This is a genomic window from Micromonospora halophytica (genome assembly GCF_900090245.1).
GTDB lineage: Bacteria > Actinomycetota > Actinomycetes > Mycobacteriales > Micromonosporaceae > Micromonospora > Micromonospora halophytica.
The window spans coordinates 1-55,727 of record NZ_FMDN01000019.1 but is presented as its reverse complement, the minus strand read 5'-3'; the positions used below and the strand labels follow the sequence as shown (position 1 = coordinate 55,727).

Here is a 55,727-nt window from a genome sequence, read left to right as displayed (position 1 = left end):
GCGAGTACCCGACCGGCAAGATCGCCGAGGTGTACGAGCCGACGGTGCGGGCCACCGTGCTCACCCCGAACGACTACGTCGGCGCGGTGATGGAGCTCTGTCAGGGCCGCCGGGGCAACCTGCTGGGCATGGACTACCTCTCCGCCGACCGGGTGGAGCTGCGCTACACGCTGCCCCTGGCGGAGATCATCTTCGACTTCTTCGACCAGCTCAAGAGCCGGACGAAGGGGTACGCGTCGCTGGACTACGAGCCCTCCGGCGAGCAGGCGTCCGACCTGGTCAAGGTGGACATCCTCCTGCACGGCGAGCCGGTGGACGCGTTCAGCGCGATCGTGCACAAGGACAAGGCGTACTCGTACGGCACCACGATCGCCGCGAAGCTGCGCAACCTGATCCCGCGCCAGCAGTTCGAGGTGCCGATCCAGGCTGCGATCGGCAGCCGGGTGATCGCCCGGGAGACCATCCGCGCCATCCGCAAGGACGTCCTCGCCAAGTGCTACGGCGGTGACATCAGCCGTAAGCGCAAGCTGCTGGAGAAGCAGAAGGAAGGCAAGAAGCGGATGAAGATGGTCGGCCGGGTGGAGGTTCCCCAGGAGGCCTTCATCGCCGCCCTCTCCTCCGACTCCGGGGACGGCAAGGCGCCCGGCAAGAAGTAGCGTCCGCCGACACGACGAGTCACGGCCGGCACCTCCCGACAGGGCGGGTGTCGGCCGCTTCCGGTCCGCGCTCCCAGCGTCCTCCCAGTTTTCCCAGGTTGTCCTCAGCCGCTCGATGACCCCGTCGGTGCGGCTCGACATCCCCTCTGAACTGCGATTTGCCTGCACCGGGAGTAAGCGACGCGGGCCGGGTGGATCGACGTCGGACGACGCCCGGGCGGGTGAGTCGGTTTGGGATTCGGCGGGTTCGGGAACCTATCGACCACGACAGGAACCACACATCGTGTGACATACCTAGAGAAGGAGGACGGTCGTGGAGTTCACCGTCTGGGGCATCATCACCGCCATCGTGGTCGGTCTCATCGTCGGCGCTCTGGGCCGCCTGGTCGTGCCGGGGCGCCAGAACATGCCGATCTGGCTGCACATGCTGATCGGTATCGGTGCCGCTCTGCTGGGTACGGTGCTCGCCCGTGCCATGGGCATCGCGACCGAGACCGCCGGCATCGACTGGGGCGAGCTGCTGGTGCAGGTCGTGCTCGCCGCCATCGCCGTGGCCCTGGTGGCCGGCGTGGGTCGCCGCCGCAGCGTCACCCACCGGTAAGCAGCCGAAACGTTCGTCGAACGGGCGTCCGACCGTCAGGTCGGACGCCCGTTGCGCGTACCCGCGGGGTGGCTCGCGGGTCTGCCCCACACCTCGCCGGCTGCGGTACGGTCGCCTCGCCCGTCGCCACCCCTGTCGTAAAGGAATTTTTCCTACTAGGGTGCGGCAGAGAAGGTTAGTGCCAGACGGCGCGAGGGAGAAGTGGCGTGAACAGGTGGAAGCGGCTGGCTCCGGTCACCGCCGTCGTGGCCTCGGCCGCGATGGTGCTCGCCGGATGCGGAGGCTCGGGCGACGACGAGGCGGCCGACAACAGCAAGCTGACGGTCTGGATGATGGGCGAGGGGAGCGACGCCCAGACGAAGTTCCTCGACGGCGTCGAGACCGAGTTCCGGCAGAAGCACCCCGACACCGACGTGGTGGTGCAGTACATCCCCTGGCTGGAGGCGCCGAAGAAGTTCCAGGCGGCGCTCGCCGGCGGTGAGGGCCCGGACGTCACCGAGCTCGGCAACACCGAGACCCAGGGCTGGGCCGCCCAGGAGGCGCTCGCCGACGTCAGCGGCCGGATGTCCGGCTGGGCCGAGAGCAAGGACATCCTGCCCGACCTCGTGAAGAACGCGCAGCTCGACGGCAAGCAGTACGGCGTCCCGTGGTACGCCGGCGTCCGCGCCATCTACTACCGCACCGACTGGTTCGCCGAGGCCGGCGTGCAGCCGCCGAAGAACTGGGAAGAGCTGGTCGCCGCCGCCAAGGCGGTGCAGGCCAAGAAGCCGGGCACCTACGGCATCGCCCTGCCCGGCAACTCCGAGCTGCCCTTCTACTCCTTCCTCTGGGGCGCCGGCGGCGAGATCGCCACCAACCAGGGCGGCAGCTGGAAGTCCGGTTACACCACGCCGGAGGCCCAGAAGGCGGTCAAGTTCTGGACCGACATGGTGACCGTGCACAAGATCGCACCGCCGGCCGCCGCCGGCTGGAACGAGATCGACGCCCGTACCCAGTTCGCCACCGGCAAGGCGGCGATGGCCTTCGGGGGCAGCTGGCAGGCCGGCGCGATCAAGAAGGACAACCCCGAGATCGAGAAGGTCTGGGGCACCTTCCCCATCCCCGGCCCGGACGGCAGGCCGGCCCCGGCCTTCGCCGGTGGCTCGGACATCGCCCTCTGGCAGGACAGCAAGAAGCAGGACCTGGCCTGGGACTACCTGACCGTCCTGCTGAACAAGAAGAACGCGCAGAGCTTCGCCGGCAGCCTCGGCTTCTTCCCGGTCTACTCGGACCTGGTCGCCAGCGGTGACTACGCCAACGACAAGCTGATGGCGGCGTTCGCCACCACCATGCAGAACACCAAGGTCACCCCGCTCACCCCGAAGTGGGTCGAGGTCAGCCGGACCAAGACGGTGACCCAGGCGATGAACAGTTCCGTGATGAAGGGGCAGAAGACGGTCGAACAGGCCACCACCGACGCGGCCGCCGAGATGGAAAGCATCCTCAACGCCAAGTGACCACGCTGACCGAGGACACCGGGACGGCCGCCGCGCGGGAGACCCCCGCGCGGCGGCGGCCCCGCGTGGACCGCCTGCCGTATCTGCTCCTGCTGCCCTGCCTGGTGGTCGTCGGGGTGCTGCTGCTCTGGCCGCTGGGCCAGGTGGTGGCGATGTCGTTCTACAAGCTGGACAGCGTCCGGCAGTTGCGCGGCGACCGCGAGTGGCCCTGGGTCGGGCTGGCCAACTACACCCAGATCCTCGCCGACCCGTTCTTCCGTACGGTGCTGCGCAACACGGTGCTGTTCGCCGCGGCGAACGTGGCGCTGACGATGATCCTCGGCACCCTGGTCGGGCTCCTGCTCAACCGGCTCGGCAGGAAGATGGCCACCTTCGTGGCGAGCTGCGTGATGCTCGCCTGGGCGACGCCGGCGCTGACCGGCACCATCGTCTGGAAGTGGATCTTCGACGACACCAGCGGCCTGGTCACCTGGCTGTTCAACAAACTGCCCGACGGGCTGTCGCAGGCGCTTTTCGGGCAAAGCGACTGGACCGGCTACGGCTGGTTCAACTCCCCGCTGCTCTTCTTCGCCATCCTGACCCTGGTGGTGGTCTGGCACTCGTTCCCGTTCATCGCGGTGAGCGTGCTGGCCGGGCTGAAGAGCGTGCCGAGCGAGCTGCACGAGGCGGCCCGGGTCGACGGCGCCGGCCCGTGGAAGGTGTTCTGGAAGATCACCTTCCCACTGCTGCGACCGGTCTTCGGCATCCTGGTGGTGCTCTCCACCATCTGGGACTTCAAGGTCTTCACCCAGCAGTTCGTGCTGGCCGGCGGCACCCAGGACCGGCCCACGTTCATGCTCTCCATCTATTCGTACGCCGAGGCGTTCTCGCCGCCGCCCAAGTACGGCGTGGGCTCGGCGATCGCGGTCATCCTCACGCTGATCCTGCTGGTGGTGACCGGTCTCTACGTCCGGATGGTGCTCAGGCAGGAGGACGAGTAGTGAAGAAGGTCGCCCTCAACGGCGCGGGCCTGCTCGTGGCGCTCTTCGCGGCGTTCCCCGTCTACTGGATGATCGCCACGTCGCTGAAGCCGAACGAGGAGATCTTCTCGACCACGCCGCGACCGGTGCCGGCCGAGCCGACGCTGGCGCACTACCGGGAGATCCTCACCGGCAACCTGATCCCCGGCGTGACCTTCGCCGACTTCTTCCTCAACAGCGCCATCGTCGCGGTGAGCACGGTGCTGCTCAGCGGCCTGGTCGCGCTGCTGGCCGCCACCGCGGTGGCCCGGTTCCGGTTCAAGCTGCGCACCAGTTTCCTGATCATGCTGCTGGTGGTGCAGATGATCCCGCTGGAGGCGCTGGTCATCCCGCTGTTCCTGATGATCCAGCGGCTCGGCCTCTACAACACCCTGCCCAGCCTGATCCTGACGTACCTGGGCTTCTCGTTGCCCTTCGCGATCTGGATGCTGCGCGGTTTCGTCGCCGCGGTGCCCAGAGAACTGGAGGAGGCAGCGGCTATCGACGGGGCCAGCCGCGCGCAGACCTTCCGCCGGATCCTCTTCCCGCTGGTCGCGCCCGGACTCGTGGCGACCAGCATCTTCTCCTTCATCACCGCCTGGAACGAGCTGATCTTCGCGTTGACCTTCGTCAACGACCAGGACCGCTACACCCTGCCAGTGGCGATGACGTTCTTCTTCGGCCGCGACGACACCGCCTGGGGTTCGGTGATGGCCGCCTCGACGCTCTTCACCCTTCCGGTGATCGTCTTCTTCCTGCTGGTGCAGCGCCGGATGGTCTCCGGGCTGGTCGCCGGCGCGGTCAAGGGCTGACTAGGCTCTCGGCCATGACGGGCAGGGTGGCGGCGGTGAACCTCGGCTTGGTGACCGAGGCGGAGTGGGCGGGCGACGCGAGCGGCCGCAGCGGGATCGACAAGCGACCGGCCGACGGGCCGGTGCCGGTGCGCTTCGCCGGGGTCGCCGGCGACTTCATCGGGGAGCGGGCCCACCACGGCGGCCCCGACCAGGCGGTCTACGCGTACGCGGCGGAGGACGCCGAGTGGTGGTCGGCGGAGTTGGGCCGCACCGTCGCGCCCGGCGGCCTCGGCGAGAACCTGACCACCTGGGCGGTGGACGTGACCGGCGCGGTGATCGGCGAGCGGTGGGCGGTCGGCTCGGCCGTCCTCCAGGTGACCAAGCCGCGTACCCCGTGTGCCACCTTCGCCGGCTTCTGGGGCGTACCCGACCTGATCAAGCGGTTCACCGCCCGGGCGGCGCCCGGGGCGTACCTGCGGGTGCTGCGCGAGGGGGAGATCGGCGCGGGTGACCCGGTCGAGGTGCTGGACCGGCCCGCGCACGGCGTCACCATCGGCGAGGTGTTCCGGGCGATGAGCCTGGAGCCCGAGCTGCTGCCCCGGCTGCTCGACGCCACCGACCTGCCCGAGCCGGTGCTGGAGAAGGTCCGCCGCCGGGTGGCCGGCGCCCGCCCCTGATCAGCGCTCGGCGAAGACCTCCGCCAGCACCTGCGCCTCGGCCGAACGGCCGCCGGAGACCCTGGTCCAAATGCCGTCCTCGGCGGTCCACTCCTGGCCGGCGAAACGGACCCGCTTCACCCCGTGGTCGGTGGCGTGCGACACCAGCCAGTGCGCGTACCGCCAGCCGTCGCGGGGGTCGGCGGCCGGCACGGTGAGCCCGGTCAGTTCGGCCGCCGGGCCGGCCCCGGCCAGCCCCCAGTCCAGCGTGAGGCCGCGGGTCAGCGCGGCGGCCGCCGCCTCGCCCCGCATCGCGGGCGTACGGCCCACGGTGCAGGCCACCGCGCCGGTCGCCTCGCCGAGCAGGGCGCGGGTCAGCACCTCCGACTCGTCCGCCCACTTCTGGTACGCGGTGGGGTAGGCCGACCGCTGGACGGCCTGCGCCGCGTCGGTGACCCGCATCTTCTCCCAGCCGCGCACCTTCTTCAGCGCGGCGTAGAACCGGTTTGCCGCGTACCGCTGGTCCTGGATCTGCGCCGGGGTGCCCCAGCCCTGGCTGGGTCGCTGCTGGAAGAGGCCGAGCGAGTCCCGGTCACCGTACGAGAGGTTGCGCAGGCCCGACTCCTGGTACGCGGTGGCCAACGCCACGACCACGGCCCGCTCGGGCATCTCGCGCTGGATGCCGATCGCGGCGATCGTGGCGGCGTTGGCCATCTGGTCGGCGTCGAGCAGCACCCTGCCGTCGGCCTGGACGGTGCAGGTGCGGCTCGCGATGGGAATCCGCAGGCCGCTTCCGACGAGTTGTCGGACGGCGTAGACGCCGAGCAGGGCGATCACCGCGACCACGACACCGGCTGCCACGATTGCCCGATTCCGCACCCGCACCTCCTGTTTCACGGTCCCCAAGCGTACGTCCCGAAAACCCGAACGGGGTCGGCCGACCGGTTCACGTTCCCGGGAGCAACGGCGCGAAACGGGATCAGTCCACCGGCACCCAGGCCGCCTTCCTCTTCTCCCGGAAGGCCAGCACGCCCTCGCGGCCCTCGTCCGAGAGGAAGTAGCCGGTGGAGATCGCGGAGAGCCCGGCGATCTCGGCGCGCAGGTCGGTGACGGCCGGGCGGCGCAGCAGATCCTTCGCCCCGGCGAGGGCCTTCGGCGCGCCGCGCACCAGCGAGGCGCAGTACCGCCGCACCGCCTCGTCCAGCCCGTCGGCCGGCACCGCGGCGGTCGCCAGGCCGATCTCGGCGGCCCGCCGGCCGTCGAAGGTGTCCCCGGTCAGGTACAGCTCGGCCGCCGCGCGCGAATGCAGCCGGGGCAGCACGGTGGCGGAGATGACCGCCGGGACCACCCCGATCCGCACCTCGGTGAAGGCGAACGTCGCATCCTCGGCACAGACCGCCAGGTCCGCCGCCGCGATCAGGCCCAGCCCGCCGGCGCGCGCCGGACCGGCCACCTTCGCCAGCACCGGCTTCGGGCACTCCCAGACCGCCGCCAGCACGTCGCCGAGCATCCCGGCGGGCACCGTGCCGCTGGCGTACGCGGCCGCCGTCTCCTTGAGGTCCGCGCCGGAGCAGAAGACCGGGCCGGTGTGGTCGAGCACGATCACCCGGACCGCCTCGTCGGCGACCGCCGCGGCGATCCCGTCCAGCAGTTCGGTCATCAGCGGGGTGGAGAGCGCGTTGCGGTTGTGCGGGCTGTCCAGGGTGAGCGTGGTCACCCCACGGGCCGTGGCGACCCGTACGAGGCGGTCGGGAGAGGTCATGCCGGGCACACTAGTGTCCATGCCCGGCGTCCTTCCAGATGGCGAGACCGTCCCCGCCGACGGCGCGCTGCCCGCCACCGCCCTGCGCGCGGTCGGCGCGCGCGGCTTCGGCGTGTACGTGCACGTCCCGTTCTGCGCCAGCCGCTGCGGCTACTGCGACTTCAACACGTACACCGCCGCCGAGCTGGGTGGCGGCGCGGACCGCGAGTCGTACGCGGACACCGTGCTCGCCGAGCTGGCACTCGCCGGCCGGGTGCTCGGCGACGCCCGGCCGCCCCGGGTGGACACCGTCTTCGTCGGCGGCGGCACCCCGACCCTGCTGCCTGCGGACGACCTGGCCCGGATCCTCGACGGCATCGACCGCACCTGGGGGCTGGCCGCCGACGTCGAGGTGACCACCGAGGCCAACCCGGAGTCGGTGACCCCGGAGTCGCTGAAGACCCTGCGGGCGGCCGGGTACACCCGGATCTCGCTGGGCATGCAGTCCGCCGCCCCCGGCGTGCTGGCGGTGCTGGACCGCACGCACCGCGCCGGGCGGGCCGTCGCCGCCGCCCGGGAGGCGCGCGACGCCGGGTTCGACCACGTCAACCTGGACCTGATCTACGGCACACCGGGGGAACGCGCGGAGGACTTCGCCGCCTCGCTGGACGAGGTCGTCGCCGCCGGGGTCGACCACGTCAGCGCGTACGCCCTGATCGTGGAGGACGGCACCCGGCTCGCCGCCCGGATGCGCCGGGGCGAGTTGCCGTACCCCTCGGACGACGTGGCGGCGGACCGCTACTTGGCCGCCGAACAGGCCCTCGACGCGGCAGGTTTCGCCTGGTACGAGGTGTCGAACTGGGCCCGGTCCGAGGCGGCCCGGTGCCGGCACAACCTGCTCTACTGGACCGGTGCGGACTGGTGGGGCCTCGGCCCGGGGGCGCACAGCCATGTCGGTGGGGTGCGGTGGTGGAACGTCAAACATCCCGCCGCGTACGCGAAGCGCCTCGCCGTGGGGGAGTCACCCGGCCTGGCCCGGGAGGTCCTGACCGCCGATGAGGCGCACATGGAGGACGTGATGCTGCGGCTGCGGCTCGCCTCCGGTCTGCCGCTGGACACCCTGGCCGCAGCCGGGCGGGCGGGGGCCGACCGGGCACTCGCCGGGGGCCTGCTCGATCCGGCCGCGTACGCGGCGGGGCGGGCCGTGCTCACGCTGCGCGGTCGGCTGCTCGCCGACGCGGTCGTCCGCGACCTGCTGCCCTAGGCGCGGTGTCGCGACCTGTCGCCTCTGGTAGGGCCCGGCCGGCCGGGGGAGCGGCCGGCCGGTGCTCACTTCACGAAGTTGCCGGACATCGGGTAGCGGTAGACGACACCCTCGGTGGCCTTCACGCCGCCGATGATGCCGAAGATGATCGGCACCAGCGCGGTGATCATCGGGACGAAGAAGAGGATTCCGCAGGTGACCAGGGCGAGGACGTAGCCGATCACGTTGGCGATCGCCCAGGTGATCTGGAAGTTCAGCGCGGGCAGCGCGTGCGCCCGAACGGTGGGCGACTGCTGGCCCTTGGCGGAGTTCGCGATCAGCGGCGCCACCCAGCCGAGCAGGCCACCGCTGACGATCACGCCGACCGGGCCGCCGAAGTGCGCGATGAGCGCCCAGGTCTTGTCGTCGCTGGTGGTGTAGCCGCCACCAGGAGCGCCGTACGCGCCGCCGGTGGGGTGGCCGGCGCCCTTCGGGTCGTAGCCCCCGGGTGGGGGATAACCGCCCGGCGGGGGGTAGCCGCCCGTCGGCGGCTGGTCACCGGTGGGTGGCGGATAGCCGCCGGGCGGGGGATACCCGCCCGCGCCCGGTGCCCCGGACAGTGGTGCGGTGGGCGGCTCGTGGGAGGAGCCGAAGGGGGCGGTCGGTTCGTCCGGCCCGCCCGCGCCGGGAGGGCGAGGTGGTTCAGTCATGCACGTCACGGTAGGTGCTGTCCGCAACGGTGCACCAGAGCGACACCGCCCGAGGTTGTCCGGCTGATCGGCTCTACCGTGGCGGTCCGGTCGGCGGGCCGCACCCGTGGTCCGTCGCTGATCATCGCGTCGGCGGGGACGCCGACGTAGACTGGCACTCGGTACAGTCGAGTGCCAGAGCGTCGGCCGCCCGTGCGGTCCGGTGGCGCCAGCCCCGGTGCCCGACTGCTCCGGGCCGACGCGCGTGGAGGAGGTGGGGAGATGGGTCTCGACGACCGCAAGCTCGCCGTGCTGCGTGCGATCGTCGAGGACTACGTCGCCACGCAGGAGCCGGTCGGCAGCAAGGCCCTGGTCGAGCGGCACCAGCTCGGCGTCTCGCCGGCCACCGTCCGCAACGACATGGCGGTGCTGGAGGAGGAGGGCTACATCCGGCAGCCGCACACCAGCGCCGGCCGGGTGCCCACCGACCGTGGCTACCGCCTCTTCGTCGACCGGCTCTCCCGGGTCAAGCCGCTCAGCCCGGCCGAGCGCCGGGCGATCGAGCGCTTCCTGGTCGGCGCGGTCGACCTGGACGACGTGGTGCACCGCACCGTCCGGCTGCTCGCCCAGCTCACCCGGCAGGTCGCCGTGGTGCAGTACCCGAGCCTGGCCCGTTCCTCGGTGCGCCACCTGGAGCTGGTGCCGATCTCCACCACCCGGCTGATGCTCGTCATGATCGCCGACACCGGCCGGGTCGAGCAGCGGCTGGTCGAGCTGCCCGCGCCGATCCCCGCCGACCACGTCACCGACCTGCGCCGGCTGGTCAACGAGAAGCTGGTCGGCAGCCGGCTGTCGGAGACCCCGCCGCTGGTCCAGGCGCTGGTGGAGGAGTCGTCCCCGCAGTTGCGCCCGGCCATGACCACGCTCTCCACCGTGCTGCTGGAGACGCTGGTCGAGCGGCACGAGGAGCGCATCGCGCTGGCCGGCACCGCCAACCTGACCCGGGGCGGCCTGCTCGACTTCCAGGGCTCGCTGCGTCCCATCCTGGAGGCGCTGGAGGAGGAGGTCGTGCTCCTCAAGCTGATCGGCGAGGCCGAGCCGAGCACCACCCGGGTGCTCATCGGCGACGAGAACGAGGTCGACAACCTGCGCGCCGCCTCCGTGGTCAGCACCGGGTACGGACCGGGCGCGACCATCGTCGGTGGCCTCGGGGTGCTCGGCCCGACCCGGATGGACTACCCCGGCACCATCGCCACGGTGAGGGCCGTGGCACGCTACGTGGGCGAGCTGCTGGCCCAGAACTGATCCAGGGCAGGGGCCGATGGCCGGCTCCGGCCGACGACCGGCGCAACGCGAGACGAAACATGAGGACACCGAACGCAGTGGCCAGGGACTACTACGGCATTCTCGGCGTGAGCCGGGAGGCCTCCGACGACGAGATCAAGCGCGCCTACCGCAAGCTGGCGCGGCAGTTCCACCCGGACGTCAATCCGGATCCGGAGGCACAGGAGAAGTTCAAGGACATCAACGCCGCGTACGAGGTCCTCTCGGACGACCGGAAGCGGCAGATCGTCGACCTGGGGGGTGACCCGCTGGCCCCGGGCGGCGGTGGCGCGGGCCCGGGCGGTCCGGGCGGGGCCGGCCCGTTCGTCGGGTTCCAGGACATCATGGACGCCTTCTTCGGCGGCGCCGGTGGCGCCGGTCGGGGGCCGCGTCCGCGTACCCGGCCGGGGGCCGACGCGATCCTCCGCCTGGAGCTGGACCTGCACGAGACCGCGTTCGGCGTCGAGGCGCCGATCACCGTCGACACCGCCGTGCTCTGCACCACCTGCTCCGGCGCGGGCACCGCGGCCGGCACCCACCTGGCCACCTGCGAGGCGTGCGGCGGCCGGGGCGAGGTGCAGTCGGTGCAGCGGACCTTCCTGGGCCAGGTGGTCTCCGCCCGGCCGTGCACGGTCTGCCAGGGCTACGGCACCACCATCCCGCACCCCTGCCCGACCTGTGCCGGGGACGGCCGGGTGCGGACCCGCCGCTCGCTGACCGTCAAGATCCCCGCCGGGGTCGAGGACGGGATGCGGATCCGCCTCGCCCAGCAGGGTGAGGTCGGCCCGGGTGGCGGCCCGGCCGGCGACCTCTATGTGGAGATCCACGAGCGGCCGCACGACGTGTACTCCCGCAAGGGCGACGACCTGCACTGCCGGGTCACCGTGCCGATGACCGCCGCCGCGCTCGGTACCCGGCTGACCATCAAGACCCTCGACAGCGAGGAGACGGTCGACGTCAAGGCCGGCACCCAGCCCGGCAGCACGCTGCGGCTGCGCGCCCGTGGCGTGCCGCACCTGCGCGGCACCGGCCGGGGCGACCTCTACGTCCACCTCGACGTGCGGACTCCGACCAAGCTCGACGCCGACCAGGAGAAGATGCTGCGCGACTTCGCCAAGACCCGGGGCGAGGAGGTCGCCGAGCTGACCAAGCAGGGCGGCTTCTTCTCCCGGATGCGCGACGCCTTCAACGGGCACGCCTGAGGTGTCCGCGCCGCTGTTCCTGGTCGACACGCTGCCCACCGGCGACTCGCTGACCCTGGACGGTCCGGAGGGGCACCACGCGGCCACCGTGCAGCGGCTGCGCGTCGGCGAGGAGCTGTTGCTGGCCGATGGTCGGGGCGGCACGGCCACCGCGGTGGTCCGTGCCGTCGGCCGGGGCACCCTCGACCTCACCGTCACCTCCCGGGGGTACGTCGACGCGGACGTCCCCCGGCTGGTGGTGGTGCAGGGCATCGCCAAGGGTGACCGGGGCGAGTTGGCCGTGCAGGCGATGACCGAGGTCGGGGTCGACGAGATCGTGCCGTGGGCGGCGTCCCGTTCGGTGCCGCAGTGGCGCGGCGACCGGGGCGTACGGGCCCGGGAGAAGTGGGTGGCGACCGCCCGGGAGGCCGCCAAGCAGGCCCGCCGTCCGTGGCTGCCGGTGGTGGCCGGCGCACCGGACGAGTCCACCGCCAGGGTGGCCCGGCGCATCGCCGGGGCCGGTGCGGCGTTCGTGCTGCACGAGGAGGCCGACGAGCGGCTGACCACCGTGGAGTTGCCCACCACCGGCGAGATCGTGCTGGTGGTCGGCCCGGAGGGTGGCATCGCCCCGGTGGAGCTGACCGCCTTCACCGAGGCCGGTGCCCGCCCCGTCCGCCTCGGCCCGTCGGTGCTGCGCACCTCCACGGCCGGCGTCGCCGCCCTCACCGTCCTCGCCACCCGCCTCTCCCGCTGGTAACCCCTCCCTCCCTCCCGCCGGCAACCCCACCCTCCCTCCCCGCCGATCTTGCACTTGCGGCCGTGACGGATCAGGTGGAGACGGGCATATCGCCGACCGTAACCGCAAGATCGCCGCAGCGGTGGGGTGCGGTGGGGTGCGGGGAGGGAGAGGAGGGGAGGGGAGGGCGGGTCAGGTGCGGAGGTGGGAGGCGCCGTTGAGGTCGACGATGGTGCCGGAGGCCCACTCGGACTCGGGGGCGGCCAGCCAGTGCACGGCGGCGGCGATTTCCTCGGGGCGGGCCACCCGGTGGAACGGGCTCTGCGCCCGGATCGCCTCGCCCCGCTCGCCGGCGAGGTGCTCGGTGGTCATGTCGGTCTCGACGAAGCCGGGCGCGACGGTGGCCACCGCGATGCCGTACGGGGCCAGGGCAACGGCGAGGGACTGGCCGAGGGCGTTCAGGCCGGCCTTGCTGGCGCCGTACGCGGGCTGCTCGGGCTCGCCCCGGAACGCACCCCGGGAGGAGACGTTCACGATCCGGCCACCGCGCCCGCGCAGGTGCTGCGCGGCGCACCAGGTGACGTTGGCGGCCCCGGTCAGGTTGGTCTCCAGCACCTGCCGCCAGCGCCGCTGCCACTGCTCGTACGAGGTGCCGAAGACCGGGTGCGGGGCGTCCCGCTCGCCGTACACGCCGGCGTTGTTCACCAGCACGTCGAGCCCGCCGAGCAGCTCGGCCGCCTCGTCCACCATCGCCCGGACCGCGTCCGGGTCGGTCAGGTCGGCGCGGACCACCACGTGCCCCTCGCCGGGCAGCCCGGCACGGACCGCCTCGGCCGCCTCGGCGGAGTCCCGGTGATGGATCGCCACCCGGTCACCGCCGGCCGCGAACGCCCGTGCCACCGCGCGCCCGATGCCGCGCGAGGCTCCCGTCACCAGTACCGCCCGTGAAGTCACGCGGCACATCATGCCTGGCGACGACTTACCATGCCCCGATGGGATCCGACTGCCTGTTCTGCCGCATCGTCGCCGGGGAGATCCCGGCCACCGTCGTCCGGGAGACCGACTCCACCCTCGCCTTCCGCGACATCGACCCGAAGGCCCCGGTGCACGTGCTGGTCATCCCCAAGGAGCACTACGCCGACGTGGCGACCCTCGGGCAGGGCGACCCGGCGCTCGCCGGTGAGCTGCTGGCCACGGCCGCCGCGGTGGCCGAGGACGAGGGGCTGCTCGGGGACGGCTTCCGGCTGATGTTCAACACCGGCGCGTACGGCGGCCAGGAGGTGTTCCACGTGCACGCGCACCTGCTCGGCGGTGCGCCGCTGGGCCCGATGCTCGCCCGGGGCGTCGCGTGAGCAGTGCGCAGGACCGGCTGGAGCGGATGGTCCGCCGGGTCCAGGCGCAGGCCCGGGTGCCCGCCCTCGCCGCGGCCCTGCACCGGGCGGACCGCCCGCTCTGGACCTGCCAGGTCGGCGGCACCGGCAACGACACCGCGCTCGGCCCGGACACCCGGTTCCGGATCGGCTCGGTCACCAAGACCTTCACCTCGGTGCTGGTGATGCAGTGCCGCGACGACGGGCTGCTCGACCTCGACGACCCGATCGGCCGGCACCTCGACCTGCCCGCGCACGGCGACCTGACCGTGCGCCGCCTGCTGTCGCACACCGCCGGCCTGCAACGCGAGCCGTACGGCGACGTCTGGGACACCCTGCGCGCCCCGGGTGTCGACGAGCTGGTGGCCGACCTGGCCCGGGCGGAGCGGGTGCTGCCCGCCGGGCGGCGCTACCACTACTCCAACCTCGGCATGGCCCTGCTCGGCCGGCTGGTCGGCGAACAGCGCGGCGGCACCTGGGCGGAGGTGCTCACCGAGCGGGTGCTGACCCCGCTGGGGCTGGCCGCCACCTCGGTCACCCCGGGCCCGGCGGCGGCGACCGGGTTCCTGGTCGACGCGTACTCCGACGAGGCGCACCCGGAGCCGCCGACGGACTTCGGCGCGGTCGGCCCGGCCGCCCAGCTCTGGAGCACCGCGACCGACATGGCCCGGTGGGCGGCGTTCCTGGCCGATCCGGCCGCGCTGGACCCGGCCGGCGCGGTGCTCGCCCCGAGCACCCTCGACGAGATGCGCTGGCCGCTCACCACCACCGACGAGACGTCCTGGGCGGCCGGCTTCGGCCTCGGCCTGATCCTCGTGCCGTACCCGGACCGGGTGGTGCACGTGGGGCACGACGGCGCGATGCCGGGCTTCCTCGCCGCGGTCTACGGCCGGCGCGGCGGCGACGGCACGGCCGGCGCGATGGGCTGCGCGGTGCTCGGCTCCGCCGGCACGGCCGCCGAGGTCTTCGAGCTGCCGCACCGGCTGCTCGCCGCCGCCGCCGAGCACGACCCGGCGGCGATCGAGCCCTGGCGGCCGGGCGAGCCCGCGCCGGCTCCGCTGCGCGGGATGCTGGGCCGCTGGTGGGGCGAGGGTTTCGAGTACGTCTTCAGCTGGCACGACGGGACGCTACGGGCCCGGGGCGCGGACGACCCGGCGGGGAAGCCACCGGCGGTCTTCGCGCCGCTGCCGGAGCGGCCCGACGTGTTCCGTACGGTCTCCGGCCGGGAGGCCGGCGAGCTGCTGCGGCTGACCCGGGACGAACACGGCACGGTGGTACGGATGCACTGGGCGACCTACCGGTTCACCCGGCATCAGGAGACCTTCGACCGGTACGACTTCCGCGCCGGCTGACCGGGTCCGGGCGGGCCGGCCGGGGTGTGATCCGGCGGTCGGAAATGGGCGCGGTGCCGGGCGTGTCGAGCGGATACGATGGGTGTATCGTCCGCACGCCGCGCCAGCAGGGCCCGGCGCCCGAGATCGGAAGCAGGTGGCTGAGGGCCCGACGGCCCGCTCTATGACCGGCACCCCACCTCCCGGCCCGCCCCGGGTGCAGACCAGGATCACGGTCCCCGACCCCAAGATCATGGTGAACCTGCTCGGCGCGGGCGACGAGATCCTGCGCCTCGTCGAACGCTCGGTCAACAGTGACGTGCACGTGCGCGGCAACGAGATCACCATCACCGGCGCGCCCGCGGACAACGCTGTCGCCGAGCGCCTCTTCAGTGAGCTGCTCGAACTGATCGAGAAGGGCGAGACCCTGACCACTGACGCCGTACGGCGTACCGTCGGCATGCTCGAACAGGGCGGCGCCGAGCGACCCGCCGAGGTCCTCACCCTCAACATCCTCTCCCGGCGCGGGCGCACCATCCGCCCCAAGACGCTCGGGCAGAAGCGCTATGTCGACGCGATCGACGCGCACACCATCGTCTTCGGCATCGGCCCCGCCGGCACCGGCAAGACCTACCTGGCCATGGCGAAGGCCGTCCAGGCGCTGCAGGCCAAGCAGGTCGACCGGATCATCCTGACCCGGCCGGCGGTCGAGGCGGGGGAGCGGCTGGGCTTCCTGCCCGGCACCCTGAACGAGAAGATCGACCCGTACCTGCGTCCGCTCTACGACGCGCTGCACGACATGCTCGACCCGGAGTCCATCCCCAAGCTGATGGCCGCCGGGACGATCGAGGTCGCGCCACTGGCGTACATGAGGGGCAGGGCCCAGCCCTACGACGCCCGTGTCCTGACCCCCGAGGGCTTCAAGCCGTTCGGGTCCCTCCAGATCGGTGATCTGGTCATCGGCTCGGACGGGACGCCCACGCCGGTAATCGGGATCTATCCCCAGGGGCCCAAGAAGGTCTACCGGGTCACCACGCAGGACGGGTCGTCCACGCTTTGCTGCGGCGAACACCTGTGGACCGTCGCCACTCCGGACGACAAGCGGCGCGGGCGCCGACGCACCATCGAGACGCAGGACATGATCGGCAACGAGTGGCGGGGCCACACCCGCCGGTACGAGCTTCCGGTCGTGGCGCCTGTGCAGATGGAGCCACAGGACGTCCCGCTCGACCCGTACGCGCTCGGCCTGCTCCTCGGCGACGGTGCCTTTTCGACCCGGGCGACACCGACCTTCTGCACCGCCGACCCGGAGCTCGCCGTCGCGATGGAGCGGGCGATCCCCGACGTCGAGCTGATCCGCAAGAGTGACTACGACTACGTGCTGCGCCACGTTCACGGGGGTCGTGGCATCGCCCTCGCCAACCCCGCGACGGCGGCTCTGCGTGAATTGGGCTTGGCCGGTGCGAAGTCGGGCACGAAGTTCATCCCCGACATCTATCGACAGAACAGCCTCCAGGTTCGCCTCGCCGTGCTGCAGGGACTGCTGGACACCGACGGTGGACCGGCCACGCAGCCGGGCCGCACGTGCCGGGTGCAGTACTCCACCACCTCTCCCCAGCTGCGCGACGACGTGGTGTACCTGGTCCAGTCCCTGGGTGGGGTGGCCACGTGGCGGCTACGTGAGGCGGAGGGGCGCAAGCCTGGCTTCGCCAACGGGCGTCCGGTTCCGTACCGTTCCGATTGTTACGTGGTGGAGATCCGCCTGCCGGCCGGAATCGAGCCCTTCCGCCTGTCCCGCAAGCGCCGCCTCTACGACGCACACGGGGGTGGACGACCGATGCGATTCATCGACTCGATCATCCCGGCCGGCGTGCAGGAGACGATGTGCATTCAGGTCGCGGCGGAGGACTCCTTGTACGTAACCGACGAGTTCCTGGTGACGCACAACACCCTCAATGACGCGTTCATCATCCTGGACGAGGCGCAGAACACCACGCCCGAGCAGATGAAGATGTTCCTCACCCGGCTCGGCTTCAACTCCAAGATCGTGGTGACCGGTGACGTCACCCAGGTCGACCTCCCCGGCGGGACGACCAGCGGCCTGCGGGTGGTACGCGAGATCCTGGAGAACGTCGAGGACGTGCACTTCGCCCAGCTCTCCAGTTCGGACGTGGTCCGGCACAAGCTGGTGGGGGAGATCGTCGACGCGTACGCCCGCTGGGACGCCGAGCGGGAGAACCAGCAGGCGCAGAGCGTGCACGCCGTGCCCGGGCGGACCGCCCAGGGCGGCCGGGCCGGCCGGCGCCGCTAAGACCAGAGGAAGACAGTTGTCCATCGAGATCGCCAACGAGTCCGGTGTCGACGTCGACACCGACGCCGTGCTCGCCGTCGCCCGGCACGCCCTCGACGAGATGGGGGTCAACCCCCTCGCCGAGCTCTCCGTGCTGCTGGTCGACATCGAGTACATGACCGAGCTGAACCATCGCTGGATGGGTGGTGACGGGCCGACCGACGTGCTCGCCTTCCCGATGGACGAGGGCAGCGTCGACCACGGTCCCGGGGAGAGCGCCCCGGCCGGCGGCGAGCCGGCCCTGCTCGGTGACATCGTGCTCTGCCCGGAGGTGGCCGCCAAGCAGGCCGCTGCCGCCGGCCACTCCGCCGCCGACGAGCTGCACCTGCTCACCGTGCACGGCGTGCTGCACCTGCTCGGGTACGACCACGCCGAGCCGGAGGAGGAGCGCGAGATGTTCGGGCTCCAGGCCCGACTGCTGGCCAGCTGGCGGTCGACCCGGTCCCGATGATGGACACTCTTGCGGCCGGTCCGACAGCCGGCCTGCCCGACCTCCAGTTGATCTTCTTCGCGGCCGGGCTGGTGGTGCTCGCCGGCCTGATCGCGATGACCGAGGCCGCGCTGGCGGCCGTCTCCCCGGCCCGCGCCGCCGAACTGGCCCGCGACGGGGCGCGCGGCGCGCGTACCCTCCAGGCCGTCGCGGGTGACGTGGTCCGCCACCTCAACCTGCTGCTCCTGCTCCGGCTGCTGGCCGAGCTGACCGCCACCACGCTGGTGGCGCTGGTCGCGGTGGACAGCCTCGGCGCCGGCTGGCGGGCGGCGCTGATCACCGCCGGCGCGATGACCGTGGTCAGCTTCGTGGTCGTCGGTGTCGCGCCGCGTACCCTCGGCCGGCAGCACGCGTACGCCGTGGGCCGGGCGGTCGCGCCGCTGGTGCGCTGGCTCGGCCGCGCGCTCAACCCGCTCGCGTCGCTGCTGATCCTGATCGGCAACGCGGTCACTCCGGGGCGCGGCTTCCGGGAGGGGCCGTTCGCCACCCAGGTCGAGCTGCGGGAGCTGGTCGACCTGGCCGAGCAGCGGGGCGTCGTGGAGCACGGCGAGCGGCAGATGATCCACTCGGTCTTCGCGCTCGGCGACACCATCGCCCGCGAGGTGATGGTGCCGCGTACGGAGATGGTGTGGATAGAGGAGGGCAAGACCCTCTCCCAGGCGCTCACGCTCTTCCTGCGCTCCGGTTTCTCGCGGATCCCGGTGATCGGCGAGAGCGTCGACGACGTGCTCGGCGTGCTCTACCTCAAGGACCTGATCCGGCGCACCCGGGGCGGTGACCCGCGCGACCACCAGACCCCGGTCGCGGAGCTGATGCGTCCGGCGACCTTCGTGCCCGAGTCCAAGCCGGTCGACGACCTGCTCTCGGAGATGCAGGCCGCCCGTAACCACCTGGTCATCGTCGTCGACGAGTACGGCGGCACCGGCGGTCTGGTCACCATCGAGGACATCCTGGAGGAGATCGTCGGCGAGATCACCGACGAGTACGATGTCGAACGCCCGCCGGTCGAGCACCTGGAGGACGGGTCGGTGCGGGTCACCGCCCGGCTGCCCGTGGAGAATCTCGGCGAGCTGTTCGACACCGACCTGCCCACCGACGAGGTGGAGACCGTGGGTGGCCTGCTGGCCCAGTCCCTGGGCCGGGTGCCGATCCCCGGCGCCCAAGCCGAGGTGGCCGGGCTCCGGCTGCTCGCCGAGGGCACCACGGGCCGGCGCAACCGGATAGACACCGTGCTGGTCAGCCGGGTCGAGCCGGGTGACGAGCCGGAGCGGGCCGGGTCCGCCGGATCCCGTGACAACCAGACCAGAACCGAGGAGAGGCAACCCGCCGATGCCTGAGTCAGCCGCCGTACCGGCCGCCCGGCCCACCCCGTCCGACCCGGCCGAACTGAGCGCCGAGGACGGCAAGCTGGTCGTCCTGGCCCGGGGTGCCCGGGGCCGGGTGGGTGCCGTGGAGGGCGCGGCGGTCCGCGACCAGGACGGCCGGACGTACGCCGCGGCCAGCGTCGCGCTGCCGTCGCTGACCATCACCGCGCTTCAGCTCGCGGTCGCCTCCGCCGTGGCGGCGGGGGCCACCCGGCTGGAGGCGGCGGTGGTGGTGACCGAGGCGTCGACGCTGGACGGGGCGGGGCACGCCGCGGTGCGCGACCTCTCGGCCGACGCGCCGATCCACGTCGCCGCGCCGGACGGCACGGTGCTCGGCACGGTGGTCGAGTGACCGCCGACGTCACCCAGCGTCCGTACCGGGCCGGGTTCGCCTGTTTCGTCGGTCGGCCCAACGCGGGCAAGTCGACCCTGACCAACGCGATCGTCGGTCAGAAGATCGCGATCACCTCGAACAAGCCGCAGACCACCCGGCACGTCATCCGGGCCGTGCTGCACCGTCCGGACTCGCAGCTCGTGCTGGTGGACACTCCGGGCCTGCACCGCCCCCGCACGCTGCTCGGCGAGCGCCTGAACGACCTGGTCCGTTCCACCTGGAGCGAGGTCGACGTGATCGGTCTCTGCATCCCGGCGGACGAGCCGGTCGGCCGGGGCGACCGGTTCATCACCGGCGAGCTGGCGGAGCTGAAGGCGACCGTGCTCGCCGTGGTCACCAAGACCGACCTGGTGGACAGGAAGCGGCTGGCCGAGCAGTTGCTGGCGGTCAGCGAGCTGGGCGAGTTCGCCGACGTGGTGCCGGTCAGCGCGGTCTCCGGGCACCAGCTCGACACCCTGGTCGACGTGATGACCGGCTACCTGCCGCCGTCGCCGCAGCTCTACCCGGACGACATGCTCACCGACGACCCGGAGCAGGTGCTGGTCGCCGAGCTGATCCGGGAGGCGGCCCTGGAGGGGGTGCGCGACGAGCTGCCGCACTCGATCGCGGTGGTCGTCGAGGAGATGATCCCGGAGGGGCAGCTCATGAAGATCTACGCCGACGTCTACGTCGAGCGGCCCAGCCAGAAGGCCATCGTGATCGGTCACCGGGCCGGCCGGCTGAAGGATGTCGGCACCCGCGCCCGCAAGCAGATCGAGGAGCTGCTCGGCACCCGGGTCTACCTGGACCTGCACGTACGGGTGGCGAAGGACTGGCAGCGGGATCCGAAGCAGCTGCGCAAGCTCGGCTTCTGATGGCGGCGGGATCGGCGTCCGCCGGGGCGGGCGCCGGTCCGCGGTGGTGGTCGCTGGCCGAGGCCGAGTGGCGGACGTCCGGACCGCGCGGTGGGACGTTCTGCGACCGGCCGCTCGGCGAGCCGCGCTGAGCGGCCCGACGCAGCTCGGCATGGTGTGGCGATTTTCACTTTCGGCCGAGGGGAGTGCGGGTTTCACAGGATCGGGTCGCAGGGTATTGGGCGTTTGACTGCTGCCCCCTGAAATAGATGCAGGCTGATGCGTAACCGATATCTGGACCTGCTCCGCGCCCTCGCCATCGTCCGAGTCGTGGTCTACCACGTCACCGGGCTGGCCGCGCTGACGCTGATCTTCCCGGCGATGTCGATCATGTTCGCCCTCGCCGGATCGCTGATGGCGGCCTCCCTGGACCGCTCCGGGGTACGCGCGGTGCCGCGCCGCCTGCGCCGGCTGCTCCCCTCGCTCTGGGTGGTGGCGGCCGTGTTCGTGCCGGCGATGCTGCTGACCGGGCTGGCGTTCGACCCGAACGTGCTGCTCTGGCTCTTCCCGATCGCGGATCCCCCCGCCAACTACTGGGGGGCGCTGGCGCTCAGCCCGATCTGGTACCTGCGGGACTACCTCTGGTTCGTGCTCGCCTCGCCGCTGGCGCTGTGGCTGTTCCGGCGGGCCCCGCTACCCACCCTGCTCGCCCCGTACGCGCTGCTCGTCGCCATCGAGCTCGGCATGCTGCCGACCGCGTCCGCCGTCCTGCGGCACTTCGGCCTCTACTTCGGCGCCTGGCTGCTGGGATTCGCCCATCACGACGGCCTGCTGCGGCGGCTCGCCAACCGGGTCCTGGTGCCCACCGCGCTCGCCGTCGGCACGGCCGGCGGCACCTGGATCCTCACCCATCCCGGCCCGCGCGGGTACGACCTGAACGACGTCCCCCTCGGCAACGCGCTCTGGTCGGCGGCGTTCATCCTGCTGGTGATCGGCCGGGCGCCGGCCACCGCCGGCTGGGTGGACCGCAGCGCCCCGCTCGGCCGGCTGGTGACCGTGCTGAACCGGCGCGCCCTCACCGTCTACCTCTGGCACATGGCGTTCGTGGTCGCGCTCACCCCGATGGTCGGCCTGGTCGGGTGGTCCGACCGCGACCCGCTCGGGCTCGCCGTCCGGGTGGCGCTCGTCTTCCTGCTGGTCGGTGTGGTGACCCTGCTGGTCGGCTGGGTGGAGGACGTGGCCGCCCGCCGCCGCCCGGAACTGATTCCGGGCGGCCGCCGCCCCGCGGCACCCGCACGCCGCCCGGCGGTCGCCCCGGCCGGTCCGGCGCGGGCCCGCGCCGCGGTACGGGCGGTGGTGCCCGCGCCCCGGGCCGCCGAGCCGGGCACGGTGGACCTCAGCGTCGGCTGACCGTGACGTTGCCGCTGCCCGTGCTCACGTCCAGCAGCACCGACGCGCCCGGGTCGTCCGGCACGCGCAGCTCGGCGTCACCGGACCCGGTGTGGGACCGGACCCGGTACCGGCCGTCGGGCACCCGCAGCTCCACGTCACCGCTGGAGGCGTGCGCCCGGGCCGGTACCGGCCGGTCCAGTTCGATCGTGACGTTGCCGGAGCTGGCCTCGGCGTCCACCTCGCCACCGAGACGTACGCCGGTGATGTTCCCCGAGGAGGCCCGGAGCGTGACCGGCGCGGGAACCGCCGACACCTCGATGTCGCCGGAGCCGGTCTCGGCCTGCACCGGACCGCTGGCGGTGGTGACCCGGATGTTGCCGGAGCCCAGCGTGAACTCCACCGCGCCGACCCTGGACAGCTCGACGTTGCCCGAGCCGGTCTCACCCCGCACCCGGACCCCCTCCGGGGCGGTCACCTCGTACGACACCGAGCAGCGGGGACCGCAGTCGGCGTCCAGCACCAGCTCGTCGCCCTGGATCTCGTACGTGCGGTCGGGCTGGTCGCCCTGGTAGCGCAGCATCCGCTTGACGCGTACCTCGGTGGCCGGGCCGGTTCCCCGCACCACCACGTCCCCCGCGCCCGGCCGCACCGTGATCGTGCCGATCCGCACGGTCTCGGTCTGGTCGAAGTCCAGCCGGCGGAAGGAGAGCGTGTCACACCCGGCGGTGAGGATCAGGGTGGCGGCCGCGCCCAGGGCGACGGCGGTACGGGGGAGAGCCATGGTCAGCAACCTACGGTCGGTCCGCCGCGCTGCGCATCGGGGACGCGGCCCCGGTCCACCCCGATCCGACCCTGATTTCCCACCCCGAGGGAGAATGGCCCGATGGCCGGGTACCGCCGACAGCTCTACCGCGACGACGCGGTGGTCCTGCGTGTGCAGAAGCTGGGCGAGTCCGACCGGATCATCACCCTGCTGACCCGCCGGCACGGCCGGCTGCGCGCGGTGGCCCGGGGCGTACGACGCACCAGCAGCAGGTTCGGCGCCCGGCTGGAGCCGTTCGGCCACGTCGACCTCCAGCTCGCCGGTGACCCGAAGGGCAATCAGGGCAGCTCGCTGCACACCGTCAGCCAGGTCGAGGGGATCGACCTGTACGGCAAGCGGTTCCTCGGCGACTACCCCCGCTACACGGCGGCCAGCGCGATCGCCGAGACCGCCGAGCGGCTCACCCCCGTCGAGCGGGAGCCCTCGCTGCGGCTGTTCCAGCTCACCCTCGGCGCGCTGAAGGCCCTCGCCCGGGGCGAACACGCCACCACCCTGGTGCTCGACGCGTACCTGCTGCGCGGGATGGCGCTCGCCGGCTGGGCGCCGGCGCTGACCGCCTGCGCGGTCTGCGGCACGCCGGGGCGGCACCGGGCCTTCTCCGTACCGGCCGGCGGCGCGGTCTGCCCGGACTGCCGACCCCCCGGCGCGGCCCACCCCGCCCCGGCCACCATCGACCTGATGTCCGCGTTGACCAGCGGCGACTGGCAGGTCGCGGACGCCACCGCGACCGGCGTACGCCGGGAGTGCAGCGGTCTGGTCGCGGCGCACCTGCAGTGGCACCTGGAGCGCGCGCTACGCTCGCTGCCGCTGGTCGACCGGGGTGCCCCGGCGGCCGGCGTGGTCCCGCCACCGGGCGGTGGCGCGGCCGGCCCGGTCCCGCCTCCGCGTGGCGCCGGGGCCGGCGTGGACGGCGTGAGCAGGGAGATGACCGAGTGATCCGATCGATGAGGGCCGGCCGGCGTGAGCCGGTGCCGCCGACGCCGCACCCGTCGGGCGCCCGGCCGCCGGCACTGCCCACCGAGGCGCTGCCGAAGCACGTCGCGGTGGTGATGGACGGCAACGGCCGGTGGGCCAAGGAGCGCGGCCTGCCCCGCACCAAGGGTCACGAGGCGGGGGAGCACAGCCTCTTCGACACCATCGAGGGTGCGATCGAGCTGGGCATCCCCTACCTGTCGGCGTACGCGTTCTCCACCGAGAACTGGCGGCGCTCGCCCGACGAGGTCCGCTTCCTGATGGGCTTCAACCGGGACGTCATCCGCCGCCGCCGCGACCAGCTCGTCGACCTGGGCGTACGGGTGGTGTGGTCCGGGCGGGCCGGCCGGCTGTGGAAGAGCGTCATCTCCGAGTTGCAGACCGCCGAGGAGATGTCCCGGGGCAACTCGACGCTGACCCTGCAGTTCTGCGTCAACTACGGCGGGCAGGCGGAGATCGCCGACGCCGCCGCCGCGATCGCCCGGGACGTGGCCGCCGGCCGGCTCGACCCGGCGAAGGTCACCGAGAAGACCGTGGCGAAGTACCTCTACCACCCGGAGATCCCCGAGGTGGATCTCTTCCTGCGTCCCTCCGGCGAGGAGCGGATCTCCAACTTCCTGCTCTGGCAGACCGCGTACGCCGAGCTGGTCTTCCTCGACACCCTCTGGCCGGACTTCGACCGCCGCCATCTCTGGTATGCCTGCGAGCTGTACGCGCAGCGCGACCGCCGCTTCGGCGGGGCGCTGCCCAACCCGGTCGCCCCGCAGGCCTGAGGGTCACCCCGGTCACGATTGGCGATCTCGGGCCCGGGGTACCAACCCTCCCAGCAGCCAATCGCGGAGGTGAACCCACATGATTCAGAAGCGGATTGCCCAGTGGGCGGTCATGGCGGTCGCCGTGCCGCTGGCGGCGGCTGGGGCCCGTCGGCTCAGCCACTCGCTGGAGGCCCGTCGCGGCCCCTCGGGCGTGAGCCGCCTGCTGTCCAAGGGCGCCGACATGCTGCGCCCGCAGAAGGCCAAGCGTCGCCGGTTCTGGTGAGCACCGACGTCAGCGTCGTCCCCGGTCGGGGACGACGCTGACGCGTTTGCGGGGGGCCGTGCCCCGTCGGCGCATACGATCGGCGCGAGGGCGTGCCGAGGCGGACGCGCCCACCACGGGGGTGGACATGCGGGATCTCCGGTACGAGATGACCGCCGCGCTGGCCGGCGCGGGCCTGGTCGACGCCACGCAGCGGACCCGGGTCGTCGACGTCTGCGCCGGGGTCGCCGAGCGGTACTGCGCCGAACTGGGGCACACCCCCGCCGTGCGCTCCGGCGAGATCGGCGAACTGGCGGCCGGCGAACCGGCCGCGGGCTGGGCGCCGACCCCGCCGGAGGAGACACAACGGGCCTGGTGAGCCGGGCCGGAACGTGGGCCGCGGCAGGTCGCGGTGTCCCGGCGCGACCCGCCGCAGGCCCCGCTCAGCCCTGCACTTCGGCGCGGTCGCCCGCCCACAGGGTGTGGAACGAGCCCGGCCGGTCGACCCGGTGGTAGGTGTGCGCGCCGAAGTTGTCCCGCAGTCCCTGGATCAGGGCGGCCGGCAGCCGCTCGGCGCGCAGCCCGTCGAAGTACGCCAGCGACGAGGAGAACGCCGGGGTGGGCACGCCGGCCCGGGCCGCGTCCACCACCACCCGCCGCCAGCTCGGCACGCCGTCGCTCACCGCGTCGGCGAAGTACGGCGCGACCAGCAGCGTCGGCAGTTCCGGCTGCGCGTCGTACGCCTCGCGGATGCGGTCCAGGAAGCGGGCCCGGATGATGCAGCCGCCCCGCCAGATGGTGGCGGTGCCGCCCAGGTCGATGTCCCAGTCGTACTCGCGGCTGCCGGCGCGGATGTGGTCGAAGCCCTGGGCGTACGCGACGATCTTGCTGGACAGCAGCGCGCGCCGGACGTCCTCGACGAAGGTCTCCCGGTCCTCGGCCTGCCACTTCTCGCCCGCGTCGCCGAACGCCCGCCGGGCGGCCTCCCGCTGGCCGGCGTGGCCCGACAGCGAGCGGGCGAAGGTCGCCTCGGCGATACCGGTGATCGGGATGCCCAGGTCCAGCGCGCTCTGCACGGTCCAGCGGCCGGTGCCCTTCTGCTCGGCCTGGTCGAGGACCACGTCGACGAAGGCGCGGCCGGTCGCCGCGTCGGTGTGCGCCAGCACGTCGGCGGTGATCTCGATGAGGAACGACTCCAGCTCGCCGGTGTTCCACTCCCGGAAGATCTCCGCGATCTCCGCCGGGCTCGCCGACAGCCCGGCCCGCAGCAGGTCGTACGCCTCGGCGATGAGCTGCATGTCGGCGTACTCGATGCCGTTGTGGACCATCTTGACGAAGTGGCCGGCGCCGTCCGGGCCGATGTGCCGGCAGCACGGGATGCCGTCCACCTGCGCGGCGATCTTCTCGAAGATCGGGCCGAGCTTCGCGTACGACTCGGCGGAGCCGCCCGGCATGATGCTCGGGCCGCGCAGCGCGCCCTCCTCACCGCCGGAGACGCCGGTGCCGACGAAGTGCAGCCCGTGCTCGCGCAGCGCCTCCTCCCGGCGGCGGGTGTCGGCGAAGTGCGCGTTGCCGGCGTCGACGACGATGTCCCCCTCTTCCAGCAGCGGGACCAACTCGTCGATGACCGCGTCGGTGGGCGCACCGGCCTTGACCATCACGATCACCGCGCGGGGCCGTTCCAGCGAGGCGACGAAGTCGGCGAGGGACTCCGAGGGCACGAAGGTGCCCTCGTCACCGTGCTCGGCGACCAGACTGCGGGTGCGCTCCGGCGAGCGGTTGTGCACCGCCACGGTGAAGCCGTTGCGGGCCAGGTTCCGGGCCAGGTTGCGGCCCATCACCGCCAGCCCCGTGACCCCGATCTGCGCCGTCGCCTGCTGAGCCATCCGTGTCCGCCCCTTCTCGTACGCCTGTCGTGCTGCGACCGTATCGTGCCGGACGGCGGCCGGGGACGCTGCGTGAGCGCCGCGCGGCGGGCGGTGGCGGACATCCGGCCGACCCTCCGGCCCGGCGGGGTTCGAGACGGGCGAGCTGCCGCGGACAAAACCGGGTGCGCCCGCCGGGGCGGTGGGTTAGCGTTTCGGTATGCGCATCTGACGCCCCTCTTCGAGACCCCGACCTGCCGCCGTAGCCGCCGCGGGTCCGTGGGTTCCGGGCGTCCGCGTTTCCACCTCGTCGTGGTCCTTCCGTTGCGGTCGCCCGGGCCGTCCCCGCCCGTCGACCGCCCACCCCGTGGGTGGCGCGGTCCGTCCACAGAAGGAGGCAGCGTATGCCCGCCAAGCGCAGTCCCAGGAAGTCCCGGACCGAGGTGCAGGTGAGCGTGGCCGACCTCGCCACGTCCACGGCCACGCCCACCACCCCGGTCACCCTCGCCGACGACGCCGGCCCGTCCGGCGCCGCCCGGCCGACCCCGGTCCCGCCGCCGTCGCGGTCGGGCATCCGCGGCGGCTCGACCGCCGCCCGGGGGCAGAGCCGCCGGTACGCCTTCCGGCGCAGCTGACCGGCCCGGCTCCCGGCCGGCGCCCCGTGGTGCGCCACGGTGCCCGGTCGGGAGCGGTCAGCGGTGTGTCGGCGGTGCCCGCCGGCCGCCGGGGGTCAGCCGATCAGCGGGCGGAAGGTGCCGAGCGCGACGCTGACCGCCAGCGCCGCCCCGGCCAGCACCGCCGCCCCGGCGACCAGCAGGCCGTCCGCCGTGCCGAAGTGCTGCCGGCGGGCGACCGTACGCGGGGTGCCGGCGTCGAAGCCGCGGGCGTCCATCGCCACCGCGAGCCGGGTGCCCCGCCGGATCGCGCCCACCAGCAGGGCGAACGCCGTCGAGGTGAACAGCCGCAGCCGGGCCACCGGGTTACGGCCGGCGTCCACGCCCCGCGCCCGGCGGGCCATCTCGATCATCTGCCACTCCTGGCCGAGCAGCGGCACCAGCCGGAATGCCGCCAGCGCGCCGATCGCGAACCGGGCCGGTGCCTTCGCGTTCTGGACCAGCGCGTCGGCCAGGTCGGTCGGGTCGGTGGTGGCGAAGACGATGATCCCGGGCAGGGCGACCGCGAACATCCGCAGTGCCAGGCCCAGCGCGGTGACCAGCACCCCCGAGGTGACCAGCAGCGGCCCGGCGTCCAGCAGCACCCGGCCGGAGCGGTCCGCGGCGAAGAGCACCAGGGTGACCACGATCCCGAACCCGCCGACGAGCAGCGGCAACGCCCGCCGGGCCAGCACCCGGTAGCGGATCCCGAACAGCGGCAGCAGGGCCAGTTCGACGGCGATGGCGATGGCCGGCGCGACCGGGTCCAGGGTGGCGACCATGACGACGGAGAAGACCAGCGCCGCGGCGAGCTTCGCCACCGGGTTGCGCCGGGCCAACGGCGCGCCGGGCTCGGCGACGGGTTCCAGGCTGATCACGTGCGGTCCTCGGGGCGGCGCAGGGTGACGGTGCGGTCGGCGAGCGCGGCGACGAAGTCCGCGTCGTGGGTGACCGTGACGACGCCGTGCCCCGCGTCGCGCAGGTCGGCGAAGAGGTCGACCAGTTCGCGCCAGGTCCGCCGGTCCTGGCCGAAGGTGGGTTCGTCGCAGATGAGCAGGCGGGGCGCGGTGGCCAGGGCGGTCGCCACGCTCAGCCGCCGCGCCTCCCCGCCGGAGAGGGTGTACGGGTTGGCCCCGGCCAGCTTCGTCAGCCGCAACCGGTCCAGCAGCGCGTCCACGGTGGCCCGCACCGCCGGCTCGGGCTGGCCGGTGCGGCGCGGACCGAGCGCCAGTTCGTCGTGCACGGTGCCGGTGACGAACTGGTGCTCCGGGTCCTGGAAGACCGAGCCGATCCGGCGGGCCAGCGCGGGTGCCCGCCAGCGGTGCGGGGGAGTGCCCGCGTCCCGGTCGGCCAGCGCCGCGGTGGCGACGACCCGGCCGCTTCCGGGGCGCAGCAGCCCACCGAGCAGCAGGGCCAGGGTGGACTTGCCGGCTCCGTTCGGGCCGAGGACGGCGAGCGCCTCACCGGCGCGTACCCGAAGGTCGGTGGCGGCCAGCCGGGGTGGCAGCCCGGCCCGCTCGGCGGCGAGCAACGCCTCCCCGGCCGACGCGGTGGCGTGTCGGGGTGGGATCGGGTGGCCGGGCACCCAGACGCCCTCGTCGGCGAGCGCGTCGCCGTACGCGGCGAAGACCGCCTCCGGCGGGCCGTCCGCGCGGACCCCGCCGCCGGCCTCCAGCACCACCACCCGGTCGACCAGTGGCAGCGCGTCGGCCACCCGGTGCTCGACCAGGATCAGGGTGGTGTCGGCGTCCAGCGCGCCGGCGACCGCCCGCCGGACCAGCTCGCCGCCGGCCGGGTCGAGGTTGGCGGTCGGCTCGTCGAGCAGCAGCAGCCCGGGGCGCAGGACGAGCGCGCCGGCCAGGGCGAGGCGCTGCTGCTCGCCGCCGGAGAGGGCGGCGGTGGCCCGCTCCCGGTGGTACGGGAAGCCGACCCGGCGCAGCGCCTCGTCCACCCGGGGCCAGATCTCGTCGGTCGGCACCCCGCGGTTCTCCAGCCCGAACGCGACGTCGTCCCCGCAGCGGGCCATCACCAGCTGCGACTCCGGGTCCTGGAAGACGATGCCGACCCGCTCGCGGGCCTTGCGCGGGTCGAGGCCGTCGATCTCGACGGTGCCCTGCTGTTCGCCGGAGTCCTCCGGCAGCAGCCCGGCCAGGGCGGCCAGCAGGGTGCTCTTGCCGGCGCCGGACGGCCCGAGCAGCAGCACCCGTTCGCCCGCCTCGATCCGCAGGTCCACCCCGCGCAGTGCCCAGCGCCTGCGCCCGGCGTGCCGCCAGCCGAACCCGCGCAGTGTCACCGCCGCCACGCCGGTCCTCCCTCCACGCCCCACCCTGTCCCGTCGGACCCGACGTCGACGGCGGTTTCCGGGCAGCTCCGCACCGCCGTCGACGTCATGATCAACCTGGGTGTCCGGGGGAGGGCGGTCAGACGGCGGGGCGTTCGCGGCCGGCGGGGAAACGGTCGAGGACGCCGGTGTTCGCGAGGGCGCGGGTGAGGGCGACGGCGCCGAAGCCGGCGACCACCAGCGAGCTGGCGGCGGTGATCAGGATGTACGGGAGCCGGAAGCTGCCCCAGGCCGTCTCCGGGTACCAGACGAAGACGTCGTAGAGCGCGGCGGCCAGCCCGGCCAGGGTCGCGGCCAGCAGCGCGACGGGCAGCCGGAAGTTGCGGTAGGCGAACGCGGCGAAGGCGAGCTCCGCGGCCGCCGCCTCCAGCGGGCCCTGGATGACCAGCGTCCAGCCCCAGCTGCTGCCCAGCGCCACCGACACCAGCGCGGCGACGGTGAGGGTGAAGAAGGCGGCCCCCGGCTTGCGGATGATCAGCCCGCCGAGGACGGCCGGCACCAGCCAGACGCCGTAGATGGCGGCCCGCCCGGGCAGCGGGATCGCGTCCGCCGGGCCGTTCCAGAGCAGGCCCCACGCCCAGAAGATGACGCCGAAGGCGACCCCGAGCACCGCCGCGATGACGATGTCGAGGGTGCGCCACCGGTGGGTGGTGGTGTGGTTCATGAGCGCTCCCAGTTCAACGGTGGAGAACCAGGAGAGGACGCACGCCGCGCCCGGTGGGACCGGACGGCGGCGCGGCTGGAGGTCGACCGAGCTCCCTGCGCTGGCATTACCCAGATCAGGTTCGAGGGTCTGCGGGTGGTACCCGCACTCTCAGCGCTGTGCGCTCCCCTGTCGGATGTGAAGTTGTCTCGGTCCAGACGCTAGCACCGACCTGCGGCGACGGCCCAGCCGACCGCCGCCGACGGCGTGACGGGGGAAGCCGGCCGATCGATGGCTCGGTAGGGTGGCGAGCATGCGGGTCGAGGCACGAGGGCTGACGTTCGAGGTACGCACCGGCGGTCCGGAGGGCGGCGAGCCCGTCCTCCTGCTGCACGGGTTCCCTCAGCACGGTGGGGAGTGGGACGAGGTGACGCCCGCGCTGCACGCCGCCGGGCTGCGCACGTACGCGCTTGACCAGCGGGGCTATTCGCCGGGGGCGCGTCCGGCCGAGGTGTCGGCGTACCGGATGCCGGAGTTGGTCGCCGACGCGGTGGCGGTGCTCGACGCGCTGGGCGTCGACGCCGCGCACGTGGTCGGGCACGACTGGGGCGCCGCCGTCGGCTGGGGGCTCGCGGCGGGCCACCCGGAGCGGGTCCGTACGCTGACCGCCGTCTCCGTGCCGCACCCGGCGGCCTTCGGGTACGCCCTGGCCCGCGACCGGAAGCAGAAGGCGCGGTCGTCGTACATGATGCTGTTCCGGCAGCGGGGCACGGCGGAGAAGGTGCTGCTCGCGGGCCGGGCGACCGTCCTGCGCAGGATGATCTCCGGGCTCGGCGACGCCGGGCAGGTCGCCCGGTACGCCGAACCGATGCGCCAGCCGGGCGCGCTGACCGCCGCGCTGAACTGGTACCGGGCGATGTCCAGCTCGGACCTGGGCCGGATCGGGACGGTCACCGTGCCCACCACGTACGTCTGGAGCGACAAGGACTTCGCCATCGGCCGGACCGCCGCCGAGGCGTGTGCCCGCCACGTCGCCGGTGAGTACCGCTTCGTGGAGCTGTCCGGGGTGACCCACTGGATCCCCGACCGGGCGCCGGGCCCGCTGGCCGAGGCGATCCTGGCCCGGGTACGCGGGCTGGCCTGAGGTCGTACCCGGCGCGTCGGCGCGCGCCCACCACCCGTCCGGCGGGCCGACCACCGGCGGGAGCGACGAACGGACGGAGGACGCATGACGGTCAGCGCCGAGGCTTACCTGGCGGTGGTCACGCAGACGATCGGCCGGGTGGCCGCCGAGCAGCGGGCGGCGGTGGGCCGGGCGGCCGACCTGCTGGCCGGGGCGCTGCGCGCCGACGGGGTGATCCACGCCTTCGGCACCGGCCACTCCGAGGCCCTCGCCATGGAGATCGCCGGGCGGGCCGGCGGCCTGGTGCCGACGAACCGGATCGCGCTGCGCGACCTGGTGCTGCTCGGTGGCGAACCGGCCGGCATCCTCGGCCCGCATCTGGAACGTGATCCCGCGGTGGCGCACCGGCTCTACGAGCTGGCCCCGGTACGCCCCACCGACGTGTTCGTGCTCGCCTCCAACTCCGGTGTCAACGGGGCGATGGTGGAGTTCGCCTCCGTGGTCAAGGAACGCGGCCACGGGTTGGTCGCGATCACCTCGGCCCGGCACTCCGCCCGGATGACCTCCCGGCACCCGTCCGGTCGCAAGCTCGCCGACTTCGCCGACGTGGTGCTGGACAACGGCGCCCCGTACGGCGACGCGACCCTGCCGCTGCCCGACGGCGGCGCGGTCGGCGCGGTCTCCTCGATCACGGCGGCCCTGCTGGCCCAGCAGATCGTGGCCGAGACGGTGGCCCGGCTGCTCGCGGCCGGGGTGCGGCCCCCGGTCTACCTGTCGGCCAACATCACCGGCGGCGACGCGCACAACGCCGCGCTGGAGGCCCGGTACGCCGGCCGCATCCGCCGGGGTGCGTGAGCGCGAGGAGTGAGCCGGGTTTGCGAGCCCCGCAGTCGTGAACGAGGACGGCCATCGTGAGCGCGAGGAGTGAGCCGGGTCTGCGAGCCCCGCAGTCGTGAACGAAGGGCGCGCCGTCGTGAACCGGTTTCGCGCGGGACGCCGGGGGGCAAAGGCGTTGCTGCCGGCGGGCGGGGCCCGGCCGGCGGTACCGTCTCATCCGGAGGTAGCGCGTGTCCAGAGAATCTGATCGGCAGCGCTGGCAGCGCAACTTCGCCGACCTGCTCCAGGAGTTGCGGGTCGCGCAGACCGGCGTGCAGATCCTCTTCGCCTTCCTGCTCACCCTGCCGTTCAGCGCCGGGTTCGACCGGACGAGTGGCTTCCAGAAGGACGTCTACATCGTCGCGCTGCTGGCGGCGGCAGCCGCCACCGCGATGATCATCTCGCCGGTGGCCTTCCACCGCGCGCTCTTCCGTCAGGGCCGCAAGCCCGAGCTGGTCCGCTTCGCGCACCGGATGGCCAGCGGCGGTCTCGCCTTCATGCTGATCTCGATGGTCAGCGCGGTGCTGCTGATCACCGATTTCGTGCTCGACCGGAGCATCGCCTTCGTGCTCAGCGGGATCGCCGCGCTGTGGTTCCTGACCTTCTGGGTGTTCCTGCCGTTCGCCCGCCGCAACTGGGGTGAGGACGACATCGACGACGATGATGACGACCCGAAGGTGTTGGCCGGCGACTGATCCGCTGTGCCGGTCACCGGCCGGGAAATCGGACGTGCACACAACGCTACCCCTGGGTAACACCCGGGGGTAGCGTTGCTCGTGTCGAGCACGTTGACGCATCCGGACCGAGGTTCGAGGGGGCAGCCGTGACCACGACGCACCACAACCGATCCACCGCCGACGGCGCCGGGCCACTGCCCGCCGAGGCGGGCCAGGTGTCCGAGAAGGAGGCCCGCCAGGTCGCCGAGGCGGCCCGGGAGGCGGCCTGGGACCGGCCCAGTTTCGGCAGGGAACTCTTCCTCGGCCGGTTCCGGCTGGACCTGATCGACCCGTGGCCCCGCTCCGACCCGGCGGACGACGCCCGGGCCGAGGCGTTTCTCGCCGACTTCGAGGCGTACCTGCGCTCCGAGGTGGACGGCGCCGCCATCGAGCGGGACGCCCGGATCCCCGACGAGGTCTTCCACGGGCTGGCCCGGCTCGGCGCGTTCGGCATGAAGATCGATCGGAGGTACGGCGGGCTCGGCCTGAGCAACCTGCACTACTGCCGGGCGCTGATGCTGGCCGGTTCGGTCAGCCCGGCGATCGGGGCGCTGCTCTCCGCCCACCAGTCCATCGGGGTGCCGCAGCCGCTGAAGATGTTCGGCACCGACGAGCAGAAGCAGGCCTTCCTGCCCCGGCTGGCCGCCGGCGAGGTTTCCGCGTTCCTGCTCACCGAGCCGGATGTCGGCTCCGACCCGGCCCGGCTCGCCACCGTCGCCGAGCCGACCGCCGACGGCACCGGCTACCGGCTCAACGGGGTCAAGCTCTGGGCCACCAACGGCACCGTCGCCACCCTGCTGGTGGTGATGGCCCGCGTCCCGGCCGGCGAGGGCCGGCGCGGCGGCATCACCGCGTTCGTGGTGGACGGCGACAGCGAGGGCATCACCGTCGAGCGGCGCAACGCCTTCGTCGGCCTGCGCGGCCTGGAGAACAGCCTCACCCGCTTCCACGACGTCTTCGTGCCGAAAGAGAACGTCATCGGCGGCGAGGGCAAGGGGCTGAAGATCGCCCTGAGCACGTTGAACACCGGCCGGCTGTCGCTGCCGGCGATGTGCGTGGGCGCGGGCAAGTGGGCGTTGAACGTGGCTCGGGAGTGGGCCGCCGACCGGGTGCAGTGGGGCCGGCCGGTCGGCGAGCACGAGGCGGTCGCCCAGAAGCTGGCCTTCATCGCCGCCACCACGTACGGCATGGAGACCATGCTCGACCTGTGCTGCCTGCTCGCTGACGACGACCGCAACGACATCCGGATCGAGGCGGCGCTGGTGAAGCTCTACGCCAGCGAGATGGCCTGGAAGATCGGCGACGAGCTGGTCCAGATCCGGGGCGGGCGCGGCTACGAGACGGCCGACTCGCTCGCCGCCCGGGGCGAACGCCCGGCCGCCGTCGAGCAGCTCGTCCGGGACCTGCGGATCAACCGGATCTTCGAGGGCTCGACCGAGATCATGCACCTGCTGATCGCCCGGGAGGCCGTCGACGCCCACCTCTCGGTCGCCGGCGACATCATCGACCCGGACGCCGGCCTCGGCCGCAAGGCGAAGGCGGGGGTACGCGCCGGCGCCTTCTACGCCAGGTGGCTGCCCACCCTCGCCGTCGGCCGGGGCCAGAGCCCGAACGCGTACGGCGAGTTCGGGCCGCTCGCCGGCCACCTGCGCCAGGTCGAACGGTACAGGCGCAAGCTGGCCCGCTCCACCTTCTACGCGATGTCCCGCTGGCAGGGAAAGATGGAGCGCAAGCAGGCGTTCCTGGGCCGGGTGGTGGACATCGGCGCGGAGCTGTTCGCGATGAGCGCGGTCTGCGTCCGGGCGTACGCGGAGAAGGACACCCGTCCGGAGAACGTCGAGCTGGCCGACCTGTTCTGCCGCCAGGCCCGGGTCCGGGTCGAGCAGCTCTTCACCGCCCTGTGGCAGAACACCGACTCGGTCGACGTGGCCGCCGCGAAGCGTATCCTCGCCGGCCGGTACGCCGGTCTGGAGGAGGGCGTGATCACCCCGCCGGCCGACGCCCCCTGGGTGGCCCGCTGGCAGGCCGGCCCCTCCACCGCCGAGGACGTGCGCCGCCGCATCCCGCCGCAGCGCTGACCCCGGGCGTCGCGGCACAGGCCGCGGCCTGCCCGGTGCGGGTCGCGGCCGGTGCGGCTCGGGTCAGCGGCCGCTCCGCAGGCCGAGCCGCCGCAGCTCCAGCGCGGCGAGCGCGTCGACGGTGGCGTCGTCGCCGCGCCGCCACGCCTCGGCCACGTCCGGATCGATTGTCGTCAGCTTCCGCAGCGGCTGGCCGACCAGTGCGCGCAGGGCCAGCAGGTCCCGTCCGGCCGGCGCGGCGGCGAGCGCCTTCGCCGAGGCCGCCCGGCGCATCCACCGGACCCGCAACGGCAGCCAGCCGAACAGCACCAGCCCGAGCGGGAAGACCAGTGCCGCGACGCTCAACGCCAGGGCCAGCTGGCCGACCAGTTCCTGCTGGTCGCGGCCCGCCTCGGCGACCGAGCGGGCGGCGTCCGCGGCCCGCGTGAAGGGCGCGGTCAGCTCGTCGCCGACCAGCGGCACCCGGCCGACCTTGCCGCCCGCTTCGGCCAGGTTGTCGGCGAGGCCGCCGCCCGCCCCCTCCAGCTTCCGACCGGGTACGGCGAGCCGCTGCACCAGGTCGTGCAGCCACAGGGCGAAGCGGATCGCCGCGTACACCCAGACGGCCACGAGCAGGTCGGTGAGCAGCTGGCGGAGGAAGACGGGGGAGCGATCAGCGTAGATCTTCACGCCGGACAGCGTGCCACGGCGGGCCGCACCCGGCATCCCCCGCGACGTCGGTCAGCCGGTGCATCGCGGGCAGGTGCCGAAGATCTCCATGGTGTGACTGACGTCGGAGAAGCCGTGCTGGGCCGCCACCCGCTCCGCCCAGGTCTCCACGGCCGGGCCGGCCACCTCGACCGTCCGGCCGCAGCCCCGGCAGACCAGGTGGTGGTGGTGCCCCTCGCTGCACCGGCGGTAGAGGTGCTCGCCGCCCGGCGGGCGCATCACGTCGATCTCACCCGCGTCGGCGAGCCCCTGCAGGGTGCGGTAGACGGTGGTGAGCCCGACCCGCTCGCCCCGCTGCCGCAGCATGGCGTGCAGGTCCTGCGCGCTGTGGAAGCCCTCCACCTCGGCGAGCAGTGCGCTCACCGCCGTGCGTTGCCGGGTGTTCCGCAGCGCCGCTGTCTCGCTCATGTCCCCGCCTTTCCGCGGCCGGCGAGCGGCCGAGGCCGCCGGATTCCCCGCTCGCCGCGCTCGTTCACGATCCCTCCCCGGCGTGGCTCACCGCGTCCGCCACGATGTGTGCGACGTGCTCGTCGACCAGGGCGTACGCGATCTCACGGCCCCGCCGGGAGCCGCGTACGACGCCGGCGCCCCGCAGCACCCGCAGGTGCTGGGAGACCAGCGGCTGCGGGGCGCCGAGCCTCTCCACCAGCTCGTGCACACACCGCTCACCCTGCGCGAGTTCGCTCACGATCGCCAGCCGGATCGGGGCCGAGAGGGCGCGCAGCAGGTCGCCCGCGCCCTCGTAGGCGTCGTACCCGTTCGTGGCGGTCACCCTGCAACGGTAACCAATATCGCCGACGGCCTGCGGGGTGGCGTCATCGCAGGACGACCTCGTGCGGTTCGGGGCTGGGCGCGGCGGCGGGCGTGGCCCGGCGGCGCAGCACCCGCCAGAGCGCCGAGCCGACCGCGATCACGAGGAAGGAGGCGATGGCCAGCAGCACCACCGACGCGCCCGGGGCGGTGTCGGCGGTGGCCGCCACCCACACCCCGGCGCCGGCGGCGAAGAGGCCGAGCGCCATCGCGGCCGTCATGGTGCTGCGGAACCCCCGGGTGACCTGCTGCGCGGTGGCCACCGGCACCACCATCAGCGCACTGATCAGCAGTACGCCGACCGCCTGCATGGCGATGGTGACGGTGACCGCGACGGCGACCGCGAGCAGCATGTTGAGCGCCCGCACCGGCAGGCCGGCGACCCGGGCGTACTCCTCGTCGTGGCAGACCGCGAAGAGCGCCGGCCGCAGCGCCAGCATCATGACGAGGATCGCCACGCCGAGCACCACGATGGTGACCAGGTCCTGCGGCGAGATGGTGATCAGCGACCCGAACAGGTACGCGTTGAGACTGGCGCTGGTGGCGTCGGAGAGCCCGACCAGCATCACCCCACCGGCGATGCCGCCGTAGAAGAGCAGCGCCAGCGCGAGATCGCCGGAGGTGCGCCCGCGCGCGCGGACCAGCTCGACGGCGACGGCGCCCAGCGTCGCCGCGATCACCGCCGCGATCACGGGGGAGCGCTGGAACAACAGGCCGGCGCCGACCCCGGTCAGCGCGACGTGTCCGATGCCGTCACCGATCAGGGCCAGCCGCCGCTGCACCAGGTAGATGCCGAGCGCGGGGGCGGCCAGGCCGATGACCAGCGCGGCGATCAGCGCATGCTGCATGTAGGGGTACTGGAAGAGTTCCATGATCAGCTGCTCCACAGCCCGGCGGGCTCGTCGGGACCGTGCGGGTGCACGTGGTCGTGATCGGGCTCCGCGTGGTGACCGGCGGGTTCGGGCACCGCGCCGTCGTGGGCGATGCCGCCCTGGTGGACGACGACCGCCCGGCTGATCAGCGGGCGCAGCGGCCCCAGCTCGTGCGCGACGAGCAGCACGGTGCCGCCGCCGGCGACGAAGTCGCTCAGCGCCCCGGCGAACGCCTCCTGGCTGGCCGCGTCGACCCCGGCGGTGGGCTCGTCGAGCACCAGCAGCTCCGGCCGGCCGGCGAGCGCCCGGGCGATCAGGGTGCGCTGCTGCTGACCGCCGGAGAGGGTGGCGACCGGGTCACCGGCCCGGTCGGCCAGCCCGACGGCCCGCAGCGCCTCCTCGACGGCCTCCCGGTCGGCGCGCCCCGGCGGGCGCAGCACGCCCCGCCGGGCCAGCCGCCCCGAGGCCACCACCTCCCGCACCGTGGCCGGTACGCCGCTGCCGGCGCCGAGGCGCTGCGGTACGTACCCGATGCGCCGCCACTGCCGGAACCGGCGCAGCGGGGTGCCGAAGAGTTCGACGGAACCGGCGGCCAGCGGCACCAGGCCCAGCACGGCGCGGATCAGGGTGGACTTGCCGGAGCCGTTGGCGCCGAGGACGGCGACCACCTCACCGGCGGTCACGGACAGCGAGACGTCACGCAGCACGGCGCGGCCGTCGTAGCCGACCACCCCGTGCGTGACGGTGATGACAGGTGGTGTCACGAGCAGCTCAACGCCGTCCTCAGGCTCTGCAGGTTGGTACGCATCACCGAAAGGTAGTCCCCGCCGTTGTCGCTCGACAGCCCTTCGAGGGGGTCGAGCACCGCGGTCTTCGCGCCGACCTCGGCGGCGATGGTCTCGGCGACCCTGGGGCTGACCAACGTCTCGAAGAAGATCGTGGTGGCCTTGTGCTCCCGGGCCTCCTCGGCGACCTCGGCCAGCCGCTGCGGGCTGGGCTCGCTCTCGGGGCTGAGCCCGGAGATGCCGACCTGCTCCAGCCGGTAGCGCTCGGTCAGGTAGCCGAAGGCGGTGTGGCTCACCACGATCTCCCGGCGCTGGCAGGTCTTCAGCCCGGCGGTGAACTCGGCGTCGAGCTTCTCCAGTTCAGCGCGGAGCGCGGTGGCCCGGGCGGTGTAGTCGGCGGCCCGGTCCGGGTCGACCTTGCCGAGCCGTGCGGCGAGCTTGTCGCCGACCGTGGCCAGCCGGGTCGGGTCGAGCCAGAGGTGCGGGTCGGGGGCGCCGGCTTTCTCCTCGGCGTGACCGGCCTCACCCTCGCCCTCGTGGTCGTGGCCGGCCTGCGCGGTGGTCAGCAGCGGCTGCACGGTCGCCACGTCGAAGGTCCGGTCGCCGGCGTTCTGGTCGACGGCGGAGTCCACGGCCGGCTGGAAGCCCTTGAGGTAGACGACCAGCTCCGCCTCGGCGACCTGCCTCACCTGGCCCGGGCTGAGTTCCAGGTCGTGCGGCTCGGCACCCGGCTTGGCCAGGTTGGTGACCCTGAGCGCGTCCCCGCCGATCCGCTCGGCGAGGAACTGCAGCGGGTAGAAGGCGGCCACCACGTCGACCCGCTGCGGGTCGGCGCCGACGCCGTCGGACGAGCAGGCGGCGGTGCCGCCCAGGGCGAGCAGGGCGGTCACGGCGGCCAGGGCGCGCGGAGCGGAGCGGATGTTCATGACATCAACTCTCCGTGACAACGAGAATGATTGTCAAAAACGCATGATTGCATGTCAGAGCAGCTTGGCCAGCGCCACGGCGATCAACAGGGCGAGCATCAGCAGCCGCACCACCCGGGTGCGGGGAGCCTGGACCGGCCAGGTCGTCGCCATCAGCCAGACCAACCCGGCGGCGAGTGCCAGCAGCAACACGCCGCCGACCGGCCCCGGCGCGAAGAACGCCACCAGCACCAGCACCAGCGTGGCGAGGAACACCGAGGTCGGGTTCGCCCGGGCCAGCCGGGCCAGCAGGAGGTTCTGCGTACGCTGCATCCCACAGACTCTACGAGGAGGAACCCGGTGCAGGTGACCAACCGGTTCGTGGTCGACGCCGATGTCGCCGACGACTTCGTCGCCCGGGCGCACGCCGCGCTCGCGGCGCTCGCCGCCCGCCCCGGCTACCTGCGCGGCGAACTCCTGCGGGCGCTCGACGACCCGCGGCACTGGTGCCTGCTCACCGAGTGGGAGTCGGTCGGGGCGTACCGGCGGGCGCTGGGCGGTTTCGACGTCAAGATCGCCGCCGTGCCGCTGCTCGCCGAGTCGGTCGACGAGCCGTCGGCGTACGAGACGCTGGCCAGCGCCGCCCCGGCCGGCGAGGTCGTGGTGGCCGCCAGCGACCGGGCCGCGCACCCGCACCGCTGAATGATCTCCCCGCGCGGCGGCACCGGCGGGACGGTGGGCACTACCCTGCACCTATGACCGCACCCGGCCCGGCAGCACCGTCGCCGTACCCCGAGATGCCCGGCCGGGGCGAGGCCTCGCCCTCCGCCGACGGCGTGCCCACCCCGCCGCCCGGCCCGGGGGTCGCCCCGCCGTTCGCCGCGCCGCCCACCGAGGGCGGCCGCAAGCGGCTCTGGCTGGGGCTCGGGGTCGGCGCGCTGGCGCTGCTGATCTGTTGCGGCGGTGGCGGCACCGCCCTGGTCGGGCTCACCGTGAGCAGCATCCAGGCCACCGAGGAACAGGGCGAGGCGATCACCGACGCGTACTACGGCGCGCTGGTGCGCAAGGAGTACAACAAGGCGTACGAGACGCTCTGCGACTCCGCGCAGCGGCGTGAGTCGCGTGCCGAGTTCGCCCGGCGGATGTCCGACGAGCCGGCGGTGGCCTCCTACCGGATCGGCGACGTCGACCCGAACACGTTGACCGTGCCGGTCGACGTGACCTTCAGCGGTGGCGGGCAGGACGTGCAGACGGTGACGCTCGCCCCTGACCAGCAGACGGCCGGGCTGGAGGTCTGCGGGGTCAACTGACCCGGCCCCGGTATTCTGCTGGGCTCGGGGTGCCGCTGGTCGTACCGTTGTCCCGAACTGTTCCGTTCCATCCACATCGCGTCCCCGCCGACCGCCAGTCGGCGTAGGAGGAAACATGCCAGCCGACCGTATCGACGCCGTCGTCAGCCTCGCCAAGCGCCGAGGCTTCGTCTTCCCCTCCAGCGAGATCTACGGAGGCACCCGGTCGGCGTGGGACTACGGTCCGCTCGGCGTGGAGCTGAAGGAGAACGTCCGCCGGCAGTGGTGGAAGAGCATGGTCCAGCAGCGCGACGACGTCGTCGGCCTGGACTCCGCGGTCATCCTGGCCCGCAAGGTCTGGGAGGCCAGCGGCCACATCGCCGAGTTCGTCGACCCGCTCACCGAGTGCCAGTCCTGCCACAAGCGGTTCCGCGCCGACCACCTCGAGGAGGCGTACGCCGAGAAGCACGGCAAGCCACTGACCTCGCTGTCGGAGCTGAACTGCCCGAACTGCGGCAACAAGGGCACCTTCACCGAGCCGAAGATGTTCAACGGTCTGATGAAGACCTTCCTCGGCCCGGTGGAGAGCGACGAGGGCCTGCACTACCTGCGCCCGGAGACCGCCCAGGGCATCTTCGTCAACTACAAGAACGTGGAGACGGTCGCCCGCAAGAAGCCGCCGTTCGGCATCGCGCAGACCGGCAAGTCGTTCCGCAACGAGATCACCCCGGGCAACTTCATCTTCCGCACCCGCGAGTTCGAGCAGATGGAGATGGAGTTCTTCGTCGAGCCGGGCTCGGACGAGCAGTGGCACGAGTACTGGCTCTCCGAGCGCTGGAACTGGTACCTCGACCTCGGCCTGTCGGCGGACAACCTGCGCCTCTACGAGCACCCCAAGGAGAAGCTCTCCCACTACTCGAAGCGCACCGTCGACATCGAGTACCGGTTCCGGTTCGGCGGCAGCGAGTTCGCCGAGCTGGAGGGCATCGCCAACCGCACCGACTTCGACCTCGCCACGCACAGCAAGCACTCCGGCGTCGACCTGTCCTACTTCGACCAGACCAAGGGCGAGCGCTGGCTGCCGTACGTCATCGAGCCGGCCGCCGGCCTCACCCGCGCGGTGCTGGCGTTCCTGTTGGAGGCGTACGACGAGGACGAGGCCCCGAACACCAAGGGCGGTGTGGACAAGCGCACCGTGATGCGCTTCGACCCGCGGCTGTCCCCGGTCAAGGTGGCGGTGCTGCCGTTGTCGCGCAATGAGGCGCTCTCGCCGAAGGCGAAGGGGCTGGCCACGCAGCTGCGCAAGCGTTGGGTGGTCGAGTTCGACGACTCGCAGGCGATCGGCCGCCGGTACCGCCGCCAGGACGAGATCGGCACCCCGTTCTGCGTCACCGTCGACTTCGACACCCTCGACGACGACGCGGTGACCGTGCGCAACCGGGACACCATGGCCCAGGAGCGGGTCGCCCTGGACCAGGTGGAGCGTTACCTGATCGAGCGCCTGCCCGGCTGCTGATCCGACGATCCGACGGCCCCGTCCCGCCACCCGCGGGCGGGGCCGTCGCCGTTCACACCGGACGGCTGGTTGAGTGGTACCTGATCTCGTGCGAGCATTCGGCGTCGAATCTCGTCACGGGGGTGTGCGCATGACGCCGCAACAGGACTCTGACCACGACCCGAAGCGGCGGCGCCTGCTGCGCCGCGCCGCCACGGTCGCCGCCGGTGGCGCGGGGGCGGGCATCGCCGCCGCAGTGGGCCTGCCCGGCACCGCCCAGGCCGCCCCGGGCGGCGACCTCGTCCTGGGTACGACCAACGACGCCGGCACCGCCAGCACCACGCTGCTGCACGACGCCGGGCAGCCTCCGCTGCACCTGGCGAACACCTCCGGCGCACCGCTGCGGCTGGTGCCCGGCGCGCTCTCCCCGGCGGCCACGCTGACCGCCGCGCCCGGGACCGTGGCCGTCGACCAGGAGCGCGGCATGTTCGTCCGGACCGACCGGGCCGAGACCAGCGGCTGGGTGTGGACGAGCGAGTGGGCCACCACCTCCGTCGCCGTCCCGCCCACCCGGGTCCTTGACACCCGGGACGTCAACCTGCGCCGCAACCTCGTCTCCGGGGCGCTGGACGCCAACGGCCGGCTCCAGCCGGGCGTGCCGGTGGTGCTCGCACTGGACGCGTACGTCCGGGACGGCTACGCGGTCAAGGGCAACGTCACCGTGGTCGGCATGACCGGGGCGGGGGTGCTCACCGTCTGGGGCAGCGGCGCCAAGCCGACGGCGTCCACGGTGAACTGGTCGACCGCGGGCACCATCCTGTCCAACTTCCTCTTCAGCCAGCTCGGGGCCGTCGGGTCGTACCGCAGCGTGCTGACCCTGCAGGCCACCGCCTCGCCGACCCACGTGATCGTGGACCTGACCAGCCTGCTGGTCGGGCACCCGCACCAGGTGCTGCTCAAGGACGAGGGCTGATGGCCCGGCGGTTCCACGCCCACGTCGCCGGCCCGGCGAACCACCACGTCACGGGGGAATGAGATGACGTCCGACCGCTCCACGTCGCGGCGTACGCTGCTGCGCCGCGCCGCCGTCACCGGCGGCGCGGCGGTCGCCGCGACCGCCGCCACCGCCACGCCGGCCGCTGCCAGCGGTACGCCGGTCAAGCTCGGCGAGACCAACCAGGGCGGCACCACGACCGTCCGCAGCGCCGCCCCGAACGGGGGCGCCACCCTGGTGCTGCGCAACCCGGACGGCCCGACGCTGCGGCTGGGGGTGCCCGGCGCCACCGGCGGCCCGGCCGCGCCCGCCGGCACCGTCGCGCCGAGCCCGTACGGCCTCAGCGTCTCCGACGGCAGCACCCGGCACACGACGCTGACCACGGCGAACGCCACCATGCTGGTCCCGATTCCGCCGACCCGGGTGCTCGACACCCGCAGCAGCGCGGGCCGGGCCCGGCTGGTCCAGGGCGCCGACCGGATCGACGCGCAGGGCCGGGCGCTCGCCGAGACCGAGCTGGTCGTGACCCTGGCCGGGATCGGGTACGACATCGAGGGGTTGATCGGCAACGTCACCGTCACCAAGACCGAGAAGGGCGGCTTCGCCACGGTCTGGGGCGGCGGTGTCCTGCCGTCGGCCTCCACCATCAACTGGTGGACGGCCGGGCAACTGCTCTCCAACGGGGTGATCACCCAGGTCATGGCGTCCGGCGAGGAGCCGGACGTGGTCCGCATCCGCCTGCAGAAGAGCGCCGCCGCGGTGATCCTCGACGTCACGGGTCTGCTGGTCGCCCACCCCGAGTACGTGTCGATCAACAACCCGAAGACCGCGAGCACCAGCGACCTGCGTGCCGCCGTCGCCGACGACCGGGGGGTGCGGGGCGGTGCGTGACCACGGAGCCGAGGAGAGCAGGGGCATGACCAGCGAGGAGTCCTCGTCGAGCACCCGCCGGCGGATCATCGCCACCGGCGTCGCGGCGGGCGCCGGGCTCGGCGCGGCGGCGCTCGTGGCCACCCCGGCGCACGCCGACGCCGGCGACCCGGTGCTGATCGGGCAGGTCAACGACGCCGGCACGGCGGAGACCGAGCTGGTCGGCGGGTCGGAGAGCAACCCGACGCTGGCGCTCGGCTCGGTCGACTCGCTGCGGCTGGTGCCCACCAACGAGGAGCACATCCCGCCGGAGCTGCCCACCGGCTCCCTCGCCGTCACGCCGGTCGGGGATCTGGTGATCGGTGGCCAGGGCGGCCGGAAGGCGTACGTCAACACCTCCCGCTGGGCGAACCGGACGATGGCTGTCCGGCCGCAACGCGTCCTGGACACCCGGTCGCTGTCGGCGTACACCGCGCACATCGTCAGCTCCACCTCGGTGGTCAGCTCCGGGAAGCTCAACGCCGGTCAGGTGATCCACCTGACCGTGCAGAACGTGCCTCCGGCGCTGGCGGAGCGGGCCACCACCGCGTACGTGAACATCACCGTGGCCGGCACCGTCTCGGCCGGCGTACTGACCGCGTACAGCTCCTCGATCGCCCGGCCGAGGACCTCGTCGCTGAACTGGTGGGGGCCGAACCAGATCCTCTCCAACCTGGTGGAGGTGCGGCTCGGCAGCCACAACGGCCGGCCGCTGTGCTTCGCGATCCATGTCAGCGCCGCGACGTCGGTCATCGTGGACGTCTCCGGCCTGATCCTGTCGAACCCGGGCACCGTCTGACCCGTCCGCCGGTCGCCGTCGCGGTGCGAGTTCGCTCACCATCGCGGCGGCGGCCGGCCACCGGCGGCCGGGCCACCGTCGCGGGCATGGGATTCTTGGGTACGTGACCAGTCCCGCCGCTCCCGTCGCGCTCCGCCCGCTCACCCTCGGGCGGCACCAGGTGTGGCCGCCGGTGGTGCTCGCCCCGATGGCCGGCATCACCAACGTCGGCTTCCGGCAGCTCTGCCGCGAGCAGGGCGGCGGCATCTACGTCTGCGAAATGATCACCACCGTCGCGCTGGTGGAGCGGAACCCGAAGACCCTGCGCATGATCGCCTTCGGGGAGCACGAGCAGCCGCGCAGCCTCCAGCTCTACGGCACCGACCCGGAGATCACCGCCAGGGCGGTGCGGATCGTGGTGGAGAAGGATCTCGCCGACCACATCGACCTGAACTTCGGCTGCCCGGTGCCGAAGGTGACCCGCAAGGGCGGCGGCTCCGCGCTGCCGTGGCGACGGCGGCTCTTCGCCCGGCTGGTGAAGGCCGCGGTGGACGCCGCGTCACCCGCCGGGGTGCCGGTCACGGTGAAGATGCGCAAGGGCATCGACGACGACCACCTGACGTACGTCGAGGCGGGGCTCGCCGCCCAGGACGCCGGGGTCGCGGCGGTCGCCCTGCACGGGCGTACGGCCGCGCAGCGCTACTCGGGTACGGCGGACTGGGACGCCATCGCCACCCTCAAGCAGTCCCTCGACGTGCCGGTGCTCGGCAACGGCGACATCTGGGAGGCCGACGACGCGCTGCGGATGGTCGCGCACACCGGGGTCGACGGCGTGGTGATCGGGCGCGGCTGCCTGGGCCGGCCGTGGCTCTTCGCCGACCTGGAGGCCGCCTTCAACGGCCGCCCCGAGCGGCGGCTGCCGCAGCTCGGCGAGGTCGCGGCGACCATGCGCCGCCACGCCGAGCTGCTGGTCGACCAGTTCACCGCCGGGTCGCGTACGCCGGCGCGGGGCGAGCGGGACGGCTGCACCGACTTCCGCAAGCACGTCGCCTGGTACCTGAAGGGCTTCCCGGTCGGCAGCGAGCTGCGCCGCGAGCTGGCGATGATCGAGAGCCTGGCCCAGCTCGACGACCTGCTCGGCAAGCTCGACCCGACCGCGCCGTTCCCGGTGGAGACGCTCGGTCAGCCGCGCGGCCGGACGAACTCCCCGGGCAAGGTCTTCCTGCCGGACGGCTGGCTGGCCAGCCGGGACGACGACACCGTCCCCGAGGGCGCCGAACTGGCCGACTCGGGCGGCTGACCCCGGTACGACGAAGGGCCGGCCCCGTGGTGGGGTCGGCCCTTGTCGTGGTGGGTCAGTGGGAGTAGCCGCGGGTGGCGATCCAGTCGGCGAGGGTGTCGATGTCCATCTCGTAGCTGGCGGTGGCCGGGTTGGCCGAGTCGGCGATGGTGACGGTGTTGCCGTTGTCCTGGTAGCCGGTGACGGCGATGTAGTGGCCGCCTTCGAAGGAGTGGGTGCCGCCGTCGGTGTCGGTGGCGGTGCCGGCGATGTTGGCGACGATGGCGCGGCCGTTGTCGACGGTGCGCACGATATCGGCGCGCAGCTTGTCGGTCTGCTTGGTGTCGGCCTTGCCGGTCTTGATTTCGACGGTGCGGTAGACGTCGCCCTTGCCGGCTTCCTTGTTCAGGACGGGGGTGATGTCGTTGATGCTGTTGGTGCCGGCCTCGGTGGTGCCCATCCGCTTGGCCATGTCGTCGACGTCGATGTCCTTGTCGAGCACGGACAGGGCGTTGCGGGTGGCGGCGGGGCCGCAGTAGTAGAAGTTGGGCTGGGCTTCGTAGTCGACCTTGAGCTGTCGCTCGCCGCCGGGCTTGCGCTCGGTCTGCGCCGCGGGCTTGTCGGTGGGGGCGGCGTGTGCGGCGAGGGCGGGGCCGGCGATGCCGCCGGCGGTGGCGGTGATGGTGATGGCGGTGAGGGCGGTCTTGCGCAGGATGTCGGTACGCATGGGGTTGCTCCTTCTGCGTCAGGGGGATGCGGCAGCGCGCTGGGGGGCGGTGTGCCGCAAAAAAGGGGGGAGGTTCGGGGGACGTCTCCGGCGGCGGTGCCTGCGCGGGTCCGGGGGACCTGGCGGCGGGGCCTGCTCGGGTGTCCGGGGGATGTAACCGATCGGGCCGGGCCCGCATTCCGTGGGGTGGGGCCTCGGTGTCCGGGGGATGTAACCAACCCGGCGGGGCCCGCATTCCACGAACCCGGGGTCGGTGTCCCGGGGGATGTAACCGACCCGGCCTGGCCCGCATTCCGTCGGGGCCGCTCCGGGTGGCGTCCCGGGTGAGGGAGCGCCGGGGTTATGCCATGTACAACGCCCCGGCCCGGTCACCGATTCCGCCACCGGGGTGGCCCCGGCCACCGGACACCGCAGGTCAGACCGGACATCCACCCCAGCGGGGCCCACGAACGCCCAGCCCACGCACCCCGCGCCCCACAGCCCACTGCTCACCGTGTGCGCCTCGCCCGGCCGGGGGCACCGGCCGGGCGGAGGCTTCACGCGGATCAGGCCGATGCGGGCACCTTGTCCAGGAACCTGCCGGGTAGCGGGCCCGTGACGGTGGATCAGACCGTCGGCGATTACCCGGCAGGTAATCGACGCGGCCCCGACGCGCGGCACGCCGGGGAACTGGTCTTCCTCAGCACCATCGCGACGTTCGGCACGCCCCTGGACGTCACCCTGGCCGAGTTGTCCATCGAGTCGTTCTACCCGGCCGACGGGCACACGGCGTCGGTGCTGCGCGGCCGCGCCCGGCGATGACCGACCCCACCACGACACCGACACCGAGGAGGAACAGCATGTCCACCACCCGCAGCACGGTCGACGAACTCCTGTCCCGCATCGTCGCGGGGGAGGACCCCGACCGGATCGCCGAGGTGTACGCCGAGCAGGTCGACTGGCAGGTCGACTGGCCGGACGCCACACATCCCGACGTGCCCTGGATCCGCCCGAGAGCCACCCGGGCGGACGTCGCCGACCACCATCGCACCCTGGCCGCCTCCGCCGTGTCCGGACAGGGCTCGGCCACGGTCACGCACATCCTCGTCGAGGGGCCGCACGCCGTCGTGATCGGCGAGACGTCCCAGACGGTGCGCCGTACCGGGAAGAGGTTCCGCACCCGGTTCGCCCTGCACCTCACGGTGCAGGACGGGCTCATCACCCGCCACCACGTCTACGAGGACAGCCTCTCCGTCGCCGAGGCCTGCCGGGACTGACCCCACCGGGGCGGTCACCCGTCGGTGGTGGCCGCCGTGGGCGCGGGCGTCTCGGCGGCGTCCGGGCCGGGCTGGGTGGGGATTCGGCGCGAGGGCCCCCGGTCACCGTCGGTCGGCTCCACCGGCCAGGGCACCTCCGGGGAGCGGTGGAAGGTGATGCCGGCGGTGCTCCAGCGGGGGCCGTGCCCGGCCAGCCGGTCACGGAACCCGGCCCAGTCGTGCGTGGCCCGGGGTGACCAGGCCAGCTCGGCGAGGGCGGGCAGCCGGGGGAAGAGCATGAACTCGACCTCCGCCAGCGTGGTGACCGACTCGGTCCAGAGCGGGGCCTCCACCCCGAGCACCGCCTCGGCCGGCACCCCGGTCAGGTGCGCGCCCGGGTCCCAGTCGTATGCGCGGCGCACGTCGATCAGGCCGGCCCAGTCGTGGCCGATCGGGGTGTCCGGGGCGTACTTCATGTCGAGGTAGGCGTGGTTGCCGGGGGAGAGGATCAGCCGGGCGCCCCGGCGTACCGACTCGGCGATCTCCGGGTCGTCGCCGTTCGTGCCCCACCACTGGAGCACCCGCCCGGCGGCGTGCGCGGCGGGGGCGATCTGGTGCCAGCCGATGACTGTCTTGCCGGTCGCGGCGACGATCCGTTGGGTCCGCTCGACGAAGCCGGTGTAGGCCGCGCCCCTGACCTTGAACGCCTCGTCGCCGCCGATGTGCAGCCACGGGCCCGGGGTGAGGGCGGCCACCTCGCCGAGCACGTCGTCGACGAAGTCGTACGTCCGCTCGTCGGCCGGGTCGACGTAGCTGAAGCCGACCTCGGTCCCGGTGTACGGCGGCGGCGCGACCTTCCCCGGCGCCAGCTCCGGGTACGCGACCAGCGCCGAGTTGGTGTGGCCCGGCAGGTCGATCTCGGGGACGACCGTCACGTGCCGGCGGGCGGCGTGCCGGACGATGCGCCGGTAGTCCGCGGTGGTGTAGTGCCCGCCGGGGCCACCGCCCACCTCGGTGGCCCCGCCCACGCCGGCCAGCGCGGGCCAGGAGTCGACCGCGATCCGCCAGCCCTGGTCGTCGGTGAGGTGCAGGTGCAGGTGGTTGAGCTTGTACCGGGCCAGGTGGTCGATCACCCGCAGCACGTCGGCGACGGTGAAGAAGTGCCGGGCCACGTCGAGCATCGCGCCCCGGTAGGGGAAACGCGGCCGGTCGACGATCACGCCGCCGGGGACCACCCAGCGCGCGTCGACCGGGGTCGGGCTCTCGACCGCCGCCGGAAGGAGTTGCCGCAGCGTCTGCACGCCGTGGAAGAGGCCGGCGGCGGTGCCGGCGGTGATCCGTACCTCGGCGGGCGTGACGTCGAGGCGGTACCCCTCGTCGCCGAGGTCGTCGGCCGGGTCGGTCCCGGCGATCGTGCGGGCGTTCCCTCCGGTGGCCGGCGCGGCGGTGACGGCGTCCCCGGCCGCTTCCGTGCCCGCCCCGGCGGTGACCCCGGTCAGCGTGAGTGTCAACCGGTCGGCTCCTGCGGGCGGCAGGCCGGTGACCGGGAGCGGGCAGCCGGTGGCCGGGCGCAGCAGCTCCGCAAGGTGCCCGGCCACGTCCCGGGCGGCCGCGCCGGCGCTGACCCGGATCACGGCGTCGGCGGGAAGGGTGAAGTCGGCCGCCGGGTCCTCGGCGACCGACTCGGGGGCCGGCACCACGTCGCCGAGCCGGACCGGTGCCGATGGCGCGAGGAACTCCCCGGCCGCCCGGGCCAGGTCGGCGGCGGGTGGCCGGTGTACGGGCAGGCCGGCGGGTTCCTGGCCGGTCTCGGGGCGGGTGGACGGGGTGGTCGGCACGGCGACGGCTCCGGGGTGTATTTGCGACGGATATGGCAATGGTCAGGTTCAGCGGATCCAGCGCCGTCAAGGGTACGAGGGGGGTCGGGAGTTGCGTGATCGTGCGCGTGGAAGCGTTCCCAGAAACCACCACGAACGCGGATAGTCGTGATGGCTGTGCCTATCGTCACGAACGGTGCCAGCCCACTCGATGTTCGCTTAACCTTCGCCCACCGATCGCTGACGACGCCGGATTACCGGCGGTCGGCCCCGGGGTACCAGCAAACTGAACCTTCGTTAAGTGTCAATCCGGCGTGCGTGGGAGGCTCTGGTGGCAGCGCAAGAGACGGTCGATCACAAGTACGTCTACGACTTCGCCGAGGGCAACAAGGAGCTCAAGGACCTGCTCGGCGGCAAGGGGGCCAACCTGGCCGAGATGACCAATCTCGGCCTGCCGGTCCCGCCCGGCTTCACCATCACCACTGAGGCGTGCAAGGCGTACCTGGCCACCGGCCGGGAGCCCGACGGGCTGGCCGACCAGATCGAGGCACACCTGGAGTCCCTGGAACGGGAGATGGGCCGCCGCCTCGGCGACCCGGACGACCCGCTGCTGGTCTCCGTACGCTCCGGCGCCAAGTTCTCCATGCCCGGAATGATGGAGACCGTCCTCAACGTCGGCCTCAACGACCGCAGCGTGGTCGGGCTCAGCGCGCAGGCCGGCGGCAACGACCGGTTCGCCTGGGACTCCTACCGCCGCCTGATCCAGATGTTCGGCAAGACCGTCTGCGAGGTGCCCGGCGAGGAGTTCGAGCACGCCCTCGACGAGGCCAAGCGCGCCAAGGGCACGAAGAACGACCTGGACCTCGACGCGGACGACCTGCGCGGGCTGGTCGACGCGTACAAGAAGATCTTCGCCAAGCACACCGGGCGGGAGTTCCCGCAGGAGCCGCGCGAGCAGCTCGACCTCGCCATCCGCGCCGTCTTCGAGTCGTGGAACGCCGAGCGCGCCGTGCTCTACCGCCGCCAGGAGCGCATCCCGGCCGACCTCGGCACCGCGGTCAACGTGGTCTCCATGGTCTTCGGCAACCTCGGCCCCGACTCCGGCACCGGCGTCGCCTTCACCCGCGACCCCGCCAGCGGCGCGCAGGGCATCTACGGCGACTACCTCGCCAACGCCCAGGGCGAGGACGTCGTCGCCGGCATCCGCAACACCGTCCCGTTGCAGGAGCTGGAGCAGCTCGACAAGAAGTCCTACGACGAGCTGCTCGACATCATGGCCCGCCTGGAAGGGCACTACCGGGACCTCTGCGACATCGAGTTCACCATCGAGCGCGGCAAGCTCTGGATGCTCCAGACCCGGGTCGGCAAGCGCACCGCCGCCGCCGCGTTCGTCATCGCCGGCCAGCTCGTCGACGAGGGCCTGATCGACCTGGACGAGGCGCTGCACCGGGTCAACGGCGCACAGCTCGCCCAGCTGATGTTCCCCCGGTTCCGGCTCGACCACGACTTCCAGCCGGTGGCCAAGGGGATCGGGGCGTCACCGGGCGCGGCGTCGGGCAAGGTGGTCTTCACCTCCGCCCGCGCGGTCGAGCTGGCCGCCGAGGGGGAGGCGGTGATCCTGGTACGCCGGGAGACCAACCCCGACGACCTCAACGGCATGATCGCCGCCCAGGGCATCCTCACCTCGCGTGGCGGCAAGACCAGCCACGCCGCCGTGGTCGCCCGGGGCATGGGCAAGACCTGCGTCTCCGGCGCCGACGAACTGGACGTCGACGTCCCGGCGAAGCGGTTCACTGTCGGCGGGCACACCGTGGTCGAGGGCGACGTCGTCTCCATCGACGGCACCACCGGCAAGGTCTACCTCGGCGAGGTGCCGGTCATGCCGTCCGAGGTGGTGCAGTACTTCGAGGGCAGCCTCGACCCGGAACACATCGACAACGCGCTGGTCCGGGCCGTACACCGGATCATGGGCCACGCCGACGCCCGGCGGCGGCTGCTGGTCCGGACGAACGCCGACACCGGCGCCGACGCGGCGCGGGCGCGGCGGTTCGGCGCCGAGGGCATCGGCCTGTGCCGCACCGAACACATGTTCCTCGGTGACCGGCGGGAACTGGTCGAGCGGCTGATCCTGGCCCGCACCGACGACGAGCGGGAGTCGGCGCTCGCCGCGCTGCTGCCGTTGCAGCGGGCGGACTTCGAGGAGATCTTCCGGGAGATGGACGGGCTGCCCGTCACCGTCCGGCTGATCGACCCGCCGCTGCACGAGTTCCTGCCGCCGCTGGAGCAGCTCGCGGTCAACGTCGCCGTCGCCCAGGAACGCGGCGAGGACGTGGCCCAGGAGGAGGCGCTGCTCGCCGCCGTCCGGCGGATGCACGAGGAGAACCCGATGCTGGGCCTGCGCGGCGTCCGCCTCGGCCTGGTCATCCCCGGCCTGTTCGCCATGCAGGTCCGGGCGATCGCGGAGGCCGCGGTCACCGTCACCCGCGCCGGCGCGGTGGCCCGGCCGGAGATCATGGTCCCGCTGGTCGGCGCCGTGCAGGAGCTGGAGACGGTACGCGCCGAGGCCGAGAAGATCATCGCCGAGGTGGTCGGGGACAGCGGTGTCGAGGTACTCATCGGCACCATGATCGAGGTGCCCCGGGCGGCGCTGACCGCCGGCCAGATCGCCGAGGCGGCGCAGTTCTTCTCCTTCGGCACCAACGACCTCACCCAGATGGGCTGGGGCTTCTCCCGCGACGACGTCGAGGGCGCGTTCTTCTGGCGCTACCTCGAACTGGGCATCTTCGGCATCTCGCCGTTCGAGTCGATCGACCGCGAGGGGGTCGGCCGGCTGGTCCGCATCGCCGCCGAGGAAGGCCGGGCGGCCCGCCCGGAGTTGAAGCTCGGCGTCTGCGGCGAGCACGGCGGTGACCCCGACTCGGTGCACTTCTTCCACGAGGTCGGGCTGGACTACGTCTCCTGCTCGCCGTTCCGGGTTCCGGTGGCCCGGCTGGAGGCCGGTCGTGCGGCCGTCGAGACGGACGGATCCGACAGCCGCTGAGCATGTCGTCGACGGTGGCTCCGGGCCGCCCGGAGCCACCGTCGACACCCGCCTAGCCCCAGTCGGTCGTGGCGCCCGGACGTCGCCGGGCCAGCGTGCCCACCGGGGTGCGCGTGGTCAGCGCGGCGTGCACCTCGGGCACCGGCGTCGCGCCGACCCGCTGCGAGTCGACCGCCGCGCCGGCCCGCTCCGCCACCGCCCGGGCCTCCTCGTGCAGACCCGCCAGGTCGCTGCCCGCCTCGGTGACCAGGGTGAGCAGCGCATGCCGCCCGGCCGGATAGGTGATCACGCACCCGGTCGAGGTGTGCACCACCGACTCCCGGAAGCTGCCGCCGCGTACCGTGTCGGCGACCTGCTGCCCCACCCCGTGGCTCACCGCGGCGAGCGCTGCCAGGTGTGTGGCGTCGGTCGTCGGCAGGTCGCTGGAGATGAGCAGCCCGTCGCGCCCGGCCAGCACCGTCCCGGCCACCTCCGGCCGACGCCGGCGCAGCCCTCGCAGCTCTGTCTCCATCACCGTGTCAACGTGCACGAGCGTCCCCCGATCGTCGCGTCCTCACGTACCGCTCCCGGCACGTTACCGAACGCCATGCCCACCTCGCGATCCCGTTACGGTCGGCACTCGGGCGGCAACTCTCGACTGAACGGTGGGTTGCGGACCCGTCGCGTCCCGTTCGCCGACGCGCCGACTCCGACGGCGCGGCGTAACCTGGCTCCCGCGACGAGTTGCGTACGACCGGCGAAGGGTGGCCGCATGACCAGCGTCTGGGCAAGCTTGACCGTCGACGCCCGCGATCCGGCCCGGCTGGCCCGCTGGTGGGCCGAGGCGCTGGGCTACCAGGTGGTCACCGAGAAGCCGGACGAGGTGGAGATCCGGCAGTCCGCCGAGCGGCTGCCCGGCATCGTCTTCGTGCCGGTCACCGACGACAAGCAGACCAAGAACCGGCTGCACCTCGACCTGCGTCCCGCCGACCTGGAGGCCGAGGTGGAGCGACTGGTCGACATGGGTGCCCGGCACGTCGACATCGGCCAGGGCGACGTCGGGTGGACGGTGCTCGCCGACCCCGAGGGCAACGAGTTCTGCGTGCTGCGGCAGCAGGGCTGACGGTGCCGGTCGAGCCGTCCGACACGCACCTCGCCGGCCCGCGCGACGACGAGCCCGCCGACGCCCGGCGTTTCGTCGAGGAGACGCCGAAGGACACCGGCCACGGCCGGTCGCCGTACGAGCGGGACCGCGCCCGGGTGCTGCACTCCGCCGCGTTCCGCCGGCTCGCCGCGAAGACCCAGGTGCACGTCGCCGGGACCGACGACTTCCTGCGTACCCGGCTGACCCACTCGCTCGAGGTGGCCCAGATCGCCCGGGAGATGGGCGCCCGGCTGGGCTGCGACCCGGACGTGGTGGACACCGCCGGGCTCGCCCACGACCTCGGACACCCGCCGTTCGGGCACAACGGCGAGGAGGCCCTCGACCGGCTGGCCGCCGGCTGCGGCGGGTTCGAGGGCAACGCCCAGACACTGCGCGTGCTGACCCGGTTGGAGGCCAAGGTGCTCGGCCCGGACGGCGTCCCCGCCGGGCTGAACCTCACCCGGGCCTCCCTCGACGCGGTCAGCAAGTACCCCTGGCCCCGCCGCTCCGGGCAGCGCAAGTTCGGCGTGTACGCCGACGACCGGCCGGTCTTCGACTGGCTGCGGGCCGGCGTGCCGGACGGCGGCGTCCGCCGCTGCCTGGAGGCGCAGGTGATGGACTGGTCCGACGACGTGGCGTACTCGGTGCACGATGTCGAGGACGGCATCCACGGCGGGTACGTCTCGCTGCGCCCACTGCTCGACGACCCGGACGAGCGGGCCGCCCTCTGCGTGGACGTGGCCGCCGTCTACTCCGGCGAGTCCCCGGCCGACCTGAACGAGGTGCTGGTCGACCTGCTCGACGAGCCGGTGCTCGCCCGACTCGCCGCCTACGACGGCAGCCACCGGGCGCAAGTGGCCCTGAAGGCGACCACCAGCGTGCTCACCGGCCGGTTCGTCGCCGGCGTGGTGGCCGCCACCCGGGAGCGCTTCGGTCCCGGCCCGCACCGCCGCTACGCCGCCGACCTGGTGGTGCCCCGCCGGATCCGGGCCCAGTGCGCGCTGCTCAAAGGGATCGCCTGGCGGTACGTGATGCGCCGCCCGGACGCCCGGGCCCGCTACGACCGGCAGCGGGAGATCCTGACCGACCTGGTGAGCGTGCTGGCCGACCGGGCGCCCGACGCGCTCGACCCGGTCTTCGCCCCGCTGTGGCGGGCCGCCGGCACCGACGTCGCCCGGTTACGGGTGGTCGTCGACCAGGTCGCCTCGCTCACCGACCCGGCCGCGGTGGCCTGGCACGACCGCCTGGTCCGCCCTGGCCGCTGACCCGCCGTCCTGCGGGCTGACCCCGTCGTCCCGGCGGCGTGACCAGGGGTCGGTGGCGACCCGGTGGGGGTCACCGCCCGAGTGAGGCTAGCCTAACCGTATGACCGACCGCCCCAAGAAAGTCACGTCCGCCCGGGTCCTGCGGACCGAGCGACCCAGCCCGCACCTGGTCCGCGTGGTCCTCGGCGGGGAGGAACTGGCCGGGCTGCCGGTGGGGGAGTACACCGACCACTACGTGAAGCTGGTCTTTCCGCCGGACGGGGTGACCTACCCGCACCCGGTGGACCTGGCCACCATCAAGCGGGAGTACCCGGCGGAGCAGTGGCCGCGGCTACGCGCGTACACCGTGCGGGCCTGGGATCCGCTGGCCGGTGAGCTGACCCTCGACGTGGTGCACCACGGTGACGAGGGGCTGGCCGGGCCCTGGGCGGCTCGGCTGCGACCCGGGGACGAGGTGCTCTTCACCGGCCCCGGCGGGGGGTACGCGCCGGATCCGACGGCGGACTGGCACCTGCTGGTGGGCGACGAGAGCGCCCTGCCGGCGATCGGTGCCGCGCTGGAGCGGCTGCCGGTGGGCGCCCCGGCGGTGGTCTTCGTGGAGGTGGACGGGCCGGCGGACGAGCAGCCGCTGCCCAGCCCCGGCGCGGTGGAGCTGACCTGGCTGCACCGGGGCGACCGGCCGGTCGGCACGGCGCTGGTCGAGGCCGTGCGGGCACTGGAGTTCCGGCCCGGCCGGGTGCACGCCTTCGTCCACGGCGAGGCCACCTTCGTCAAGGACCTGCGCCGGCTGCTGCGGGTCGATCGGGCCGTGCCCCGGGCCGACCTCTCCATCTCCGGCTACTGGCGTCGCGGCATGGACGACGAGGGCTGGCGCTCCACCAAGCCGGACTGGAACCGCCAGGTCGAGGCCGAAGAAGCCGCCGTCCTCCCCTGACTCCCCCCCACCCCCCC

At 73.0% G+C, this 55,727-nt stretch carries 58 protein-coding genes, 3 pseudogenes and 1 riboswitch (1 of these 62 running past the window's edge); of the genes and pseudogenes, 42 read left to right on the top strand and 19 right to left on the bottom strand.

The features are described 5' to 3' along the window. From lepA to GA0070560_RS21605, 6 genes are all read left to right on the top strand, one after another. A protein-coding gene (lepA, locus tag GA0070560_RS21630; RefSeq protein ID WP_091300853.1) for a translation elongation factor 4 crosses the window boundary here: on the top strand, positions 1-656 show its 3' end. 1,222 nt of this gene lie to the left of the window's left edge; only the last 656 of its 1,878 coding nucleotides appear in the window; its start codon lies off the left edge, out of view; the stop codon is at positions 654-656. Between the two features lie 313 nt (positions 657-969). Next, the gene (locus GA0070560_RS21625) at positions 970-1,257 is read left to right on the top strand and encodes a GlsB/YeaQ/YmgE family stress response membrane protein (protein ID WP_091300851.1); all 288 of its coding nucleotides are present in this window, start codon (positions 970-972) and stop codon (positions 1,255-1,257) included. A 206-nt stretch (positions 1,258-1,463) separates the two neighbouring features. Next, positions 1,464-2,753, top strand: a complete 1,290-nt coding sequence (locus tag GA0070560_RS21620) for a sugar ABC transporter substrate-binding protein (RefSeq protein WP_091300849.1) — start codon at positions 1,464-1,466, stop codon at positions 2,751-2,753. Then, a complete protein-coding gene (locus tag GA0070560_RS21615; RefSeq protein ID WP_091300847.1) occupies positions 2,750-3,733 on the top strand; it encodes a carbohydrate ABC transporter permease in 984 nt (327 codons plus the stop codon). The genes GA0070560_RS21620 and GA0070560_RS21615 overlap by 4 nt, the downstream gene beginning before the upstream one ends. Further along, a complete protein-coding gene (locus tag GA0070560_RS21610) occupies positions 3,733-4,563 on the top strand; it encodes a carbohydrate ABC transporter permease (protein WP_091300845.1) in 831 nt (276 codons plus the stop codon). Before GA0070560_RS21615 ends, GA0070560_RS21610 begins: the two co-directional genes overlap by 1 nt. Positions 4,564-4,577: 14 nt before the next feature. Beyond that, on the top strand, positions 4,578-5,222 hold the full coding sequence (locus tag GA0070560_RS21605; protein WP_091300843.1) for an MOSC domain-containing protein: 645 nt from the start codon (positions 4,578-4,580) through the stop codon (positions 5,220-5,222). Here GA0070560_RS21605 and GA0070560_RS21600 read toward each other — a convergent pair whose 3' ends face one another. Together GA0070560_RS21600 and GA0070560_RS21595 are read right to left on the bottom strand one after the other, a co-directional pair. After that, positions 5,223-6,086, bottom strand: a complete 864-nt coding sequence (locus GA0070560_RS21600) for a hypothetical protein (RefSeq protein ID WP_091300841.1) — start codon at positions 6,084-6,086, stop codon at positions 5,223-5,225. A gap of 94 nt (positions 6,087-6,180) precedes the next feature. After that, a complete protein-coding gene (locus GA0070560_RS21595) occupies positions 6,181-6,963 on the bottom strand; it encodes an enoyl-CoA hydratase-related protein (protein WP_091300974.1) in 783 nt (260 codons plus the stop codon). A gap of 19 nt (positions 6,964-6,982) precedes the next feature. Between GA0070560_RS21595 and hemW the strand changes: the two genes are divergently transcribed. Further along, positions 6,983-8,206, top strand: coding sequence for a radical SAM family heme chaperone HemW (gene hemW, locus GA0070560_RS21590; protein WP_170839517.1), 1,224 nt, complete (start codon positions 6,983-6,985; stop codon positions 8,204-8,206). Positions 8,207-8,271: 65 nt separating this feature from the next. Here the strand turns inward: hemW and GA0070560_RS21585 are convergent, their stop codons facing one another. Further along, the gene (locus tag GA0070560_RS21585) at positions 8,272-8,895 is read right to left on the bottom strand and encodes a DUF4870 domain-containing protein (RefSeq protein WP_091300836.1); all 624 of its coding nucleotides are present in this window, start codon (positions 8,893-8,895) and stop codon (positions 8,272-8,274) included. 261 nt (positions 8,896-9,156) lie between these two features. On the opposite strand from GA0070560_RS21585, the gene hrcA reads away from it, so the two are divergent. The 3 genes from hrcA (at position 9,157) to GA0070560_RS21570 (ending at position 12,135) form a co-directional block, all read left to right on the top strand. After that, on the top strand, positions 9,157-10,179 hold the full coding sequence (gene hrcA / locus GA0070560_RS21580; RefSeq protein WP_091300834.1) for a heat-inducible transcriptional repressor HrcA: 1,023 nt from the start codon (positions 9,157-9,159) through the stop codon (positions 10,177-10,179). Between the two features lie 77 nt (positions 10,180-10,256). After that, complete coding sequence (gene dnaJ / locus GA0070560_RS21575; protein ID WP_170839520.1) at positions 10,257-11,399, top strand: molecular chaperone DnaJ; 1,143 nt, start codon at positions 10,257-10,259, stop codon at positions 11,397-11,399. Between the two features lies 1 nt (position 11,400). Further along, positions 11,401-12,135, top strand: coding sequence for a 16S rRNA (uracil(1498)-N(3))-methyltransferase (locus GA0070560_RS21570; protein WP_091300831.1), 735 nt, complete (start codon positions 11,401-11,403; stop codon positions 12,133-12,135). Between the two features lie 171 nt (positions 12,136-12,306). Here GA0070560_RS21570 and GA0070560_RS21565 read toward each other — a convergent pair whose 3' ends face one another. Next, positions 12,307-13,068, bottom strand: coding sequence for an SDR family oxidoreductase (locus GA0070560_RS21565; protein WP_091300829.1), 762 nt, complete (start codon positions 13,066-13,068; stop codon positions 12,307-12,309). Positions 13,069-13,106: 38 nt separating this feature from the next. Between GA0070560_RS21565 and GA0070560_RS21560 the strand changes: the two genes are divergently transcribed. From GA0070560_RS21560 to GA0070560_RS21525, 10 genes and pseudogenes are all read left to right on the top strand, one after another. Then, positions 13,107-13,466, top strand: a complete 360-nt coding sequence (locus GA0070560_RS21560; protein ID WP_091300827.1) for a histidine triad nucleotide-binding protein — start codon at positions 13,107-13,109, stop codon at positions 13,464-13,466. Between the two features lie 26 nt (positions 13,467-13,492). Further along, complete coding sequence (locus GA0070560_RS21555) at positions 13,493-14,836, top strand: serine hydrolase domain-containing protein (RefSeq protein WP_425412689.1); 1,344 nt, start codon at positions 13,493-13,495, stop codon at positions 14,834-14,836. A 163-nt stretch (positions 14,837-14,999) separates the two neighbouring features. After that, a pseudogene (locus tag GA0070560_RS29575) lies at positions 15,000-15,741 on the top strand (PhoH family protein); the annotation flags it as partial. A 212-nt stretch (positions 15,742-15,953) separates the two neighbouring features. Beyond that, a pseudogene (locus GA0070560_RS29955) lies at positions 15,954-16,496 on the top strand (LAGLIDADG family homing endonuclease); the annotation flags it as partial. A gap of 264 nt (positions 16,497-16,760) precedes the next feature. Continuing rightward, a pseudogene (locus GA0070560_RS29565) lies at positions 16,761-17,126 on the top strand (PhoH family protein); the annotation flags it as partial. Positions 17,127-17,142: 16 nt separating this feature from the next. Next, complete coding sequence (gene ybeY, locus GA0070560_RS21545; protein WP_091300820.1) at positions 17,143-17,616, top strand: rRNA maturation RNase YbeY; 474 nt, start codon at positions 17,143-17,145, stop codon at positions 17,614-17,616. Beyond that, positions 17,592-18,992: a hemolysin family protein gene (locus tag GA0070560_RS21540; RefSeq protein WP_170839519.1), complete on the top strand. Its 1,401-nt coding sequence runs from the start codon at positions 17,592-17,594 to the stop codon at positions 18,990-18,992. Before ybeY ends, GA0070560_RS21540 begins: the two co-directional genes overlap by 25 nt. Then, complete coding sequence (locus GA0070560_RS21535) at positions 18,985-19,371, top strand: cytidine deaminase (protein WP_088975580.1); 387 nt, start codon at positions 18,985-18,987, stop codon at positions 19,369-19,371. The genes GA0070560_RS21540 and GA0070560_RS21535 overlap by 8 nt, the downstream gene beginning before the upstream one ends. Further along, positions 19,368-20,267, top strand: a complete 900-nt coding sequence (gene era / locus GA0070560_RS21530; RefSeq protein ID WP_091300816.1) for a GTPase Era — start codon at positions 19,368-19,370, stop codon at positions 20,265-20,267. Before GA0070560_RS21535 ends, era begins: the two co-directional genes overlap by 4 nt. A gap of 258 nt (positions 20,268-20,525) precedes the next feature. Next, positions 20,526-21,656, top strand: coding sequence for an acyltransferase family protein (locus tag GA0070560_RS21525; protein ID WP_091300814.1), 1,131 nt, complete (start codon positions 20,526-20,528; stop codon positions 21,654-21,656). Here GA0070560_RS21525 and GA0070560_RS21520 read toward each other — a convergent pair. Then, positions 21,643-22,419, bottom strand: a complete 777-nt coding sequence (locus tag GA0070560_RS21520; protein ID WP_091300812.1) for a DUF4097 family beta strand repeat-containing protein — start codon at positions 22,417-22,419, stop codon at positions 21,643-21,645. The two genes, GA0070560_RS21525 and GA0070560_RS21520, sit on opposite strands and share 14 nt — an antisense overlap. Before the next feature lie 102 nt (positions 22,420-22,521). On the opposite strand from GA0070560_RS21520, the gene recO reads away from it, so the two are divergent. The 4 genes from recO to GA0070560_RS21500 all read left to right on the top strand — a co-directional run bounded on the left by recO (position 22,522) and on the right by GA0070560_RS21500 (position 24,829). After that, on the top strand, positions 22,522-23,397 hold the full coding sequence (gene recO / locus GA0070560_RS21515) for a DNA repair protein RecO (protein WP_091300809.1): 876 nt from the start codon (positions 22,522-22,524) through the stop codon (positions 23,395-23,397). 8 nt (positions 23,398-23,405) lie between these two features. Further along, positions 23,406-24,206 carry an isoprenyl transferase gene (locus GA0070560_RS21510; RefSeq protein ID WP_091300807.1) on the top strand — a complete coding sequence of 267 codons (801 nt, stop codon included), beginning with the start codon at positions 23,406-23,408 and terminating at the stop codon, positions 24,204-24,206. Positions 24,207-24,285: 79 nt separating this feature from the next. Further along, positions 24,286-24,471, top strand: a complete 186-nt coding sequence (locus GA0070560_RS21505) for a hypothetical protein (protein WP_091300805.1) — start codon at positions 24,286-24,288, stop codon at positions 24,469-24,471. A 127-nt stretch (positions 24,472-24,598) separates the two neighbouring features. Then, a complete protein-coding gene (locus tag GA0070560_RS21500) occupies positions 24,599-24,829 on the top strand; it encodes a thioredoxin reductase (RefSeq protein ID WP_091300972.1) in 231 nt (76 codons plus the stop codon). A 64-nt stretch (positions 24,830-24,893) separates the two neighbouring features. Here GA0070560_RS21500 and gndA read toward each other — a convergent pair whose 3' ends face one another. Further along, the gene (gene gndA / locus GA0070560_RS21495) at positions 24,894-26,336 is read right to left on the bottom strand and encodes an NADP-dependent phosphogluconate dehydrogenase (protein ID WP_091300803.1); all 1,443 of its coding nucleotides are present in this window, start codon (positions 26,334-26,336) and stop codon (positions 24,894-24,896) included. A gap of 383 nt (positions 26,337-26,719) precedes the next feature. Between gndA and GA0070560_RS21490 the strand changes: the two genes are divergently transcribed. Next, complete coding sequence (locus GA0070560_RS21490; RefSeq protein ID WP_091300800.1) at positions 26,720-26,950, top strand: hypothetical protein; 231 nt, start codon at positions 26,720-26,722, stop codon at positions 26,948-26,950. A gap of 95 nt (positions 26,951-27,045) precedes the next feature. Here the strand turns inward: GA0070560_RS21490 and GA0070560_RS21485 are convergent, their stop codons facing one another. From GA0070560_RS21485 to GA0070560_RS21475, 3 genes are all read right to left on the bottom strand, one after another. Next, positions 27,046-27,846 (bottom strand): energy-coupling factor transporter transmembrane component T family protein, encoded by an 801-nt coding sequence (locus tag GA0070560_RS21485; RefSeq protein ID WP_091300798.1) that lies wholly within the window; start codon positions 27,844-27,846, stop codon positions 27,046-27,048. Then, a complete protein-coding gene (locus GA0070560_RS21480) occupies positions 27,843-29,270 on the bottom strand; it encodes an ABC transporter ATP-binding protein (RefSeq protein ID WP_091300796.1) in 1,428 nt (475 codons plus the stop codon). The genes GA0070560_RS21485 and GA0070560_RS21480 overlap by 4 nt, the downstream gene beginning before the upstream one ends. Before the next feature lie 118 nt (positions 29,271-29,388). Next, positions 29,389-29,973 (bottom strand): ECF transporter S component, encoded by a 585-nt coding sequence (locus GA0070560_RS21475; protein WP_091300794.1) that lies wholly within the window; start codon positions 29,971-29,973, stop codon positions 29,389-29,391. A gap of 74 nt (positions 29,974-30,047) precedes the next feature. Then, a riboswitch (TPP riboswitch) is annotated at positions 30,048-30,153 on the bottom strand. 112 nt (positions 30,154-30,265) lie between these two features. Between GA0070560_RS21475 and GA0070560_RS21470 the strand changes: the two genes are divergently transcribed. The 4 genes from GA0070560_RS21470 (at position 30,266) to GA0070560_RS21455 (ending at position 34,745) form a co-directional block, all read left to right on the top strand. Further along, the gene (locus tag GA0070560_RS21470; protein WP_091300792.1) at positions 30,266-31,096 is read left to right on the top strand and encodes an alpha/beta fold hydrolase; all 831 of its coding nucleotides are present in this window, start codon (positions 30,266-30,268) and stop codon (positions 31,094-31,096) included. Positions 31,097-31,180: 84 nt separating this feature from the next. After that, positions 31,181-31,930 carry a sugar isomerase domain-containing protein gene (locus GA0070560_RS21465; RefSeq protein WP_091300789.1) on the top strand — a complete coding sequence of 250 codons (750 nt, stop codon included), beginning with the start codon at positions 31,181-31,183 and terminating at the stop codon, positions 31,928-31,930. 212 nt (positions 31,931-32,142) lie between these two features. Then, positions 32,143-32,646, top strand: coding sequence for a DUF6328 family protein (locus GA0070560_RS21460; protein ID WP_091300787.1), 504 nt, complete (start codon positions 32,143-32,145; stop codon positions 32,644-32,646). A 128-nt stretch (positions 32,647-32,774) separates the two neighbouring features. Continuing rightward, complete coding sequence (locus tag GA0070560_RS21455; RefSeq protein ID WP_091300785.1) at positions 32,775-34,745, top strand: acyl-CoA dehydrogenase family protein; 1,971 nt, start codon at positions 32,775-32,777, stop codon at positions 34,743-34,745. Positions 34,746-34,808: 63 nt separating this feature from the next. On the opposite strand, the gene GA0070560_RS21450 is transcribed toward GA0070560_RS21455, so the two are convergent. The 7 genes from GA0070560_RS21450 to GA0070560_RS21420 all read right to left on the bottom strand — a co-directional run bounded on the left by GA0070560_RS21450 (position 34,809) and on the right by GA0070560_RS21420 (position 39,158). Further along, positions 34,809-35,414, bottom strand: a complete 606-nt coding sequence (locus tag GA0070560_RS21450; RefSeq protein WP_091300970.1) for a hypothetical protein — start codon at positions 35,412-35,414, stop codon at positions 34,809-34,811. A gap of 51 nt (positions 35,415-35,465) precedes the next feature. Further along, on the bottom strand, positions 35,466-35,861 hold the full coding sequence (locus GA0070560_RS21445; protein WP_091300784.1) for a Fur family transcriptional regulator: 396 nt from the start codon (positions 35,859-35,861) through the stop codon (positions 35,466-35,468). Positions 35,862-35,925: 64 nt separating this feature from the next. Beyond that, a complete protein-coding gene (locus GA0070560_RS21440) occupies positions 35,926-36,225 on the bottom strand; it encodes an ArsR/SmtB family transcription factor (protein ID WP_091300782.1) in 300 nt (99 codons plus the stop codon). A gap of 43 nt (positions 36,226-36,268) precedes the next feature. After that, entirely contained in the window at positions 36,269-37,135 is an 867-nt protein-coding gene (locus GA0070560_RS21435; protein WP_091300968.1) for a metal ABC transporter permease, read from the bottom strand. A 2-nt stretch (positions 37,136-37,137) separates the two neighbouring features. Further along, positions 37,138-37,899, bottom strand: coding sequence for a metal ABC transporter ATP-binding protein (locus GA0070560_RS21430; RefSeq protein WP_091300780.1), 762 nt, complete (start codon positions 37,897-37,899; stop codon positions 37,138-37,140). Further along, positions 37,896-38,846, bottom strand: a complete 951-nt coding sequence (locus tag GA0070560_RS21425) for a metal ABC transporter substrate-binding protein (protein WP_091300778.1) — start codon at positions 38,844-38,846, stop codon at positions 37,896-37,898. Before GA0070560_RS21425 ends, GA0070560_RS21430 begins: the two co-directional genes overlap by 4 nt. A 54-nt stretch (positions 38,847-38,900) precedes the next feature. After that, positions 38,901-39,158 (bottom strand): DUF6703 family protein, encoded by a 258-nt coding sequence (locus GA0070560_RS21420; RefSeq protein ID WP_091300776.1) that lies wholly within the window; start codon positions 39,156-39,158, stop codon positions 38,901-38,903. Positions 39,159-39,185: 27 nt separating this feature from the next. Here GA0070560_RS21420 and GA0070560_RS21415 point away from each other — a divergent pair, with 27 nt between their 5' ends. From GA0070560_RS21415 to dusB, 7 genes are all read left to right on the top strand, one after another. Beyond that, the gene (locus GA0070560_RS21415; RefSeq protein ID WP_091300774.1) at positions 39,186-39,527 is read left to right on the top strand and encodes an antibiotic biosynthesis monooxygenase family protein; all 342 of its coding nucleotides are present in this window, start codon (positions 39,186-39,188) and stop codon (positions 39,525-39,527) included. A 134-nt stretch (positions 39,528-39,661) separates the two neighbouring features. Next, positions 39,662-40,135, top strand: a complete 474-nt coding sequence (locus GA0070560_RS21410) for a hypothetical protein (RefSeq protein ID WP_091300967.1) — start codon at positions 39,662-39,664, stop codon at positions 40,133-40,135. Positions 40,136-40,250: 115 nt separating this feature from the next. Next, complete coding sequence (locus GA0070560_RS21405; RefSeq protein ID WP_091300771.1) at positions 40,251-41,630, top strand: glycine--tRNA ligase; 1,380 nt, start codon at positions 40,251-40,253, stop codon at positions 41,628-41,630. A 130-nt stretch (positions 41,631-41,760) separates the two neighbouring features. Beyond that, positions 41,761-42,582, top strand: coding sequence for a hypothetical protein (locus GA0070560_RS21400; RefSeq protein WP_091300769.1), 822 nt, complete (start codon positions 41,761-41,763; stop codon positions 42,580-42,582). 63 nt (positions 42,583-42,645) lie between these two features. Continuing rightward, on the top strand, positions 42,646-43,494 hold the full coding sequence (locus tag GA0070560_RS21395; RefSeq protein WP_091300767.1) for a hypothetical protein: 849 nt from the start codon (positions 42,646-42,648) through the stop codon (positions 43,492-43,494). Then, the gene (locus tag GA0070560_RS21390; protein ID WP_139131560.1) at positions 43,487-44,311 is read left to right on the top strand and encodes a hypothetical protein; all 825 of its coding nucleotides are present in this window, start codon (positions 43,487-43,489) and stop codon (positions 44,309-44,311) included. Before GA0070560_RS21395 ends, GA0070560_RS21390 begins: the two co-directional genes overlap by 8 nt. Positions 44,312-44,414: 103 nt before the next feature. Beyond that, complete coding sequence (dusB, locus tag GA0070560_RS21385) at positions 44,415-45,590, top strand: tRNA dihydrouridine synthase DusB (protein ID WP_091300763.1); 1,176 nt, start codon at positions 44,415-44,417, stop codon at positions 45,588-45,590. 55 nt (positions 45,591-45,645) lie between these two features. On the opposite strand, the gene GA0070560_RS21380 is transcribed toward dusB, so the two are convergent. After that, a complete protein-coding gene (locus GA0070560_RS21380; protein WP_091300761.1) occupies positions 45,646-46,296 on the bottom strand; it encodes a C39 family peptidase in 651 nt (216 codons plus the stop codon). A gap of 594 nt (positions 46,297-46,890) precedes the next feature. Between GA0070560_RS21380 and GA0070560_RS30115 the strand changes: the two genes are divergently transcribed. Both GA0070560_RS30115 and GA0070560_RS21370 read left to right on the top strand, forming a co-directional pair. After that, complete coding sequence (locus GA0070560_RS30115; RefSeq protein ID WP_091300759.1) at positions 46,891-47,097, top strand: hypothetical protein; 207 nt, start codon at positions 46,891-46,893, stop codon at positions 47,095-47,097. 38 nt (positions 47,098-47,135) lie between these two features. Next, a complete protein-coding gene (locus GA0070560_RS21370; protein ID WP_091300757.1) occupies positions 47,136-47,552 on the top strand; it encodes a nuclear transport factor 2 family protein in 417 nt (138 codons plus the stop codon). Positions 47,553-47,566: 14 nt separating this feature from the next. Here the strand turns inward: GA0070560_RS21370 and GA0070560_RS21365 are convergent, their stop codons facing one another. After that, the gene (locus tag GA0070560_RS21365; RefSeq protein WP_425412688.1) at positions 47,567-49,390 is read right to left on the bottom strand and encodes a beta-N-acetylhexosaminidase; all 1,824 of its coding nucleotides are present in this window, start codon (positions 49,388-49,390) and stop codon (positions 47,567-47,569) included. Between the two features lie 289 nt (positions 49,391-49,679). Here GA0070560_RS21365 and ppdK point away from each other — a divergent pair, with 289 nt between their 5' ends. Then, positions 49,680-52,388 (top strand): pyruvate, phosphate dikinase, encoded by a 2,709-nt coding sequence (gene ppdK / locus GA0070560_RS21360; protein ID WP_091300753.1) that lies wholly within the window; start codon positions 49,680-49,682, stop codon positions 52,386-52,388. Positions 52,389-52,440: 52 nt separating this feature from the next. On the opposite strand, the gene GA0070560_RS21355 is transcribed toward ppdK, so the two are convergent. Next, entirely contained in the window at positions 52,441-52,899 is a 459-nt protein-coding gene (locus GA0070560_RS21355) for a roadblock/LC7 domain-containing protein (RefSeq protein ID WP_245675644.1), read from the bottom strand. A 240-nt stretch (positions 52,900-53,139) separates the two neighbouring features. Between GA0070560_RS21355 and GA0070560_RS21350 the strand changes: the two genes are divergently transcribed. From GA0070560_RS21350 to GA0070560_RS21340, 3 genes are all read left to right on the top strand, one after another. After that, the gene (locus GA0070560_RS21350; protein ID WP_091300749.1) at positions 53,140-53,490 is read left to right on the top strand and encodes a VOC family protein; all 351 of its coding nucleotides are present in this window, start codon (positions 53,140-53,142) and stop codon (positions 53,488-53,490) included. A gap of 2 nt (positions 53,491-53,492) precedes the next feature. Continuing rightward, positions 53,493-54,776 (top strand): deoxyguanosinetriphosphate triphosphohydrolase, encoded by a 1,284-nt coding sequence (locus GA0070560_RS21345; protein WP_091300747.1) that lies wholly within the window; start codon positions 53,493-53,495, stop codon positions 54,774-54,776. Between the two features lie 100 nt (positions 54,777-54,876). Then, on the top strand, positions 54,877-55,710 hold the full coding sequence (locus tag GA0070560_RS21340) for a siderophore-interacting protein (RefSeq protein WP_091300745.1): 834 nt from the start codon (positions 54,877-54,879) through the stop codon (positions 55,708-55,710). Positions 55,711-55,727 lie beyond the last annotated feature (17 nt).

Coding starts and splice junctions, on each gene's coding strand:
- GA0070560_RS21605 (WP_091300843.1), top strand. CDS start 4,578: ATGACGGGCAGGGTGGCGGCGGTGAACCTCGGCTTGGTGACCGAGGCG.
- GA0070560_RS21595 (WP_091300974.1), bottom strand. CDS start 6,963: ATGACCTCTCCCGACCGCCTCGTACGGGTCGCCACGGCCCGTGGGGTG.
- hemW (WP_170839517.1), top strand. CDS start 6,983: ATGCCCGGCGTCCTTCCAGATGGCGAGACCGTCCCCGCCGACGGCGCG.
- GA0070560_RS21585 (WP_091300836.1), bottom strand. CDS start 8,895: ATGACTGAACCACCTCGCCCTCCCGGCGCGGGCGGGCCGGACGAACCG.
- hrcA (WP_091300834.1), top strand. CDS start 9,157: ATGGGTCTCGACGACCGCAAGCTCGCCGTGCTGCGTGCGATCGTCGAG.
- GA0070560_RS21560 (WP_091300827.1), top strand. CDS start 13,107: ATGGGATCCGACTGCCTGTTCTGCCGCATCGTCGCCGGGGAGATCCCG.
- GA0070560_RS21555 (WP_425412689.1), top strand. CDS start 13,493: ATGGTCCGCCGGGTCCAGGCGCAGGCCCGGGTGCCCGCCCTCGCCGCG.
- GA0070560_RS21535 (WP_088975580.1), top strand. CDS start 18,985: ATGCCTGAGTCAGCCGCCGTACCGGCCGCCCGGCCCACCCCGTCCGAC.
- GA0070560_RS21525 (WP_091300814.1), top strand. CDS start 20,526: ATGCGTAACCGATATCTGGACCTGCTCCGCGCCCTCGCCATCGTCCGA.
- GA0070560_RS21520 (WP_091300812.1), bottom strand. CDS start 22,419: ATGGCTCTCCCCCGTACCGCCGTCGCCCTGGGCGCGGCCGCCACCCTG.
- recO (WP_091300809.1), top strand. CDS start 22,522: ATGGCCGGGTACCGCCGACAGCTCTACCGCGACGACGCGGTGGTCCTG.
- GA0070560_RS21510 (WP_091300807.1), top strand. CDS start 23,406: ATGAGGGCCGGCCGGCGTGAGCCGGTGCCGCCGACGCCGCACCCGTCG.
- GA0070560_RS21505 (WP_091300805.1), top strand. CDS start 24,286: ATGATTCAGAAGCGGATTGCCCAGTGGGCGGTCATGGCGGTCGCCGTG.
- GA0070560_RS21500 (WP_091300972.1), top strand. CDS start 24,599: ATGCGGGATCTCCGGTACGAGATGACCGCCGCGCTGGCCGGCGCGGGC.
- gndA (WP_091300803.1), bottom strand. CDS start 26,336: ATGGCTCAGCAGGCGACGGCGCAGATCGGGGTCACGGGGCTGGCGGTG.
- GA0070560_RS21490 (WP_091300800.1), top strand. CDS start 26,720: ATGCCCGCCAAGCGCAGTCCCAGGAAGTCCCGGACCGAGGTGCAGGTG.
- GA0070560_RS21475 (WP_091300794.1), bottom strand. CDS start 29,973: ATGAACCACACCACCACCCACCGGTGGCGCACCCTCGACATCGTCATC.
- GA0070560_RS21470 (WP_091300792.1), top strand. CDS start 30,266: ATGCGGGTCGAGGCACGAGGGCTGACGTTCGAGGTACGCACCGGCGGT.
- GA0070560_RS21465 (WP_091300789.1), top strand. CDS start 31,181: ATGACGGTCAGCGCCGAGGCTTACCTGGCGGTGGTCACGCAGACGATC.
- GA0070560_RS21445 (WP_091300784.1), bottom strand. CDS start 35,861: ATGAGCGAGACAGCGGCGCTGCGGAACACCCGGCAACGCACGGCGGTG.
- GA0070560_RS21435 (WP_091300968.1), bottom strand. CDS start 37,135: ATGGAACTCTTCCAGTACCCCTACATGCAGCATGCGCTGATCGCCGCG.
- GA0070560_RS21425 (WP_091300778.1), bottom strand. CDS start 38,846: ATGAACATCCGCTCCGCTCCGCGCGCCCTGGCCGCCGTGACCGCCCTG.
- GA0070560_RS21420 (WP_091300776.1), bottom strand. CDS start 39,158: ATGCAGCGTACGCAGAACCTCCTGCTGGCCCGGCTGGCCCGGGCGAAC.
- GA0070560_RS21405 (WP_091300771.1), top strand. CDS start 40,251: ATGCCAGCCGACCGTATCGACGCCGTCGTCAGCCTCGCCAAGCGCCGA.
- GA0070560_RS21400 (WP_091300769.1), top strand. CDS start 41,761: ATGACGCCGCAACAGGACTCTGACCACGACCCGAAGCGGCGGCGCCTG.
- GA0070560_RS21395 (WP_091300767.1), top strand. CDS start 42,646: ATGACGTCCGACCGCTCCACGTCGCGGCGTACGCTGCTGCGCCGCGCC.
- GA0070560_RS21380 (WP_091300761.1), bottom strand. CDS start 46,296: ATGCGTACCGACATCCTGCGCAAGACCGCCCTCACCGCCATCACCATC.
- GA0070560_RS21370 (WP_091300757.1), top strand. CDS start 47,136: ATGTCCACCACCCGCAGCACGGTCGACGAACTCCTGTCCCGCATCGTC.
- GA0070560_RS21355 (WP_245675644.1), bottom strand. CDS start 52,899: ATGGAGACAGAGCTGCGAGGGCTGCGCCGGCGTCGGCCGGAGGTGGCC.
- GA0070560_RS21350 (WP_091300749.1), top strand. CDS start 53,140: ATGACCAGCGTCTGGGCAAGCTTGACCGTCGACGCCCGCGATCCGGCC.
- GA0070560_RS21340 (WP_091300745.1), top strand. CDS start 54,877: ATGACCGACCGCCCCAAGAAAGTCACGTCCGCCCGGGTCCTGCGGACC.